This window comes from Pallidibacillus pasinlerensis (assembly GCF_009996845.1).
GTDB classification, from domain to species: Bacteria; Bacillota; Bacilli; order Bacillales; family Caldibacillaceae; genus Pallidibacillus; species Pallidibacillus pasinlerensis.
The window spans coordinates 1-57671 of sequence record NZ_JAACYS010000009.1 but is presented as its reverse complement, the minus strand read 5'-3'; the positions used below and the strand labels follow the sequence as shown (position 1 = coordinate 57671).

56 protein-coding genes, 3 pseudogenes and 1 riboswitch (1 of these 60 running past the window's edge) are annotated in these 57671 nt (G+C 34.8%); of the genes and pseudogenes, 35 read left to right on the top strand and 24 right to left on the bottom strand.

Features of this window, described 5'->3' with window-relative positions; genetic code table 11:
* The 5 genes from GW534_RS03595 to GW534_RS03575 form a co-directional block, all read right to left on the bottom strand.
* On the bottom strand, window positions 1-271 hold the 5' portion of the coding sequence (locus GW534_RS03595) for an ABC transporter ATP-binding protein (protein ID WP_202630813.1). Its footprint begins 1520 nt before the window's first position; the window shows 271 of its 1791 coding nt (coding positions 1-271); the start codon lies at window positions 269-271; the stop codon falls past the left edge of the window.
* A complete protein-coding gene (locus GW534_RS03590; protein WP_161919684.1) occupies window positions 264-2006 on the bottom strand; it encodes an ABC transporter ATP-binding protein in 1743 nt (580 codons plus the stop codon). The genes GW534_RS03595 and GW534_RS03590 overlap by 8 nt, the downstream gene beginning before the upstream one ends.
* A 173-nt stretch (window positions 2007-2179) precedes the next feature.
* Window positions 2180-3439: a homoserine dehydrogenase gene (locus GW534_RS03585; protein WP_246203896.1), complete on the bottom strand. Its 1260-nt coding sequence runs from the start codon at window positions 3437-3439 to the stop codon at window positions 2180-2182.
* A 104-nt stretch (window positions 3440-3543) separates the two neighbouring features.
* Window positions 3544-4842, bottom strand: a complete 1299-nt coding sequence (locus GW534_RS03580; RefSeq protein ID WP_161919683.1) for an O-acetylhomoserine aminocarboxypropyltransferase/cysteine synthase family protein — start codon at window positions 4840-4842, stop codon at window positions 3544-3546.
* Window positions 4843-4965: 123 nt separating this feature from the next.
* Window positions 4966-5077: riboswitch (SAM riboswitch) on the bottom strand.
* A 113-nt stretch (window positions 5078-5190) separates the two neighbouring features.
* Entirely contained in the window at window positions 5191-5946 is a 756-nt protein-coding gene (locus tag GW534_RS03575; protein WP_161919682.1) for a yteA family sporulation protein, read from the bottom strand.
* A gap of 222 nt (window positions 5947-6168) precedes the next feature.
* On the opposite strand from GW534_RS03575, the gene GW534_RS03570 reads away from it, so the two are divergent.
* Window positions 6169-6426: a hypothetical protein gene (locus GW534_RS03570; RefSeq protein ID WP_161919681.1), complete on the top strand. Its 258-nt coding sequence runs from the start codon at window positions 6169-6171 to the stop codon at window positions 6424-6426.
* Window positions 6427-6480: 54 nt separating this feature from the next.
* Here GW534_RS03570 and GW534_RS03565 read toward each other — a convergent pair whose 3' ends face one another.
* Complete coding sequence (locus tag GW534_RS03565; RefSeq protein WP_161919680.1) at window positions 6481-7332, bottom strand: YndM family protein; 852 nt, start codon at window positions 7330-7332, stop codon at window positions 6481-6483.
* Window positions 7333-7506: 174 nt separating this feature from the next.
* On the opposite strand from GW534_RS03565, the gene msrA reads away from it, so the two are divergent.
* The gene (gene msrA, locus GW534_RS03560) at window positions 7507-8046 is read left to right on the top strand and encodes a peptide-methionine (S)-S-oxide reductase MsrA (RefSeq protein ID WP_161919679.1); all 540 of its coding nucleotides are present in this window, start codon (window positions 7507-7509) and stop codon (window positions 8044-8046) included.
* Window positions 8047-8157: 111 nt separating this feature from the next.
* Window positions 8158-9351, top strand: coding sequence for an MFS transporter (locus tag GW534_RS03555; RefSeq protein ID WP_312854626.1), 1194 nt, complete (start codon window positions 8158-8160; stop codon window positions 9349-9351).
* Window positions 9352-9566: 215 nt separating this feature from the next.
* Here GW534_RS03555 and pstB read toward each other — a convergent pair whose 3' ends face one another.
* The 7 genes from pstB to GW534_RS03520 form a co-directional block, all read right to left on the bottom strand.
* Entirely contained in the window at window positions 9567-10373 is an 807-nt protein-coding gene (gene pstB / locus GW534_RS03550; protein ID WP_161919677.1) for a phosphate ABC transporter ATP-binding protein PstB, read from the bottom strand.
* A 14-nt stretch (window positions 10374-10387) separates the two neighbouring features.
* Window positions 10388-11209 (bottom strand): phosphate ABC transporter permease PstA, encoded by an 822-nt coding sequence (pstA, locus tag GW534_RS03545; RefSeq protein ID WP_161919676.1) that lies wholly within the window; start codon window positions 11207-11209, stop codon window positions 10388-10390.
* 1 nt (window position 11210) lies between these two features.
* A complete protein-coding gene (pstC, locus tag GW534_RS03540; protein WP_161919675.1) occupies window positions 11211-12104 on the bottom strand; it encodes a phosphate ABC transporter permease subunit PstC in 894 nt (297 codons plus the stop codon).
* A gap of 48 nt (window positions 12105-12152) precedes the next feature.
* Window positions 12153-12992 (bottom strand): phosphate ABC transporter substrate-binding protein, encoded by an 840-nt coding sequence (locus tag GW534_RS03535; protein ID WP_161919674.1) that lies wholly within the window; start codon window positions 12990-12992, stop codon window positions 12153-12155.
* A gap of 256 nt (window positions 12993-13248) precedes the next feature.
* Window positions 13249-14379, bottom strand: a complete 1131-nt coding sequence (locus GW534_RS03530) for a bifunctional cystathionine gamma-lyase/homocysteine desulfhydrase (protein ID WP_161919673.1) — start codon at window positions 14377-14379, stop codon at window positions 13249-13251.
* Between the two features lie 38 nt (window positions 14380-14417).
* The gene (locus tag GW534_RS03525) at window positions 14418-15341 is read right to left on the bottom strand and encodes a PLP-dependent cysteine synthase family protein (RefSeq protein ID WP_161919672.1); all 924 of its coding nucleotides are present in this window, start codon (window positions 15339-15341) and stop codon (window positions 14418-14420) included.
* Window positions 15342-15357: 16 nt separating this feature from the next.
* Entirely contained in the window at window positions 15358-15825 is a 468-nt protein-coding gene (locus GW534_RS03520) for an S-ribosylhomocysteine lyase (RefSeq protein WP_246203894.1), read from the bottom strand.
* 262 nt (window positions 15826-16087) lie between these two features.
* Here GW534_RS03520 and GW534_RS03515 point away from each other — a divergent pair, with 262 nt between their 5' ends.
* Both GW534_RS03515 and GW534_RS03510 read left to right on the top strand, forming a co-directional pair.
* Entirely contained in the window at window positions 16088-16726 is a 639-nt protein-coding gene (locus GW534_RS03515; protein WP_161919671.1) for a class I SAM-dependent DNA methyltransferase, read from the top strand.
* A 290-nt stretch (window positions 16727-17016) separates the two neighbouring features.
* On the top strand, window positions 17017-18189 hold the full coding sequence (locus tag GW534_RS03510) for an alanyl-tRNA editing protein (protein WP_161919670.1): 1173 nt from the start codon (window positions 17017-17019) through the stop codon (window positions 18187-18189).
* 51 nt (window positions 18190-18240) lie between these two features.
* Here the strand turns inward: GW534_RS03510 and mscL are convergent, their stop codons facing one another.
* Entirely contained in the window at window positions 18241-18627 is a 387-nt protein-coding gene (gene mscL / locus GW534_RS03505) for a large-conductance mechanosensitive channel protein MscL (RefSeq protein WP_161919669.1), read from the bottom strand.
* Window positions 18628-19182: 555 nt separating this feature from the next.
* On the opposite strand from mscL, the gene GW534_RS03500 reads away from it, so the two are divergent.
* From GW534_RS03500 to GW534_RS03475, 6 genes and pseudogenes are all read left to right on the top strand, one after another.
* Complete coding sequence (locus GW534_RS03500; RefSeq protein WP_161919668.1) at window positions 19183-20526, top strand: ISLre2 family transposase; 1344 nt, start codon at window positions 19183-19185, stop codon at window positions 20524-20526.
* Window positions 20527-20609: 83 nt separating this feature from the next.
* The gene (locus GW534_RS03495; RefSeq protein WP_161919697.1) at window positions 20610-21173 is read left to right on the top strand and encodes an SDR family NAD(P)-dependent oxidoreductase; all 564 of its coding nucleotides are present in this window, start codon (window positions 20610-20612) and stop codon (window positions 21171-21173) included.
* Window positions 21174-21205: 32 nt separating this feature from the next.
* A complete protein-coding gene (locus GW534_RS03490; RefSeq protein WP_161919667.1) occupies window positions 21206-22534 on the top strand; it encodes a Na+/H+ antiporter NhaC family protein in 1329 nt (442 codons plus the stop codon).
* A gap of 318 nt (window positions 22535-22852) precedes the next feature.
* Complete coding sequence (locus GW534_RS03485) at window positions 22853-23350, top strand: DUF2975 domain-containing protein (RefSeq protein ID WP_161919666.1); 498 nt, start codon at window positions 22853-22855, stop codon at window positions 23348-23350.
* 10 nt (window positions 23351-23360) lie between these two features.
* Window positions 23361-23576, top strand: coding sequence for a helix-turn-helix domain-containing protein (locus GW534_RS03480; RefSeq protein ID WP_161919665.1), 216 nt, complete (start codon window positions 23361-23363; stop codon window positions 23574-23576).
* Between the two features lie 110 nt (window positions 23577-23686).
* A pseudogene (locus GW534_RS03475) lies at window positions 23687-24430 on the top strand (DUF817 domain-containing protein); the annotation flags it as partial.
* 85 nt (window positions 24431-24515) lie between these two features.
* On the opposite strand, the gene GW534_RS03470 reads toward GW534_RS03475, so the two are convergent.
* Window positions 24516-25283, bottom strand: coding sequence for a DUF1829 domain-containing protein (locus tag GW534_RS03470; RefSeq protein WP_161919664.1), 768 nt, complete (start codon window positions 25281-25283; stop codon window positions 24516-24518).
* A gap of 21 nt (window positions 25284-25304) precedes the next feature.
* Window positions 25305-25787: a DUF6978 family protein gene (locus GW534_RS03465; protein WP_161919663.1), complete on the bottom strand. Its 483-nt coding sequence runs from the start codon at window positions 25785-25787 to the stop codon at window positions 25305-25307.
* A gap of 236 nt (window positions 25788-26023) precedes the next feature.
* On the opposite strand from GW534_RS03465, the gene GW534_RS03460 reads away from it, so the two are divergent.
* The 8 genes and pseudogenes from GW534_RS03460 (at window position 26024) to GW534_RS03430 (ending at window position 35925) form a co-directional block, all read left to right on the top strand.
* Window positions 26024-26731 (top strand): response regulator transcription factor, encoded by a 708-nt coding sequence (locus GW534_RS03460; RefSeq protein WP_161919662.1) that lies wholly within the window; start codon window positions 26024-26026, stop codon window positions 26729-26731.
* Window positions 26728-28188: a HAMP domain-containing sensor histidine kinase gene (locus tag GW534_RS03455; protein WP_161919661.1), complete on the top strand. Its 1461-nt coding sequence runs from the start codon at window positions 26728-26730 to the stop codon at window positions 28186-28188. The genes GW534_RS03460 and GW534_RS03455 overlap by 4 nt, the downstream gene beginning before the upstream one ends.
* 220 nt (window positions 28189-28408) lie before the next feature.
* Window positions 28409-29485 (top strand): LolA family protein, encoded by a 1077-nt coding sequence (locus GW534_RS03450; protein WP_161919660.1) that lies wholly within the window; start codon window positions 28409-28411, stop codon window positions 29483-29485.
* Between the two features lie 369 nt (window positions 29486-29854).
* On the top strand, window positions 29855-31231 hold the full coding sequence (locus GW534_RS03445) for an MFS transporter (protein WP_246203898.1): 1377 nt from the start codon (window positions 29855-29857) through the stop codon (window positions 31229-31231).
* Window positions 31232-31270: 39 nt separating this feature from the next.
* Window positions 31271-32461: an amidohydrolase gene (locus GW534_RS03440; protein ID WP_161919658.1), complete on the top strand. Its 1191-nt coding sequence runs from the start codon at window positions 31271-31273 to the stop codon at window positions 32459-32461.
* A 307-nt stretch (window positions 32462-32768) separates the two neighbouring features.
* Window positions 32769-33270: pseudogene (locus GW534_RS16320) on the top strand (DUF2515 family protein); the annotation flags it as partial.
* Window positions 33247-33735: a CBO0543 family protein gene (locus GW534_RS16640; RefSeq protein WP_407670438.1), complete on the top strand. Its 489-nt coding sequence runs from the start codon at window positions 33247-33249 to the stop codon at window positions 33733-33735. The pseudogene GW534_RS16320 and the gene GW534_RS16640, both read left to right, overlap by 24 nt.
* A gap of 129 nt (window positions 33736-33864) precedes the next feature.
* Window positions 33865-35925, top strand: coding sequence for a catalase (locus GW534_RS03430; protein WP_161919657.1), 2061 nt, complete (start codon window positions 33865-33867; stop codon window positions 35923-35925).
* 282 nt (window positions 35926-36207) lie between these two features.
* Here GW534_RS03430 and GW534_RS03425 read toward each other — a convergent pair.
* A pseudogene (locus GW534_RS03425) lies at window positions 36208-36441 on the bottom strand (glycine betaine ABC transporter substrate-binding protein); the annotation flags it as partial.
* A 390-nt stretch (window positions 36442-36831) separates the two neighbouring features.
* Here GW534_RS03425 and GW534_RS03420 point away from each other — a divergent pair.
* Entirely contained in the window at window positions 36832-38418 is a 1587-nt protein-coding gene (locus tag GW534_RS03420) for a plasmid pRiA4b ORF-3 family protein (RefSeq protein WP_161919656.1), read from the top strand.
* A gap of 42 nt (window positions 38419-38460) precedes the next feature.
* Window positions 38461-38886, top strand: a complete 426-nt coding sequence (locus GW534_RS03415; RefSeq protein WP_161919655.1) for a hypothetical protein — start codon at window positions 38461-38463, stop codon at window positions 38884-38886.
* A gap of 363 nt (window positions 38887-39249) precedes the next feature.
* On the opposite strand, the gene GW534_RS03410 is transcribed toward GW534_RS03415, so the two are convergent.
* Window positions 39250-39528, bottom strand: coding sequence for a CarD family transcriptional regulator (locus GW534_RS03410; RefSeq protein ID WP_161919654.1), 279 nt, complete (start codon window positions 39526-39528; stop codon window positions 39250-39252).
* A gap of 236 nt (window positions 39529-39764) precedes the next feature.
* On the opposite strand from GW534_RS03410, the gene GW534_RS03405 reads away from it, so the two are divergent.
* Together GW534_RS03405 and GW534_RS03400 are read left to right on the top strand one after the other, a co-directional pair.
* Window positions 39765-40679 carry an HpcH/HpaI aldolase/citrate lyase family protein gene (locus GW534_RS03405; protein WP_202630811.1) on the top strand — a complete coding sequence of 305 codons (915 nt, stop codon included), beginning with the start codon at window positions 39765-39767 and terminating at the stop codon, window positions 40677-40679.
* A 17-nt stretch (window positions 40680-40696) separates the two neighbouring features.
* Complete coding sequence (locus GW534_RS03400; protein WP_161919653.1) at window positions 40697-41149, top strand: MaoC family dehydratase; 453 nt, start codon at window positions 40697-40699, stop codon at window positions 41147-41149.
* Between the two features lie 43 nt (window positions 41150-41192).
* Here GW534_RS03400 and GW534_RS03395 read toward each other — a convergent pair whose 3' ends face one another.
* A complete protein-coding gene (locus GW534_RS03395; protein WP_161919652.1) occupies window positions 41193-41345 on the bottom strand; it encodes a hypothetical protein in 153 nt (50 codons plus the stop codon).
* A 164-nt stretch (window positions 41346-41509) separates the two neighbouring features.
* Here GW534_RS03395 and GW534_RS03390 point away from each other — a divergent pair, with 164 nt between their 5' ends.
* Complete coding sequence (locus tag GW534_RS03390; RefSeq protein ID WP_246203890.1) at window positions 41510-41686, top strand: cupin domain-containing protein; 177 nt, start codon at window positions 41510-41512, stop codon at window positions 41684-41686.
* 57 nt (window positions 41687-41743) lie between these two features.
* Here the strand turns inward: GW534_RS03390 and GW534_RS03385 are convergent, their stop codons facing one another.
* The 3 genes from GW534_RS03385 to GW534_RS03375 all read right to left on the bottom strand — a co-directional run bounded on the left by GW534_RS03385 (window position 41744) and on the right by GW534_RS03375 (window position 44948).
* Entirely contained in the window at window positions 41744-42586 is an 843-nt protein-coding gene (locus GW534_RS03385; RefSeq protein WP_161919651.1) for an aldo/keto reductase, read from the bottom strand.
* A 491-nt stretch (window positions 42587-43077) separates the two neighbouring features.
* Window positions 43078-43941: a glycine betaine ABC transporter substrate-binding protein gene (locus GW534_RS03380; RefSeq protein ID WP_246203888.1), complete on the bottom strand. Its 864-nt coding sequence runs from the start codon at window positions 43939-43941 to the stop codon at window positions 43078-43080.
* A 287-nt stretch (window positions 43942-44228) separates the two neighbouring features.
* Window positions 44229-44948: a nucleotidyltransferase domain-containing protein gene (locus GW534_RS03375; RefSeq protein ID WP_161919649.1), complete on the bottom strand. Its 720-nt coding sequence runs from the start codon at window positions 44946-44948 to the stop codon at window positions 44229-44231.
* Window positions 44949-45341: 393 nt separating this feature from the next.
* Between GW534_RS03375 and GW534_RS03370 the strand changes: the two genes are divergently transcribed.
* The 3 genes from GW534_RS03370 to GW534_RS03360 are packed head-to-tail and all read left to right on the top strand — an operon-like array spanning window position 45342 to window position 47480.
* On the top strand, window positions 45342-45986 hold the full coding sequence (locus tag GW534_RS03370) for a rhomboid family intramembrane serine protease (protein ID WP_161919648.1): 645 nt from the start codon (window positions 45342-45344) through the stop codon (window positions 45984-45986).
* Between the two features lie 50 nt (window positions 45987-46036).
* Window positions 46037-46654: a hypothetical protein gene (locus GW534_RS03365; RefSeq protein ID WP_161919647.1), complete on the top strand. Its 618-nt coding sequence runs from the start codon at window positions 46037-46039 to the stop codon at window positions 46652-46654.
* Window positions 46655-46685: 31 nt separating this feature from the next.
* On the top strand, window positions 46686-47480 hold the full coding sequence (locus GW534_RS03360) for a GNAT family N-acetyltransferase (RefSeq protein WP_161919646.1): 795 nt from the start codon (window positions 46686-46688) through the stop codon (window positions 47478-47480).
* 218 nt (window positions 47481-47698) lie between these two features.
* Here GW534_RS03360 and thiD read toward each other — a convergent pair whose 3' ends face one another.
* Complete coding sequence (gene thiD / locus GW534_RS03355) at window positions 47699-48535, bottom strand: bifunctional hydroxymethylpyrimidine kinase/phosphomethylpyrimidine kinase (protein ID WP_161919645.1); 837 nt, start codon at window positions 48533-48535, stop codon at window positions 47699-47701.
* Window positions 48536-48737: 202 nt separating this feature from the next.
* Here thiD and GW534_RS03350 point away from each other — a divergent pair, with 202 nt between their 5' ends.
* The 3 genes from GW534_RS03350 (at window position 48738) to GW534_RS03340 (ending at window position 50627) form a co-directional block, all read left to right on the top strand.
* The gene (locus tag GW534_RS03350) at window positions 48738-49421 is read left to right on the top strand and encodes a YhfC family glutamic-type intramembrane protease (protein ID WP_161919692.1); all 684 of its coding nucleotides are present in this window, start codon (window positions 48738-48740) and stop codon (window positions 49419-49421) included.
* On the top strand, window positions 49418-49798 hold the full coding sequence (locus GW534_RS03345; protein WP_161919644.1) for a DUF3887 domain-containing protein: 381 nt from the start codon (window positions 49418-49420) through the stop codon (window positions 49796-49798). The genes GW534_RS03350 and GW534_RS03345 overlap by 4 nt, the downstream gene beginning before the upstream one ends.
* A gap of 148 nt (window positions 49799-49946) precedes the next feature.
* A complete protein-coding gene (locus GW534_RS03340; RefSeq protein WP_161919643.1) occupies window positions 49947-50627 on the top strand; it encodes a DUF4652 domain-containing protein in 681 nt (226 codons plus the stop codon).
* Window positions 50628-50686: 59 nt separating this feature from the next.
* Here GW534_RS03340 and GW534_RS03335 read toward each other — a convergent pair whose 3' ends face one another.
* A complete protein-coding gene (locus GW534_RS03335; protein ID WP_161919642.1) occupies window positions 50687-51190 on the bottom strand; it encodes a hypothetical protein in 504 nt (167 codons plus the stop codon).
* A gap of 151 nt (window positions 51191-51341) precedes the next feature.
* Here GW534_RS03335 and GW534_RS03330 point away from each other — a divergent pair, with 151 nt between their 5' ends.
* The 5 genes from GW534_RS03330 to GW534_RS03310 all read left to right on the top strand — a co-directional run.
* The gene (locus GW534_RS03330; RefSeq protein ID WP_161919641.1) at window positions 51342-51797 is read left to right on the top strand and encodes a helix-turn-helix domain-containing protein; all 456 of its coding nucleotides are present in this window, start codon (window positions 51342-51344) and stop codon (window positions 51795-51797) included.
* A 30-nt stretch (window positions 51798-51827) separates the two neighbouring features.
* Complete coding sequence (locus GW534_RS03325; protein WP_161919640.1) at window positions 51828-53024, top strand: exonuclease SbcCD subunit D; 1197 nt, start codon at window positions 51828-51830, stop codon at window positions 53022-53024.
* A gap of 22 nt (window positions 53025-53046) precedes the next feature.
* A complete protein-coding gene (locus tag GW534_RS03320) occupies window positions 53047-56142 on the top strand; it encodes an AAA family ATPase (RefSeq protein ID WP_161919639.1) in 3096 nt (1031 codons plus the stop codon).
* 435 nt (window positions 56143-56577) lie between these two features.
* Window positions 56578-57288, top strand: coding sequence for a 5-oxoprolinase subunit PxpB (gene pxpB, locus GW534_RS03315; protein WP_161919638.1), 711 nt, complete (start codon window positions 56578-56580; stop codon window positions 57286-57288).
* Window positions 57285-57671, top strand: a 387-nt coding sequence (locus GW534_RS03310; protein WP_407670437.1) for a 5-oxoprolinase subunit C family protein, incomplete at its 3' end; no start/stop codon positions are given. The genes pxpB and GW534_RS03310, both read left to right, overlap by 4 nt.

Sequence of the window (57671 nt, the reverse complement as noted above, 5' to 3'; positions counted from 1 at the left end):
AAGAATAAAAAAAGTATACCGTTATTAATCCGATTAACAATGGAATAATTCCAGATAATGTTTGCTTATAGATGAATTGGTCAATAGCATAACCTATTAAAAAAGGACCTAAAATACCGAATATCGTATTTACTAACACTAAAAATAACACTAAGAAAAGGAGGCCTCGATTATTTGATAGTTCTTTCCACAGTTTACCAATCGTTGTAAACTTACTTCGAGTTAATTTCAAATCCTCAGGATTTACATTACGATGATGTCTTCTAGACATTACTTTTAACCCCCTTTCCTGACTGTGAAGCATAAATCTTTTGATACAATTGACTAGTTTTTAGAAGCTCTTCATGTGTACCTTGCCCAATAACTTCTCCTTCATCTAATAACAAAATAGAGTCTGATTGTTTCGCTGTAGTAATCTTTTGTGTAATTATAAGTGTTGTACAGTGATATTTATTTAGAACTTCTAAAAGTTTTCGTTCCGTTTCCATATCAAGGGCACTAGTACTATCGTCTAATAATAAAATTTTCGGATTACGTACAAAGGCACGGGCAATTGCTAGACGCTGTTTTTGACCACCGGATAAATTTACGCCCTTTTGACCAATCACTGTATCGTATTGATTTGGAAATTGAAGAATAGAATCATGTATTTGTGCATCCTTTGCCGCCTTCATAATTTCTTCATTCGTTGCCCCTTGTTTCCCCCAAGCAATATTTTCTTTTATAGTACCGGAAAACAAATGCGATTCTTGGGATACATATCCGATTTGATTACGAAGATGTATGGAATTATAATTTTTAATATTTTTATCATCAATAAAAACTTCTCCTCTAGTAGGTTCAAACAGTTTTGGAATTAATTGGAAAATTGTCGTTTTCCCAGAACCTGTTGCCCCCATGACCGCAACTTTCTGGCCAGGTTTAACAGTAAAATTAATATTTTTTAAAACCCATCTACTCTTTTTATTTATATCTTTCGAGTGATTCTCATACCGGAAATAAACATTCTTAAATTCAATTTTACCTTTTAATGTATTCTCGCTATTTTGTACTAAATCTTCTTCATCCATCATTAATACTTCATTAATCCGATCATTGGATGCTTTCGCTCTTGCAAAGGACATGATGATCCACGATAAGTTAGATAATGAACCCGTAATCCTCGTTGCATAATTTACAATCGCAACCACTGCACCAGCACCAGCTGCACCAATTTGTAACTGTATATTTCCGAACCATAAAATTAAAACAATACCTACATTCATAATAAAAAGTAATATTGGTGCATTTAATTCGATAATCCGTAATGTTTTCATCGTTTGTGCTTTCAACTGATGATTGGCATCAATAAAACGGGAAATTTCCGAATCCTTTCTATAAAATGCTTTTACAATCCGCATCGCTTTTAAATTTTCACGTACTCTTCGATTAACTCGGTCAAGTCGTTTTTGAACAGCTTGAAAGTTTTTAAAAGCGATTCGCATCATTACAACTAAAAATACGAGAAGAACTGGAATGATAAATATTAATACTAAAGCAATTTTCCAGTTAACAATAATTGCCATAGCCGTGCCAAATATGATTAACAAAGGTGCCCGTAGTGCAATACGCATAATCATAAATGTTGTGTGTTGAATTTGTGTAACATCATTCGTTAATCTAGTAATTAAATTGGCAGTCGGATATTTAGAAATATGACTAAAAGGTAAGTTTTGAATTTTTTTGTAAACATTTTTGCGAATATCAAAACCAAAATTTTGACTAACATATGCTGCAAAAAACGAATTGATAATTCCAGCCACAAACGCTAAAAAAGTAATAACTAGTAGCCAAAATCCCCACAAAATGACTCGATCTATATTATGAACTAATACCCCTTCATCAATGATTTTAGCCATAAGGATGGGTGCTGTTAGTTCAACAGCTAATTCGACAAGCATTAACATCCATGCGACAATCATGTATTTTTTGTAAGGTTTTAAAAATGAAATGGCTCTTTTTTGCATGAAATATCCTCCAAATCGATAGATTATGTATTTAGACACTCGAAATATATGATTTATCATATCAAAAATGAGGGTAATTTTAAATTAATGCTCATTGAATAATAGAGGCTTTTTTTATAATTAAACATAAAAATGAGGTGTTTTTATACACCTCATAAAAATAGTAATCATATTTATACCGTTTGTAATTTTTGCTCTTGGATATTTTTCCAATTTAACGGTTGTTCTCCAATAAATTCATAAGCTAATAAGTCGGTGTTGTTTAACACTTGTTTAATTTCATGACCTGTCGCCGTCACATAATAAATTGTATATCGATCAAGCACAATTTCTTCATTATATAACAAGTTAGTATCTTTAATACTTGTTCCTTGTTTACTAAATAAAATCCATTGTTTTTCTTCTTCAGAAGTTTTAATCTCATTTGCTTGTAAAGGTTTAGATGTAATCGCAGATTCTTCGTTTTTGTTGTCTTTGATTTGATAAATTTGTATCAATTCTTCAATCATTGCACTAGCTGTTGCAAATTTTCCAGCTCCTGGACCGGTAAAGGTCAACCCTCCTACTAAGGAACCTTTTACATGAATGGTATTATCGACCCCATCAATCGAATAAAACGGATGATGAATATCTACTAAAACGGGTTTTACCCAATATTGAGGTTGTTCATTTGGATAATTGGAAAAATAGGCCACATGACGAAAACGTAATCCTAATTTTTCAGCAAGAGCAATTTGTTCGCCTGTTATCGACGTGATACCATCTCGCTCAATTTGATCCCAATCAGGACTCGTTCCGGTTACTGTACGAATTAAAATATTTAATTTATAAAAGGCGTCAAATCCTTCAATATCGCTGGAAGGATCAGCCTCAGCATAACCTAACTCTTGTGCTTTTGTTAAAGCTTCTTCAAATGAATAATTATTTTTTCGCATTTCCGTCAAAATATAATTAGATGTACCATTTAATATACCTTGTACTTCATAAATATTATTAACTTGTAGCAAATGAGACAAGGCGCCAATAATCGGTACTCCCCCGGCAACCGTAGCCTCATATCTCACTTTGACACCATGTTTGTTTGCAAGCTTTAACAAATCCTTTCCATGAGTTGCAAACATCGCTTTATTTGCTGTTATAACATGACAGCCTTTTTTGATGATTTGTTTTAAATATGAAAAACACGGTTCCTTCCCGACAATGGCTTCAAATACAATGTCTAAATCTGGAATCGCTAAAATATCTTCTATATTATTAGTTAGAAGCACATTGGAGTCAATATTTCTTTGCTTTAGTGGATCTCTGATTAAAATTGCTACTATTTCTACCGATGTTCCTAATACATTTTTAATTCTTTCTTGATGGGAGCGAATGCCTTCATAAATCCCCTGACCAACTGTTCCAAAACCTAAAATAGCTGCCTTTTTCCCCAATTACCTTAACACCTTCCTTTGAATTAAACACATTGTAAAACAATTTGGTCATGACAAAATTTATGATTAAATCCCATCATGACCAAATTTAGTGAGAATTCCCTTTATCCTTTAACGACAGAAGTTGCTTCTACCGCTTTTTTAATTGCTTCGTCAAGATCTTCAATTATATCTTCAACATTCTCAATACCTACAGATAATCGAACTAATTCCTCTGGAGTGCCTGTTAATTTTAACTCTTCAGCACTTAATTGAGAATGAGTAGTAGAAGCCGGATGAATTATTAATGATTTCGCATCTCCTACGTTTGCCACATGAGAGAATAATTTTACATTATTAACAACTTCTCGCCCTACTTCTCTTCCACCTTTTACACCGAACACTACGATAGAACCTGCACCTTTTGGTAAATATTTTTGTGCTAATTCGTAATACGGATTTTCCTCTTGTCCTGGATAGTTTACCCATTCAACATTTGGATTATCTTTTAAGTAATTTGCTACTTTTAGTGCGTTTTCACTATGTCTTTCATAACGTAAGTGTAATGTTTCAAGTCCTTGTAAGAAGTAAAACGCATTTTGCGGAGCTAAACACGCACCAGTGTCACGTAAAAGTTGGACACGTACCTTTAATGCAAAGGCAGCTTCACCTAAATCTGCATATTTCAATCCGTGGTACCCTGGATCTGGTGTGTTAAATTCTGTAAATTTAGGATTCGTCCAGTCGAAGTTTCCACCGTCAACGATTACCCCACCGATAGAGTTTCCGTGACCACCGATTAATTTTGTAGCAGAATGAACAACTACATGTGCTCCCCATTTAATTGGTTTTGCACTATAAGGTGCAAATGTGTTGTCAATGATTAATGGTACACCGACTTCATTAGCAACTTTAGCAACTGCTTCTACATCAAACACTTGTAAACTTGGGTTTCCAATAATTTCACCAAAAAATGCTCTCGTTTTATCTGTTACTGCTTTACGGAAGTTTTCTGGATCATCAGCATCGACAAATTTAACTGTAATACCGAACTTTTTAATCGTATTAGCTAACAAATTATACGTTCCACCGTAAAGGTTAGATGCAGCTACAACTTCATCGCCAACACCAGCAACGTTTAAAAATGCGTACGTAATTGCTGCGGATCCGGATGCAGTTGCTACGGCAGCTACCCCACCTTCTAGAGCTGCAACACGTTTTTCAAAAGCATCGACCGTTGGGTTCATAATACGAGTATAAATATTACCTGTTTCTTTTAATGCAAATAAATTAGCAGCATGATCAGCATCTTTAAAAACATAAGATGTCGTTTGATAAATTGGTACAGTTCTAGAACCAGTAGTTGGATCCACCTCTTGTCCCGCATGTAATAAAATTGTTTCATCTTTAATATTGTTCGTCATTTACAATTCCCCCTCAAATTATGATTAATACGATTTTGTGAGTATTTAACAGTTTAGAGAAGTGAAGAGGAGTATAAAATAAAAAACCTCTTCAATAAGAAGAGGTTGAATTTTCGCTTCCTCCTCTTATCTCTCAGGTCATCCAACCTGTAGGATTTGGCACCTTTTCAAACACGAATGTTTGAAGGTTGCCGGGTTTCATAGGGCCTAGTCCCTCCACCGCTCTTGATAAGAGTAATACTCACTTATTAAGTTATCGTTAGTTGAAGTATAAGGAAAAAAATAGGAATTGTCAACAGTTTTTATAAAATTTTTTATAAAACAATTTTTCTACCTTTTTCAAATGATTTATTCATCTTCTGTATAAGGATCTTTTTCGTAGCCAGGTAAATCGCCAAACGTCGTCATTATTCCCTCTTCATCTAACAATTCTTCATATTTTTCAAGTTGTTTTGATGGATAAACTTCTACAGGTTTCCCATATATATCAACTGCACTAAAATTTTCATAATCCTCCACATAACCTAAATTTTCATCGGACTCAATATTTGTATCGTTGTAATGTTCAATCTGGTTCATAAAATCTTGCGGTGAGTCACTTGTACCCCAAGATGCAACTTCCTGCCAAGCATCTTCTGCATCAAATGTAATTCCTTCGTCCTTAGAATCATCAAAATTAAATTTTCCATAAGGTGGCATTAAAACTTCCTCTTCAACTGGTCGATCCTTTGAGGTAATTTGGTCTGGAGAATGTTCTTTACAATAAGTGGTTGTAGGTAAAGCCTCTAATCGCTCAAAAGGTATTTCTTTACCGCACACTTCACATCGACCATAAGTTCCTTCATCAATCGCCTGTAAAGCTTTTTCAATGCTTTGTAAATAATTACCTTCATGTTCGTTTAAAGCGACATCTTTTTGCCTTTCAAATAATTCTGTTCCTTCATCGGCTGGGTGGTTATCATAACTTGATAATTCTCCAACAGACTCATGGGCATGTCCTTTATTTAAACCGAATTGATCGTTTCCTTTTAGTCTTTTTTCGATTTCTTGCTTTTCATTTATTAAAGTTTGCTTAAATTGATCTATTTGTTGATTTGTTAACATGTTTTAAACGCTCCTTTTTTTAGCTTTATATAAGTAGTATTCGTCAAAAATACCTAAACATAATTGTCAAATTGAGACATGGATTTTCACTAAAATATAGATATTAAAGAGAAATAAACCAATAACTGATTTTACTCCCTTGAATACCTTCATTTATTTCAGAAACAATAATAGAGAAGAAAAATCTTTTCTTCGACTATAAAGAGAGAGGTGTAAATTTTTATGTCCATGCCAAGGCGATTAATAAGACAAATGAATATGAATAGATTAATGCGCATGATGCCGCGTAGAAGAAACCGGCGAAATACAATGCTTCTTTCTATACTAGGCTTAGTTGGTATTGCGGGTGGTGCAACAGCCGCGTATACGATGAGGAAAGGAAAAGGCAATGAAAAAGTTAAACGAATGTTTAATAATTTAACGAATAAAGCCGGTAATATAAATTTAAATAACATATTAAAACCAACAGTAAGTAAATAAAATACGTAAATTAAAGAAGGCATATAGAGAACATTCTCTATATGCCTTTTATCTTTATGTTTCACTATTTGGGTTTTCATCTTCATTAGCCGTTTCGTTTCTTGTTTGATTTTCTGTAACGGGAACAAAATTATAGCCAGATTGAAAATCAAAACCACTTAAATAATAGGAAGGATCCCTTGTTACATTTGGTGACATGCCGATTTTTTCATTCGTCATTTTTTCTGACTTTTTAAAGTCTGGAAAATCTTCACCTAATTCTGTTTTGTATTTTTCGGTTTCATTATTATTATTAGGTGTGTTAGTTCCATTCTTCGTAAATGAATAATTTTCTTCACCAAATTCGGTGTTCGTTTTTGTTTTATCGTAATTAATATGTGCCGTTGAACTCGATTTCGTAGTTAGGTTTGTATAGGTTTCTTCGCCGAACTCGGTTGTATATTTTTCATTTGCATTTGTGAAATTATTTTTTTTACGTTTCACATCTGGATTAAGTTCTTCTGCAAATTCCGTTTGATAGCTTGGTCGTAAATAGTCTAAATCCTTTTTCTCATCTTCATTTTTTATAATTGACTTAGTTAAATAACGATGGAAAAACGCTTCTGCTATTGCAATGAATAATGCTGAAATAAAGCTTGCTACACCTAATCGGATTGGTTCTTCTATAATCATCGCACCAATTAACCAAGTACCAAAATATGCCAAACCAAAATCAGCTACTGTTGCTGCTACATTACCATATCGGGGAAGGATAACCGTGTCACCGATTAAATAAGCGGTAATTGTTAAAATTACACTGATCGTTAAAATTTCGCCAAAATCAACACCATACAAGAATCCTAACGTTACTAGTAACACCGCTGTAATTAATATAAATTTTATTATTAACGCACGAATATGTTTCATCAAATCCTCCTTTAAGCATTTATTAAATGCATTATTAGGATGGATTTTTACATGTTTATTTATTCTATATTACTTTTTTAATTACGAGAGAGCCCTTTTTCTTGCATATATTTCCAATCATGATAAAATTTACAATAACCTTTTTTACAAGACTATTATCGGAGTTGATTTAATTTGGCTAACTTAGAAAAAGCAACTTTTGCTGGTGGATGTTTTTGGTGTATGGTAAAACCGTTTGATCAATGGGACGGAGTAGAAAGTGTCATTAGTGGTTATTCCGGTGGACATGTAGAAAACCCGACTTACGAACAAGTTAAAACTGGGAAGACTGGACATTATGAAGTCGTCCAAATTACATATGACCCTACAAAACTTTCCTATGAAACAATTTTAAATATTTATTGGCAACAAATCGACCCGACAGATCCAGATGGCCAATTCCATGATCGGGGTAGTCAGTATCGAACAGCAATTTTCTATCATACGGAAGAACAAAAACGATTAGCGGAAAAAACAAAGGCAGAACTTGAAAATAGTGGTAAGTTTAACAAACCAATTGTTACGGAGATTTTGCCTGCTAAAACATTTTATCCAGCTGAAGAATATCATCAAGATTTTTACAAAAGAAGTCCAAAGGAATATTTAGAAGATCGGAAAAAGTCAGGAAGAGATGAATTTATTGCTGAACATTGGCAAGTAAATTCTGGAATGTGACAAACATTAGTCAAGCAACCTTTTTGAGGTTGCTTTTTCATGTTCTTCTTTAGAAAGCTTTTAAAAAAATGCTATACTTTAAAGCGGATATGATAAAAAAGTAACTATTACATCTATTATGAGAAAGAGGGAAATTTTGTGCTATTTTTACTATATTTATTAATTTTTATATCATTCAACGATTTATTTGCACAGTTGCCGATTGTCAGTATTTATGCTGAAACTTTAGGGGCAGATGTGACAACTGGTATCATCGGATTTATAGTAGGAGCCTACTCCTTTTCTAATTTATTAAGTAACCTCTTCTCCGGATTATTGGTTGATAAAAATGGACCAAAAAAGGTTTTAGTAGCAGGATTTTTAATTAATGCAATTATTCTTTTTTTATATACTCTAGTTCAAACACCAGAACAATTATTAATCGTTCGTTTCTTAAACGGTTTAAGTGCAGGAATTATTACACCCGCAGCATTCACATATATTACACTTTATAATAAAAGCAAACAACAAAACACTGGGCGAACAATGGCATATGCTGGTGCTGCTGTTGGTTTAGCTGCAATTGGTGGTCCGACTTATAGTGGAATAGTTTCAGCTAGACTTGGTCAACCGGAAGTATACATGATTATTTGTGGATTAATGGTACTTGGATTAGTAATTTCTTTATTTATTAAACCTTTACAAAAGGAACAAGAAGATGATGTAAAAACTACTGATTCAAGTGTAAAAAATGTTTTTGCTTTGTTAAAAAATAAAGGTTTACTCATTGCCTTTTTCGGTTCAATTGCATTTGCTGCATCACAAGGAATATTAGCATATATGTTACCTCTAAAGGCTTCATCATTAAATATAGAAAACCATTTAACCGGTATTTTAATAAGTACATTCGGTATTGTTGCCATACTTTTCTTTTTACTACCAACAAACCGTGTTTATGACAAATTTCATAATGAATATGTTTTACCAGTAGGTTTAATTGTTGTCGCAGCATCTGACACATTATTATATTTAGCTGAAGATTTAACAATGTTGTTTGTCGGTATCAGTTGTTACGGTGTCGGATTTGCATTAATCTTTCCATCAATGGCCGGCTTAGTATCGAAACACTCTGCAAGAACTATTCGAGGTACAGCCTTCGGTATTTTTTACGGTTGTATTTCAATTGGTTCCTTCTTAGGTTCTTCAATTACTGGAGCTTTTACATTAACACCAAACGAAGCCTTTATGAGTGTTGCGGTAGTATTACTTATAATCGCTACAACAATAATAATTGTTGCAAGAAGAGTTGTTATTCACTCCCATTAAAAAAATGGAGTTGTCCATAAAGTCACTTTTCCGAACACTTTTGATTTAAGACGTCGTTCAGTTGGCGGACGCTTTCTGCGGGCGTGGCTTGAGCCTCCTCGCCTCGCAAGCTCGCCTGCGGGCTCTCAAGACTCACGCTTATCCCCGCTAGAGTCGCCGCCAACTTTACTTAAAAATGTTGGCATTTTGACTTATTGGACAACCCATTTTTATGTTTAACCGAACCGACCTGTAATATAATCTTCAGTTCGTTTATCTTTTGGCACAGAAAAGATTGTATCTGTTTTATCATATTCGACAACTTCACCATTTAAAAAGAACGCGGTACGATCTGATACACGGGCAGCTTGTTGCATATTATGTGTAACAATTACAATTGTATAATCCTTTTTCATTTTCCCAACTAATTCTTCGACTTTTAAAGTTGAAATCGGGTCAAGAGCTGAAGTTGGCTCATCCATTAAAATCACCTCTGGTTTCATCGCAATTGCACGAGCGATACAAACCCGTTGTTGTTGTCCACCAGAAAGTCCTAATGCAGAGGTTTTTAATCGATCTTTAACTTCATCCCAAATCGCTGCACCACGTAAACTTTCCTCTACAATTTGATTTAATTCTTGTTTATTTTTTATTCCGTGCATACGTGGACCGTAGGCAACATTATCATAAATACTCATTGGGAATAAATTTGGTTTCTGGAATACCATCCCGACTTTCGTTCTTAATTTAATAACATCATTTGTACGATAAATATTTTCATTATCTATAATAATATCACCACTAATTTTTACATTATCAATCAAATCATTCATTCGATTAATCGAACGTAAAAATGTTGATTTTCCGCAACCAGACGGTCCGATTAATGCTGTTACTTCCTTTTCATAAATATCTAAGGAAACATCATAAAGCGCCTGTTTTTCCCCGTAAAATAAATTAAAGTTGTTCACACTAATTTTCACGTTTTTATTTGTTTCTGCCTGAACAGAACTATCATTAGATAGATTAATCGCCGTTTTCATTTAACTACACCTCTTTAATCAGCTTTATTTAGTTTCTTCGAAATATATGTCGCTGTCAAATTTAGGACTAAAATTATTACAATTAAAACAATACCAATGGCAGATGCTAGTTCAATATCACCAGACTCTTGCGTAACTAAATAGGAATGTACGGTTAATGTTCTTGCAGATGAGAAAATCCCTTCTGGTAGAGCCGCTACAGTACCTGCCGTTAAAAAGATCGCTGCAGATTCACCAATAATTCTTCCCATCGATAAAATGATACCGGACAAAATCCCTGGAACTGCACTTGGCAATATAACTTTTAACAATGTTTGTAATTTTGTTGTACCAAGAGCTAAAGAACCTTCACGATAACTTTGCGGAACAGTTTTTAGTGCTTCTTCGGTGGTCCGAATTACAACGGGTAAAATAATAATCGTTAACGTTAATGAAGCCGCAATAATCGACATACCAAAATTTAGTGTTGCTACGAAGAAAACTGCACCGAACAAACCGTAAATAATAGATGGAATTCCTGTTAAACTTTCCGTAGCAAAACGAATGATACGAACGAGTCGTCCTTGTTTTGCATATTCTTGTAAATAAACTGCTGCAAATATACCAATTGGTGTAGCAATTAATAAAGAAATTACTATTGTATAAATGGTCGTAACAACCATCGGCCAAATTCCACCACCACCTGTAGGCGAGTAATCCCCGAATATAAAATCAAAATTTATTAATTTATATCCTTTAACAAATATGTAACCAATAATTGTCACTAAAATTACAATAGTTAGTAAGGAAGAAAACCACAAAATACCTCGTAAAAGATGATCCTTTATCTTATTCAATTTATTGACCACCTTTCGCACTAATTTTCGCTAACACAAAGTTTAAAATTAAAATAAAGGAGAATAATACAATTCCCGTTGCAAATAACATCTCCTGATGAGTACCTGCAGCATATCCCATTTCTAAAGCGATATTTGTTGTTAAAGGACGAACACTATCCGTTAATGAAGTTGGGATAATTAAACTGTTACCTGCAACTAAAATAACTGCCATTGTCTCACCAATCGCTCTACCCATACTTAATACAATTGCTGCCATAATTCCAGATTTCGCTGCTGGTATTACAACTTTAAAAATTGTACCAATCTCAGATACCCCCAACGCTAATGAGCCTTCTCGATATGATTTTGGTACAGCTCTAATTGCAGTTTCCGAAACTGTAACGATTGTAGGTAACATCATAATTGCTAAAACGATAATAACAGCAATTAAGCTTTGTCCTTTTGGTAAACCTAAGTTGTTTTGTAAAAATGGAACGATAACAGCTAGTCCAAATACACCGAATAATACCGACGGAATACCTGCTAGTAACTGTACAGATGGAGATAAAATTTTCGCAATCGGTTTAGGTGCAATTTCCGCTAAAAATACAGCCGTAAATAGACCAATCGGTACACCGATAATTAAGGATCCAATCGTTGCATAAAGTGAAGCAACAATCATCGGAAATACTCCAAATTTATCTTCACTTGGTACCCAATCATTCCCAAAAATGAAATCCACGAAGCTATATCCATCTGCGACAAATGGAGTTAATCCTTTAAAGAAAACAAACCCGATAATTAAAGCTAAACTTATAACTGAAATTAAAGCACAAAACAGGAAAAATCTCCCGGATAGTTTTTCTAAAAAATATTTTCTTTTATTTGACTTTTCAATAGGTGAATCTGACATGTATACTCCTCCAACAAATTACTTTGTTCAAAATTTTAGATTCGACTTTTATTTCAATGGAATGATACCTGCTTCTGCTACAATTTGTTGACCATCGGAACTTAAAATAAAGTCAATAAATCCTTGACCTTCTTCACTCAAATTTTCATCTTTGTAAACAAATAAAAATGGGCGGGATAAGCCATATGTTTGATTTAACACATTTTCTGGTGTTGCTTCTACCCCGTTAATTTTAATTGGTTGAACTGAATCATCCACGTATTCAAAAGAAATAAAACCGACAGCATGTTTATTTGTTGCTACGGTGTTTTTTATATTTCCATTTCCACTCGCAATTATCGAATTCTTTATTAATTCACCTGAGCTGTAGCCAACGATTTCTTGGAATGCATCCCGTGAACCTGATCCATCTTCACGTGAAACAACAACAATTTCTAGATCATCGCCACCTAGCTCTTGCCAATTCGTAACTTTTCCAGTAAATATTTGTTTTACTTCATCTATAGTTAAATCGTCTACTTTATTACTAGGATGTGTCACAACAACAATTCCGTCATAAGCAATAATCGTTTCCGTTAAACCACTCGCAACTTCTTCTTCTTTTAAATCACGAGAGGACATTCCTATTTCTGAAACACCATTAATGGAGTTTGTTATACCTGCAGACGACCCAATCTGATTAATTTCTATATTGATTTCTTCCTTTTGTTCATATTGTTCTGCTAATTTTTCAGCTAATGGTCCGACAGATGTAGAACCGGAGATTGATAATGTATATCCATCATTCGAACTACTATTAGAATTATTTGCTCCCCCACTACAAGCCGAAAGCAATACGGTTATTGCTAGAGCTATTAAATAAATTGAAAACTTTTTGATTTTATTCATGTTTGAAAACCCCCATGATATTTATGAACCCTATACAAGAATATTAATTTAATGTAAATTTTCCATTGTGTAATTGTAAGTTTTATGTAAATTTTTTAATTCGATGTAAAACAATGGATAATAATGTAAAAATTTCGTGATTTTTATGCAACTGGTTATTATATTTTAATAATTTTTTAATAAAATAATACAAACAAAAAATGACGAGTAAATAAAATACTCGTCATTTTTTATGCTTAATTATATCCATTTATTATTAACTTAGTGCATTGTCTAAGTCTTCTATTAAATCTTCTACATCTTCACAGCCGACAGATATACGGATTAAACCGTCAGTAATACCTAGTTCTTCTCTTCTTTCTTTCGGAATGGAAGCATGGGTCATTTTTGCAGGTACAGAAATTAAACTTTCTACTGCACCTAAACTTTCAGCTAATGTAAATATTTTAATTTTACTTAATAACTCGTCTGCTATTTCTGCACTGCCTACATCAAAGCTAATCATCCCACCGAAGCCACGGGATTGGGTTTTATGAAGTTTATGACCCGGATGAGTTTCTAAACCTGGATAATATACTTTAGAAACAGCTTTATGATTTACTAGAAATTCAGCTATACGTTTCGTATTTTGTTCAATTTCTTCCATCCGTAGTGCTAAAGTTTTTATTCCACGAATTAGTAGCCAAGAATCATCCGGTCCTAAAACAGCGCCGACAGAGTTTTGAATGAAATGTAAATCTTGTGCTAATTTATCTGAATTTACAGCGACAACACCGGCAACAACATCACTATGTCCACCTAAATATTTCGTAGCACTATGAACGACAATATCTGCACCTAATTCTATAGGATTTTGCCAATACGGTGTTGCAAAGGTATTATCAACAATTAATAATACATCCTTAGACTTAGCAATTTCACTTACACCTTTTAAATCTGTAATTTTTAATAATGGGTTTGTCGGTGTTTCAACAAAGATTGCTTTCGTATTCGGTTTAATCGCATTTTCTACATTTTTTAAATCACTTGTATCAACAAATGTTACATCAATGTTAAACTTACTCAATACCTTTGTTGCCAGGCGGAATGTACCACCATATACATCATCTGTTGCAACGATATGGTCTCCGCTAGTAAATAATTGAAATACTGAAGTGATTGCTGCCATACCCGAACTAAAAGCAAATCCGGCAACTCCACCTTCAATATCACGAATTAATGCTTCTAACGCTTCTCTAGTTGGATTACCCGTCCGTGCATATTCATATTTAAAATTCCCAATCCCATCTTGTTTAAATGTACTCGCGTGGGATACTGGAATGGAGACCGCTCCTGTATTTTTATCTATTGAAATGCCACCATGGATCATTAACGTTTTTTTACGCACCATTCTTCCTCCTAAACTTTTGCTAGTGCCTATTCACACTATTGTTTATAATGATAAATATTTTTTGATAAATATCGTTCACTACCATCGGGAAAGACCACAACAATATTAGTACCTTCAGGTGCTTTAGCGGCTTCTTTTAATGCAGCTGCAAAAGCACAACCAGAGGAGCTACCGACAAGCATTCCTTCATTGCGGGCCAATTCTTTTACTTGGTGAAAGGCATCTTTATCTAAAATGGTATATATTTCATCAAAATGCTCTTTGTTCATAAACTGAGGTAAAAATTCCATCCCAATCCCCTCTGTATCATGAGGTCCTGGTGTTCCACCGTTAATAATTGACCCTTCTGGTTCAACAATGACAGTTTTAATTTCAGGATTTTTTTCTTTAAAATATCGGGCACTGCCTGTAAAAGTCCCTCCACTACCAGCTCCAGCAACAAAAATATCCACTTTTCCATCTAAGTCTTCATCTATTTCAGGTGCAAGTGTTTCATAATATGTTAACGGATTTGCCTCATTTTCAAACTGAAGAGGGCAATAGGAATCTGGAATTTCTTTTTCTAGTTCCTTCGCCTTTTCAATTGCACCAGCCATACCTTTTTCCGTTGGAGTATGAACAATTTTAGCCCCTAAAGCTTCCATTAAAACTTGTTTTTCAATACTAAACTTTTCTGGAACAACGAATATAACTTTTATATTTGTATGAATCGCAGCTAATGCTAATCCTATACCGGTATTCCCTGCTGTCGGTTCAATAATTGTACCGTTCGGTGATATTTTATTTTCTTTAATAGCCGTTTCTAATAGTTTTTTTCCTAATCGGTCTTTTACACTACCACCTGGATTTAAATACTCTAGTTTGGCATATATATTAACCCGATCTTTAAATGGGTGTTCGTTTATTTTCACAAGGGGGGTCCGGCCGATTGCTTGTTTTATATTTTCATATACAGCCATGAAAACACATCCTTTTTTATGCAAATACTTCTTTCCACTCATCCTTCTTGGAAAGCATTTTTCGAGCAATTTCTTGGGCTCCTTCTAAACTATGACTTTCTGCCCAACCACATTGAACTGGGTTACATGCTGGAACATCTGTAGCATTAACAACATCTGTTAATGTTTTTTCTAATAATTCTAAGAAAGCATCATAATTCCCGTCATTAATGACTGAAACGTAGAATCCTGTTTGACATCCCATCGGACTAACGTCAAAGATTGTATCATGATGATTACGAATATGTTCTGCCATCATATGTTCTAGAGAATGTAATGCCGGCATTTCCATATGCTCTTTATTTGGTTGGCAAAAACGGACATCATATTTGTAAATTTTATCTCCGTTAACACCCTCGCTTACGCTAGCTAATCGAACATAAGGTGCTTTTACTTTTGTATGATCAAGGTTAAAACTTTCTACATTCATTTTTTTCATTTCCATATCAATACCTCCAATTAAAAAATCCTACTATATAAGTATGATATGATTCTTTGGAATTGTAAAGATATATTAATTTTCAAGTATACCAACATTTTGCAACGAAAAAATAATTAAAATTCAAAGATATTGACATTTTCAATTAAAATTCATACTATACATGTAGGAATTGTATGATTTGATTTTATCATATGTTAAGTAAGATTGCATTATAAAAATTAAACAAATTCATATGTTTGTTTATAAATTGGAGGTTTGTTTAGCCATGGGTAGAGAATTCGATCAATTATTTGATGAGTGGGCATTGACATATGATGATACCGTCGATGGAAAGGACGAACAATATAAAGAAGTTTTTTATAAATATGACCAAATATTAAGTACAGTTGCAGCAAAAGCTAAAGGAACTGTAGTAGAATTTGGGGTTGGTACTGGAAATTTAACAAAAAAGTTAATTGAACAAGGGCACGATGTTATAGGTATTGAACCTTCCAAAGAAATGCGTGCAATTGCAAAACAAAAAATTCCTTCCCTGATTGTTTTTGATGGAGACTTTTTACTTTTTCCTAATCTAGAAAAACCGATTCAATCGATTGTGAGTTCCTATGCCTTTCATCATTTAAAGGATAAAGAAAAAGAAAAGGCCTTGGAGCTATATGCTTCCCTGCTTCAGTCAGGTGATAAAATTGTATTTGCAGATACGATGTTTGAAAATGAAGAAGCAAGAGAAAACATTATCAATTGGGCGAAAGAAAAAAATTACAATCGTTTAATTGAAGATTTACAAACAGAGTACTATACATTTATTCCGATATTTGAACATATGTTAATGAAAAATGATTTCACTGTAACTTTTCAACAAATGAATAAATTTGTTTGGATTCTTGAAGCGATAAAAAATTAAAATAATTATAATTTTACAAGTAAATCCCCCCTTATTTTTATAACTTTCTTTTTGGTGGCGGACGCTTTCCTAGGGGCTGCTCTGAGCCTCCTCGTCTCGCATTCTCGCCTGCGGGGTCTCAAGACTCACGCTTATCCCGCTGGAGTCGCCGCCACCTCAACATAAAACCTAAATTTTTCTACATCGTTTATTTATTTCAGATACTATCTTTTATCCATTCAAAAATTTTCGTTATAATAGAATTATTATATTTTTATTTAATACATACATTCATATTTGGAGGCATTTTAATGACAGAAAAATTATTTTATACAGATCCGAAAGTTTTTGAATGGACGACTGAAATAACCGGTGTTTTTGAACATGATGATTTATATTATGTTACTTTAAAAGAAACTGCCTTTTATCCAGAAGGTGGCGGACAACCTGCAGATTTAGGATGGATTGGTAACTATGAGGTGATTGATTGTATTAAAAAAGATGAAGAAGTTTTCCATGTTTTAAATACAAAGCCAGAAGAAAAAGTAGTTGATTGCAAAATCGATCATTATCGTCGCATTGATCATACACAACATCATTCCGGTCAACATTTACTTTCAGCTATTTGTTTAGATTTATTTGGTATAAACACCCTATCATTTCACCTTAGTAATGAAACTGCGACGATAGACTTGGACGTTTCATCTCTATCCGATGAGCAATTGAACAAGATCGAAAAAGTAGTTAATGATCATATTGTTGCTAATCATAAAGTAAACGTCTTCTATATCAATCGCGATGAAGCTGAAAAGTATGATATTCGAAAAATACCAGAAGGAATTGACCGACTGAGAATCGTTCAAATAGAAAACATTGAATATAATGCCTGTGCCGGTACCCATGTAAATTCAACAAGTGAGATTGGACTTTTAAAATTATTAAAAACAGAAAAAATGAAAGGTAAAATCCGTCTTTATTTTATTTGCGGATTGAGACTTTTAAAAGATTATACCGAAAAGCATCAATTAATTGCGGATCTATCAAAGCTCCTTACAACTGGGCAAGATTTGTTATTGAATCAAGTTGAGAAATTAAAAGAAGCAAATAAAGAAAAAGAACGGAATTATACAACACTGTTTAATCAGTATGCAGACTTATTAGCTAATCAAATAATTAAAGAACAAGGAAAAGAGAAAGTTTATCAAATTTTTCAAGAACTTACGATAAAAGAACTCGGTATTGTAAGTCAAAAATTGTTAGAAAATGAAGCCCAACTTATTGTTTTAGGTACAAAAAATGAAAATAAGCTTCTAATTACACAAAGTGGTAACTTATCAATCGATTGTGGAAAAATTGTAAAGGAAGAAGCAAATAAATATAATGGTAAAGGCGGAGGAAATGCAAAAAGAGCACAGTGCTCCTTCACTAATGAACAGTCGTTAGAGCAGTTTGTCCTACATATTAAAGAAAAAATTAATATTTAAAAATCTAACCTCAGAAAAAAGCTTTCTGGGGTTAGATTTTTTATAATGGATTTAGTTTGTAGAATTTGACCGTTGTTCTTTTAACAAATCGCGAATTTCCGTTAGTAGTTCTTCTTCTTTTGTTATAGTTGCTTCTTCTTCCTCTTGTGCTTCTTTTTCTCGGATCTCTTTCAATTTATTAATTGTTTTTACAACAACAAATAAAGAAAACCCAATAATTAAAAAGTCGACAATCGTTTGAACGAAAGCACCGTATTTAATATTTCCCCATGCTAAATGGGCAAAGGTTTCTTTTCCAACAACGTAACCAAAAATAGGCATAATTATATCATTTACTAATGATGTAACAATTTTATTAAATGCTGTACCGATGAGGACCCCCATTGCTAAATCAATAACGTTCCCTTTCATCGCAAACTCTTTAAACTCTTTCCACATATAATCACCCTTCCATTTTGAAATCTAGCTTCTCTATTATTACATAAAACGAAACTGTTTCATGAGTATTTTGCACTGATTTGTAAAAAAAGTCATCAAAGTAGGTTAGTAATGACTGGAAAAAACTTAATTAAACTCTTTATCTTCACACAATTTTATTAATAAGACAAGTTTTTCCTCAGAAGAACAGCTATGAGGAGTAAATTTATCAATTTTCGGTAGTATTATGCAATTACGACTTATCCACAGTTGGTAAAATTTTCCAGTTAAATTTATTTACAAAAAGGGTCAAAAAGAACCAATTTTGCTTATTTTTTTAAAAAATGTGGATAACTTATTTTTGTTTGTTGTGGATAACTTGTATGAGTAAAATTATTGTGGGCGGAATAAATTTTATCCCCTTCATTTAGTGAACGAACGTAGTGAGTTCACTAAATGAAGGGGCAAGCAAGCGGAAGCGCGGTAGGAAAAAAGCAGATATAATGAAAAAGAGGGTACTCCTTGGTAGAATGATAGTCAAGCAAAACAACCATTACCGAGAAAGGAGTATCCCTCATGGAAAAGAATATCACAAAATATCCAAATTTAAAAGAAATTGAGCAAATGGTTTGGAGGCAATTACAAGATACCTTCTCCAGCGTTATGAAAAATATTTTGGAGGATATGGATCAACAGATTGCAGAAGAACGAGATAAAAAACGCTATCGACTCATTGATAAAAGAAAATATCATATAACTAGTCTCTTCGGAGAGATTGAATTAAATCGTAATTATTACCGTGACCGGGAGACAGGGGAATATGTTTTTCTCCTTGATCGTTATTTAGAGTTTGAGGATGCAGGTTCTTTTAGCCCATTGATTGAGGAGGTAGCTATTGAATTAGCTGTTCAGGGACCTTCCTATCGAAAAGCAGCCAGTACGTTAGAAACCCTTTTAGGCTATCGGGTTATTAGTCATGAGGCAATCCGTCAACACTTATTACAAGCTTCGAGTATTCCAAAAAAGCGTGAGCATGTACATCAACCTGTATTATTTGTAGAGGTCGATGGTTTGTTTGTAAAACGTCAAGGTAAACGAAAAAAGGGAAAAGAAGAGAAAATAGCCGCAGTTCATCAAGGCTGGGAAGTCAATGGGAAACGAGTAAGACTGAAGAATAAACGCCATTTCGTACATGAAGGGAACCAGCCATTTTGGGAGGCGTTTGAGGACTTTCTCATCGAAAACTTTGAGTATGATCCAACCATTCATAAGTTGGTAATAAATGGAGATGGTGCAAATTGGATTACAACTTGTCGTGACTATTTCAAAGATCGTGCATTCTTTTCGCTTGATCGTTTCCATGTGGCACGGGAGATTCGAAGTTTGTTCCGTCATCACCCACGTTATCGTCCAATTCGTAAGGCGCTTGCATCATATGATTATGAGAAATTGCTTACAGAGCTTAACAGTGCAGTCGGAACGCTAGAGGATGATGAGCAAGAGGAACGTCTAGAAGCATTTATTCGCCAATTAGAGAAATATCCAGAAGCCTTGGGAGATTATCGTAACTGGCTTAAAGAACAGGGTATAGATACAACAGGAATGCGTCCGATGGGTAGTGCAGAAGGAACCATGAGTGTATTTGCCAAAAGACTTAAAAATGGCCGTAGTTGGGTGGATAAAGGTGTAAGTGCCATGTTCACTGGTTTGGTAGCTTACTTGGATAAATTGACCTTAAAAACACTATTTGGCAGGATCGAAAAATGGACTGAAACAAAGGTGGAAAAGAACCCACCAAGATACTATAAAGAAAAAGTTACGAGCACAATTGGTGAAGCCACTAGAGACAACGTTCTATATCTAAAAGGAAAAGCTAACATACCAGTTTACAAAGCATTAAAAGAGTTGTCTGGCTTTTAAAAAAGGCAAAATTCTTACCAAGAGAGTATCCTAAGAGTTTGAATCCGCTTTCAAATTTAAGGTGTGAAAAAAACTGCCTATAAATACTTGACTCAAACAACTATTTTGGTAGAGTTGACATTCTCGTTAATAATGCCGGCATTTCAACGATGGATTATTTTGTTGATATTAAAGAGTCCGATTGGAATAAAACGATGGATGTAAATGCTAAAGGTGTTTACCTCTGTACACAAGCGGTGGCTAAAGTATTACAATCTCAGGGCGAAGGTGGCAAAATCATTAATATTGCGTCACAGGCTGGGAAAAACGGCTATCGTTTAATGGGGAGTTACGTTGCGTCCAAACATGCTGTACTAGGTTTAACAAAAGTTGCCGCCATTGAATTAGCCAAAGATAAGATTAATGTAAATGCAGTATGCCCTGGCATTGTAGAAACAAATATGAAACATAGAGAAAGAGAAATTGGAGGCGAATTACGTGGTCTAGAAGCAGAAGAAATTGAACGAGAAGACAATAGTCAAATTCCTTTAGGTCGAACCGCCGTGCCGCAAGATATTGCCAATGTTGTTGTCTTTTTGGCATCAACATACTCCGATTATATGACTGGTCAAGGTATTAATGTTACTGGTGGTATGACGATGAATTAATCAAATATAAAAAATGAAGGGAAGAGTTTAATATGAGTGTTCAAAAAGAAAGCTTCAGTGCACTATTTCCGTTGTTAATTTTTGTTTTATTATTTGTTGGAACAGGTATTATTTCTGGAGACTTTTCAAATATGCCTTTAAACGTGGCCATTATAATAGCGTCCGCCGTTGCGCTAGTAATGAATAGAAAGGAAAAGCTATCAGCTAAAATTGAGATCTTTGCTAAAGGGGCAGGTCACCCGAATATTATGTTATTAGTTGTTATTTTCATTTTAGCTGGTGCATTTGCGGAAACAGCAAAAGGAATGGGTGGCGTTGAGGCCACTGTAAATATGGTCTTATCCTTAATTCCTAGTAATCTTTTAATGGTTGGATTATTTATTGTTGGTTGTTTCATTTCATTATCAATGGGGACATCGATGGGAACTGTTGCAGCACTTGCTCCAATCGGAATTGGTATCGCAGAACAAACAGGAATTCCGCTATCTTTAGCAATGGGAACAGTAATTGGTGGGGCAATGTTTGGGGATAATCTTTCGATGATTTCCGATACGACGATCGCTGCTGTCAGGACACAAGGTACGAAAATGAGTGATAAATTCAAGACGAATTTCCTAATTGTTTTACCAGGAGCGATTGTTACTGCGGCCATTCTTTGGATTATTACGAGCGGAATTATAATAGAAACACTCGGAAGTTATGAATATGAATTTATTAAAGTTGTCCCATATATCGCTGTGTTTCTTGCTGCATTATTAGGCGTGAATGTTCTTGTTGTATTAATTGGAGGGACTATTTTAGCAGGAATAATTGGTTTATTTGATGGTTCTTATACATTATCAGGATTTATCCAAGCAGTTTCACAAGGGATTATTAATATGGAAGACTTAGCGATTGTTGCTATATTAATCGGTGGTATGATTGGCATTATCCAACATAATGGCGGAATTCAGTGGTTGTTAAACTTTGTTTCAAGTAAAATTAAATCCAAAAAAGGTGCTGAATTTGGAATTGCAGGTTTAGTAAGTGTAACCGATATTGCGACTGCAAATAATACAATTTCCATCGTTGCAACTGGACCATTAGCAAAAAATATTGCTGATAAATATGAGATTGATCCGCGAAAATCGGCAAGTATTCTTGATATTTTTCCTGGCTGTTGGCAAGGACTCGTACCGTATGGTGGTCAAATGCTTGTCGCATCAGGATTAGCTGCGATCTCACCAATCAGTATCCTTCCATATTCCTTTTATCCAATTTTACTAGGAATATGTGGTACAATTGCAATTCTAATCGGATTTCCTAAATTTAAGGACAGTAAAGTGCAACAAGAAAAGGATGAACCAGCTAAAGCGATATAAAATGTGATCAATGAAAAAGTTAGTACTAATTGAATCTAATTTTTTTCACTATATTATACGTTTAATTCCTACTAAACCGAGATGAATACTACAAAATAATATGGAATAAATTAAACTGCACGAAGGGTTAGGGAACAGTGACCTGATCCTTCGTGCGGTTTTTTGTTTATAGAACAATTTTATTGCCTTTTTATGGTAGTATCTGTTCTTTTGTTTTAAAAAACGACAAATAAATAATAAAATAAGATAAAAATTTATTGAAAAACAATAAATGTCGTGTTACGATAAATTTCGAAAATAAATAGTGAGGTGTTTTTTATGAAACAACGAGGATCAACAGTTTTATTAAGAATTGCAGTATTTTGTATTGGAATTCCAGTTTTAGCATTATGTATATTTTTATTACCGAAAATTGCCGGTGAGGCGATTGAACAATTTCAATTAGGTGGTACAACATTAGCATCTATTGTATTAGGACTTGTGCTTATTTTGTATGTGTCTGCGGTACCGTTTTACATGGCACTGTATCAAGCTCTAAAACTTTTACGTTATATCGACTATAATGAAGCTTTTTCAGAACTGTCCGTTGTCGCGTTAAAGAAAATTCGAAATTATGGCCTTACAATTAGTGGGTTATATACGATAGCTTTACCACTGCTTTTTGTAATTGCCGAATGGGATGATCTACCAGCTCTTATTTTAATCGGATTAGTGATTGAAGGTGCTTCATTCGTTGTTGCAGTCTTTGCCGCTCTTCTCAAACGACTGTTACAAGAAGCAATTGATATTAAAAAAGAAAATGATTTGACAGTTTGAGGTGAAAAGAATGGCAATTATTGTAAATTTAGATGTTATGTTAGCGAAAAGAAAAATGAGTGTAACGGAACTATCTGAAAAAGTGGGCGTAACGATGGCGAATATTTCAATTTTGAAAAATGGCAAAGCAAAGGCGATTCGGTTTTCAACATTAGATGCGATTTGTAAAGCGTTGGATTGCCAACCAGGGGATATTTTGGAGTATAGAGATGAAGATGAAAAATAAAAGAGTAGCTAGGAAAAGGGGGGATTGAGATGCTTTTAGCGGAACAAAGAAAGGTTAGAAAAGGATCATTTAAAATTGATATTGCAAAGACACTAAAATAATTTTTTTATTTTGTATGGCAACAAGCTCTCTCTTGTATCTTTCCAGTCGTCATTTTTGCTTCACTTGCTATTACACAACATCTCCCACTTCCTTTCTTACCACGGTATGATTGGTTACTAATCATTTTCCTTCTCATGCAATGGTGGATGGTGCGTTCTGGCCTTGAAACGAAAGATGAGTTGAAAGTAATCACTGTGTTTCATTTCATTGGTCTTGCTCTTGAAATTTTTAAAGTGCATATGGGTTCTTGGAGTTATCCGGAGGAAGGCTATTTCAAAGTGTTTGGAGTGCCGCTATATAGCGGATTTATGTATGCTAGTGTGGCAAGTTATCTTTGTCAAGCTTGGCGACGAATAAAAGTTGAACTTGTGAATTGGCCGCCCTTCATTATTGTCGTACCACTAGCTGCAGCGATATATATGAACTTTTTTACACATCATTTCTGGATTGATATTCGTTGGTGGTTAGCAGGACTTGTCATTACCGTATTTTGGAAGTCGAGTGTCACATATGAGATCAATCGAGTTCGTTATAAAATCCCCCTTTCCTTATCCTTTATTCTTATTGGCTTTTTTATCTGGATTGCAGAAAACATCGCTACGTTTTTCGGTGCTTGGCAATATCCGAATCAAAGGGATGGCTGGAGTCTTGTTCATCTCGGGAAAGTAAGTTCATGGGTGCTCTTAGTGATTGTTAGATGGAAATGCCAAATGCATAGTATAAAGGATTTATTATTCAACGTTACAATCTGAACTAATAAATTTCCATCCCATCTAGTGAAAAAATAAAATGAAAAGCCGACAGTTTTATAGTTTTTAACTATATTCTGTCGGTTTTTTAACTAATTCTTAAATTATCTACCCATTTATTTCTATCTGACCATCTTAATACTTCAACTTCATAATTGATAAATGGTTCTAAAAATCCATCCGTTAGAGGTTTATTATTATCATTGGCAATCACCAAAAAATCAGAATTAATTCTCGTTGACTTGATATCTAGCCAAGAAAACAATGCTTCACGATAACTTTCTGAAGATGGGGAATTAATTGCTTTAATCAACTTTTCATTTCTAGTCCTCGAACGTGGTAAAGAAAAGTCGAATCTTTGAGACTTCCCAGATACCCCAATAAAACTTGGCCCTTCATTGAATAAAATATTATGATCTAAGAAAAAACTTGAAATTTCTTCAGTAAAAATACTAACAACATTATTCCTTGATGTCATAAGCATATCTGAGATTCTTAGTAAACACTGAATCAAGCGATTTTGCCATTCTGGGTATTCATTTATATTTTGGAAAGTTACATATAGTTCATTTGTGTTTTTATTTAACTTTACGCCAAATATTTTTAAGGACATGTTTATGAATTCTTTTCTTTTTTGTGTATTATGAATATCAATCCCAAGCATATCTAGTTCATTAATAATGTGCCCATCATCGGTGATGATATAAAAATCTTCCTCTTTAGTTAAGAACAATTGAATAAAATCATGGTGCATATCTACAAAGGGCGTTGTTATTTCTATAAAGGAATCAAATTTTTCAAATTGAATGGTTTGTTGATTCCAATCATTATATAGTTTTCTTAGTTGATCGATCATTTATGGACACCTCCTTTACTATTAAAATAACTCTGACTGATAATTAAATGTATAATCATTAATATTGCCCACATTACAACGTTCTAAAAATTTCCTGAGTAAAATTTCGATTTCTTTTAACTCCTCTTCAGTTAAATACATTTTAGCATACACATTATTGAGTGGATAAGCTATACTATCACCATATTCTGGATGAGCAATATGTAAGTGCGGGCAGGAAATAATTTCACCAGCATACGGGAAATCTCCAGGTGGGTTAGGATGTGCTGGACCAAGTATATCTAATCGTAATAGAGGTTTGTCCTTATGCTGGTGCTCTCGAAGTTGGAATGTGCATTTAGGTTTTTTTCTGCCCTTTCTATTAATATCTATAAAAAAGTAAAATGAAGTACTTTTAAGTTCTAATTTTAATGATTCACCTTTTTTTGGAATATCTATCGATTGTGATTGGTGGATAATTTTTTTCAAGCAATCTATTAATTCATTTATAGTGTTTAGATCCAAAATAAGCCCTCCTGTTAAAATTATTATTCTATAGATTACTTTTTAGTACAAATTCCTCAGGAGAATCTTTTTTATATTTACCAAATTATAATTATTCTGAACATAGTTGAAGCTGTTGTCCATCTTTAATGAAAATAGTAATTTTTTAAGAAATCGATAAATTATTAATCAAATATAAAGAATTCAAAACGAGTTGTGATTGTCATTTATAATCAAAAGTGAAAGAGGGACAGGGTATGGAGAATAAGGAAAAAATTTTAATCGTTGAAGATGATGCGTCAATCGCGCGCATTTTAAGTGATCATTTGCGGAAGGAGGGCTTCTTTGTCACTTGGGCTTCGACCGGTAAAGAAGGTTGGGAAGATTTTAAATCGGATCAGTATCAATTAGTGCTTATTGATCTTATGTTACCGGAAATGGACGGGTTTACGTTATGTAAAACGATTCGGCTTGAACACGACACTCCGATAATCATTATTAGTGCAAAAACAGAAGTTGACAGTAAAATTAGTGGCCTTGATTTAGGGGCAGATGATTATATTACAAAACCGTTTCGACTTGATGAACTAACAGCTCGAATTAATGCCCAACTCCGGAGATATAGACGCTATATGAATACGGAAGAACAAGATGTTCATGAATATTATCACGGTTTAAAAATTGATTTTAAAAACGAGGTCGTATTTTTGGAAGGTGAACCGGTTCAACTTACTGCGAAGGAAATAGAACTGTTATTTGTTTTAGCAAAAAATCCTTTTAAAACTTTTAGTAAATCGGAATTGTATGAGCATGTTTGGCAGCAAGAGGATTTAGTTGGGAATAACACGGTGACCGTCCATGTAAAGAGCTTACGGACAAAACTTCAAGACGAAGCGAAAACCGCCAAGTTTATTCAAACCGTTTGGGGTGTTGGTTATCGTTTTATAGGAGAAAGAAAAAAATGAAACTGAAACCATGGCTCATGATAAGTTACCTCATTGTTATGATTTTACCGGTTATTGCGCTTTATTTTTTCTATATCAGTCTATCCCATTTTGATGAAAAGCGTGATTTTACCGAGTACATGGAAGTGCTGGAGAAAATTAATCAATTAGAACCGATATTAATGAACCCCTCTTTCTATCAAGTGCAACCTGTGGAAAATTATAAAGCGTTGCAAGAAGTTACAGATGCTTCGATGAGTGTTGTTTTATATCGTCCCGATGGATTGAAACTGTATTCAACAATTGATCAATCAGGTGTCGATATTTATTCCACTCATCGTCAGAAATTCATTTATCAAGATTTAAATACGTTAAAAAAGGATTTTCACACTTATCAATATAAACAACCTGTATTTCAAAACAATGAGTTAATCGGGATTTATGAGATTACAATTGCGCGGGACGATTGGGTGGAAGGGGTAAATAACCGAACCCTCATACTTGGTGGATTCCTTATTATTACCTTTGCTGTGATTTATGTGGGAGTAATGATTTTACTCAACCGTAAATTAAATCGTCCACTTCGTTTATTGAAAGAAGAAATGGATGCTTTTGCAAAAGGAAAAAAGGGAAGCAGAAAACTCCCGCGGAAAAAAGATGAAATTGGTGAGTTGATTTCGCATTTTGTAAAAATGAAAGATCAAATTGAAGCGACAAATAAAGAAGTCGAAAGGCAGCAAAATGAAAAGGAATATATTGTCGCAGCTATGTCTCATGATCTAAAAACTCCGCTTACTTCGATTCGTGCATATTTCGAAGCGTTGAGTGGAGGGCAGTTATCTGAGAAGGAAAAAGAAGAGTATCGTGCGGTTGTTTTTGAAAAGCTGGATTATTTGAAAGAAATGGTTGATGATTTGAATTTATTTACGAAATTAAAGTCGACGGAGAAAAGAATCGAATTTGTTGACGTTGATGGGGAAGAGTTTTTTGATATGTTACAAGGTGGTTATGAAGGAACTTGTCGGGAAAAAGGAATAGACTTAACCGTCGAGCAAAAAGTGTCCGCTAATTATTCTGTTAACGTTCAGCAAATGATTCGGGTAGTCGATAATTTAATGTCAAATGCGATGCGGTATACAGAAAGTGGGAAAAGTATTTGGCTTGCCGTCGTCTCTTGTGAATACGTGCTTCCAAAATGGGTGTTCCCGCCTTTTGTTGAAGAAGTGGAGGAGTGGCGAAAAAACGGCACAATAATCATCGTACAAAATGAAGGGAAAGCGATTCCGGAAAAAGATTTAAGCAAAGTCTTTGAACCTTTCGTACAAGTGGAAGAAGCACGAGGACATGGCGGTACATCTGGTCTCGGCTTAAGCATTGCAAAAATGATTATGGATCAACATAGCGGGAAAATAAAACTCTGGTCCCATCCAGATTATGGAACCCTAGCCGCCTGCTGGCTCCCCGAACAAAATGTTTAACAGGGGTGTGGAACAGGGGGACGGGTTCGGTGTCCCAGAGGGAGAATTGGTACAAGGGGAATTGGTACAGGGGGAATTGGTACAAGGGGACGGGTCCGGTGTGCCAGATACAAAGTTGACACGAGAAGACATATCATCAAAGTTGTCGTACCACATGTTAAGGAAAGCCGACTAGGTAAATGGAAGTTTTTTATAAATAAAAAGGAAGGATGAAATCAAAGTGAAACTAAAAAATCTACTCATTAGTTCGTTTGTGGCAAGTGGTTTATTATTAACTGGTTGTTCGGAGGAGTCGAATATGAAGACGGATGAAATTATTACGAAGGTTTTAGCGGCTGATCAGGAAATTAAAGAATACTATGCCGAAGCCGAAATGAAAATGTATGAAAATGACGAGCTTGTTGAAAACAGTATAATAGAAGAAAGTCGCAGTGAAGACGGGAAAATAAAAATTGTCGTGAAAGATAAAGAAACAAACGAAGAATTATCATTCAGTGTCAATGATGGAGAAACGATTACATTTTTTAATACGAGTGAAAATATGGCAATGGTAACGGAAGATGTTGGAACATTAGACGTGCAAAATCAAAGTATGCGCGAGCAAGTAACGACATTAATAGAAAATTTAAAAGAAAGTCATGAATATGAGTACGTTGGTGAAGAGAAAGTAAATGATTTCAATACCCACCATATTAAGCTAAAACCAAAGGAGAAAAATACGTTATATGGAGAAATTGAATTATGGATTGATCAAAAAACATGGTTCCCAGTGAAATCTATCGGAAACAGTGGCAAAGTACGTTCAGAAAACGTCTATACAGTAATTGATACTGCACCTAAATTTACAGATGATACATTTGCCATTGCTTTACCAGATGATGTGGAAATCGTGGATTTAGAGGAAAAGTTCCAAGAAAGTCAAGGAACAATTGAAGAAGCGGAAGAAAAATTAGGTACAGCGTTTTTAGTATTGAATGAGGAAAATTTAACTGTTGATAAAGTGGAAATCTATGAATTTGATGGTGAAATCAATCGGACAGAAATTGCGATTACTTATAAGAACGAGGAAGGCCTTCCAATAGTGAATTTATCTGTTTTTCCTACTCCTGAAGAGTATCCAATTGAAGAGAGTAACTTAAAAATTCGCGGTCAAAATGCAGAGGTCATGAAAGAAATTAATGCTTACACTTGGGATGAAGATGGGCTGCGTTACACACTTATAGTTGAAGATATTGATTCTACAATAACAGAAGAAGATATTTTGGGAATGACAGAGAATATGGACTATAGTTCATAAAACGAAAAAGTGCTTTTAATACACAGGGACAGACCCCTAGTTTCAATTACGGAACATGGAGGCTGTCTTTTTTTTTTTTGTGATACAGTGGACCCGTCCCCCTGTTTCCCTCCCCCCTGTTTCCCTCTGTTTCAAAAACATCAATGTTATTAGCATTCATGTTTTTATTTTGGACAAAATACATCCGAACATATTTTACCTATACAATCCAAGGGGCTCTTATGAAGTTCGTTTTGTTGTAAAAAAGGTAAAATATCGACCTAATGTATTCGGTTTCTTTATTTATAATGATTTCAAGCATATGAACTATTTTACATTTATAACATTTAATCGAAATAACAAGGAGGTAAAACAATGGATGTTACTTCAATGAATGCTACGAATTACAAAGGTACCGACAAGATGATATTCGGTATTGTGTTTGGCGTTATTACATTTTGGCTATTTGCTCAAGCAATGGTTAATATTGTACCAGCTGTTCAAGCAGATTTAGGTGTCGACTTAACGGTATTAAACGTTGCAATTAGTTTAACGTCTTTATTCTCTGGTATGTTTATTGTTGTTGCTGGAGGTCTTGCTGACCGATTCGGTAGAAAATTAATCACAAATATTGGTTTAATTTTAAGTGTAGCAGGTTCCCTTTTACTTGTATTAGCACAAGGTCCACTATTCTTAATTATCGGTCGTGTGTTACAAGGGGTTTCTGCAGCATGTATTATGCCAGCTACTATCGCTTTAATGAAAGCTTATTTTGAAGGTGCTGAAAGGCAACGGGCACTAAGTTACTGGTCCATCGGTTCTTGGGGCGGTTCAGGTGTTTGTTCTTTTGCTGGTGGTGCGATTGCAACTTATCTAGGTTGGAAATGGATTTACATCTTCTCTATCGTTTTTGCGTTACTAGGTATGTGGATGATTAAAGATGTGCCTGAAAGTAAAGCACAAACAACAGGTAAATTTAAATTTGACTTTGGCGGTTTAGCAATTTTCATCGTAACAATGCTTGCTATCAACATCCTTATTACACAAGGTGCAGACTTTGGTTGGACAAGTATTAGATCAATCGCACTAGCAATTGTTGCAGTTGTTGGTATTATCGTATTTGTTATGTTTGAAAGAAAAAGAGAGAACGCATTAATTGACTTTAAATTATTTAAAAATAAACCTTATACAGGGGCTACGATTTCCAACTTCTTATTAAATGCAATTGCAGGTACATTAATTGTTGCGAATACGTATGTACAAGTTGGACGTGGATTTACAGCTTTCCAATCCGGTATCCTGTCAATCGGTTACTTAGTAACGGTTCTTGCGATGATTCGTGTCGGTGAAAAATTAATGCAAAAAATTGGTGCGAAAAAACCAATGGTATTGGGTACAATCATCACAATTATTGGTGTAGGTTTAATGGGATTAACATTCCTACCAGGATTTGCTTACACAGTTATCGTATTTGTTGGTTTTGTTCTATTCGGTTTAGGTCTTGGAATGTATGCAACACCTTCTACTGATACTGCCGTTTCTGGTGCACCAGATGATAAAGTCGGTGAAGCATCCGGTATTTATAAAATGGCTAGTTCTTTAGGAAATGCGTTCGGTATTGCGATTTCAGCTACGGTATATGCTGCAGTTGGTGCATTTGCAAGTGTCCATACAGCAGCGACAGTCGGAATCTTAGTAAACGTGCTCTTTGGTGTTCTTTCATTACTATCAATTTTATTCCTTGTTCCAAAAGATTCAATGGAATAATTTGTACACTAGTATTCGGATGTGAAAGGGGGTTACGTGATGCGCGAAGAATTAATGCGGATGCTCGAAGAACGAGAAGATGAAATGATTGAAATTCGACGTTATTTACACATGCATCCAGAATTATCCTTTAAAGAAGAAAAAACAGCACAGTATATCGCAGATTTTTACAAAGGAAAAGATGTAGAAGTTGAAACAAATGTCGGGAACGGTTACGGCATTATCGTGACAATCAAAGGGAAGGGCGAAGGTAAAACTGTCGGCTTACGGGCGGACTTTGACGCCCTTCCGATTCAGGAAGAAGCAGATGTTCCATTTAAATCTAAAAATGAAGGTGTCATGCATGCTTGTGGACACGATGCCCATACTGCATACTTAATGGTGTTAGCAGATTGTTTAATTCAATTGAAAGATAAATTTGATGGAACGATCAAAATTATTCACCAGCATGCGGAAGAAGAACCACCTGGTGGAGCAAAAAGTATTGTTGAATCTGGTAAATTAGATGATTTAGATGCCATTTTTGGTATTCATATTTTACCGATGGCTCCTGCGGGAACGGTCGGGTATCGTAGCGGATATACGTTTAATGGTCGAACATATTTTAAATTAAAAATTCAAGGTGTTGGCGGACACGGTTCTTCCCCTCATAAAGCGAACGATGCTATCGTTGCTGGAGCTTATTTCGTTACGGCTGTACAAACGGTTGTTAGCCGCCGTGTGAATCCACTTGAAGCGGGTGTTATTACAATCGGTTCCTTCGATGGTAAAGGTAGCTTTAACGTTATTAAAGATAGCATCGAAATCGAAGGTGATATCCGTTATTCCAACGATGAAGCACAAGAAGTGATTAACAAAGAAGTCCACCGTATTGTTAAAGGGATTGAAGAACTGTTCGGGGTTACTTGTGAATTAGAGTATGTACCGGATTATCCACCGCTATACAATGATCCGGAATTAACAGAGTTTGTCAGACAAACATTAGAAGAAAATAAAGACAATACACTTAAGGAAGTTGTTCAATTTCCGAAATTATCACCGTCAGATGACTTCGCTTATTATTTAGAAAAAGTTAAGGGATCTTATTTCTTTATTGGTTGTACACCAAAAGGGGTCGAACAACCATACTTTAACCACCATCCAAAATTTGATATCGATGAAGATTGTTTACTTGTAGCTGCAAAAGCAGTTGGAAATGTTGTTGTTAGCTATTTTAACAAAAGTGAATAAGGATTTCTGAAAAGCTCGCCTTTAGGGCGAGTTTTTTACGTCTATCATCATTAATATCAAGGAAACGTAATAAAATAATCATATACGCATCAGTCGAAATACCCGTTTCAAAAGGATAGTTCCACGATCCATCTGCTGTCTGATCATTTCTTCATAATTCTATTAATCTAGGAATCTCTCTTTCGACAGCTTGTTCCATTGGCTTCACCACACTAAAATTTATTATTCATTCATATGTATTCAACAAAAGTATCCGCTATTCTAAGGGGGGATACAGATTTTTTTTCGTTCAAATCCACTTAAAGACATTAAACATGAATTAACAAAGAAAACAAAAAAGCGCCATCAAGAACTGAATTGAAAGCAAAATTAACTTTCGAGGAAGTTTTCCTTATTGAGAAAATTCGGGAGTGTACGGAGGAATTAAATAAGAATAATGTGACAAGGACGAATAGTTATTTAGATTTCTATATAAGGCACCCGGAGATTCATTGGGCTTTATTAGGTCATCTCGTATCGAGAAATGGCGGTTGGAATATGACGGATTTACAAGGTGAGCTTTTATCAAATTTGCTTTCTGAACAAGAACGACAGGATTTTTTCTCGTTTTTAGAAAGAGGAAACTGGCTGATCTTTCAAGATATTTATCCGCAATTTCTATTATATGAAGAAAGTTTAAAAAGAAATAAAAACCTCTTTTACCTCTTGTCTTTTTTAACGTATCAACATTCATGGAAACGATATGCAATTTCTTTTGGAAAGAAAAAAACAGCTATATTTTAACAATGGTCTTAGTTATTAATGAACAGGAGAGATTCTTAATGAGTATTGTAAAACTCTCGAAAAAATTGAACTTGCTATTCTTACGAAAAAGACCGTTCTTCTTCAAAAGAAGTAAGCTTTCCGCTTATGTTAGCACGATTCTTTTCGCCACACTAATTGGAACATATCTTGAGCTATATTTTATAGGAAAAGAATTTTATGATTTCCCAAAACGACCATTTCCAGAGGTTTTTTCAATTAATATCTCGTTTACAATTATAGGTCTTCCACTATTCGTTTTTTTATTTCTCTATTTAGCGGAAAAAGTAACACCATATATTCGGGTCCTATTAATAATAACAATTAGCTTATTTGCCCCGGCCATTGAAATGCAGACAGAATTATTAGGTTTTTTCCATCATAACGAAAGTTGGAACCATTTTTATTCTTTTTTCGGGTATTTTCTTTTCCTCATAATTGTATGGAGATTTTATCAGTGGAGTAGGGTATAGGTCCGTTTCCCGATTTTTTCACAATACAGTTCGTGCGGGGACAATGGTCTTGCTTTCCGTCACTAGTTCTAAATGATAATTTTTTTCATATGTATATAAGTGGATGAAACTAACAAGGCGGGTGAGAATATGGATGAAAAGACAGCTAGAAATAAAAAGCAAGTACCTGAAGATGCAAAACAACAGCAATTGAATAAATATCGCATACAAAATACAGGGAAGCCGTTAACGACAAAACAAAATTTAAAATTTGCTAATGATAGTGAGATTTTAAAAGCTGGTGAACGTGGCCCAGGTTTAATGCAGGATTGGTACTTCTTTGAGAAATTCGGTCATTTTAGCAGGGAAGAAATTCCAGAACGAGTAGTGCATGCGAGAGGATATAGTGCCCACGGTGAATTTGAAGCGTATCAATCCATGAAGCATGTTACGAAAGCGGGCTTTTTATCAGAAGCTGGTAAAAAGACCCCAGTCACAGTAAGATTTTCTACGGTACAAGGTCCAAAAGGTTCATATGATACGGTACGGGATTTACGTTGTAAAGCGGTTAAATTTTACACAGAAGAAGGAAACTATGATTTAACAACGATTGCGATGCCGGTACTAATCGTACAGGATCCAATGAAATTCCCAGATGTTATTCATGCTTATCAGTCAAAACAAGATGATGATATTCCAACTGGAACAGGGGCTCATGACCGTTTTTGGGATTATGTCGCTGCTAACCCAGAATCGCTCCATATGGTCACATGGGTCATGTCGCCACGGGGAATTTTACGTAGTTATCGGATGATGGAATCGTGGTCCATTAATACTTACTTATTTGTAAATGATCAAAATGTCGCGACCTTTGTTCGTTTCGTTTGGAAGCCGGTTCTTGGCGTTCATTCTTTGCTGCAAGACGAAGCGATTAAATTAGGTGGAATTGACCCCGATTACCATCGAAAAGATTTACGGAGATCGATAGATGCTGGATTATATCCTGAATATGAATTAGGTGTTCAGCTCATTCCGATGGAAGATGAGTTTAAATATGATTTTGATATTTTAGACCCGGCAAAATTTTGGCCAGAAGAATTAATTCCAGTACAAAAAATCGGGAAGTTAACCTTAAATCGGAACATTGAAAATTACCACACAGAATCGGAAATGGTGGCCTTTAACCCAGCTAACGTTGTTCCAGGGATTGATTTTTCCAATGATCCAGTTTTACAAGGTCGATTATTTGCCTATCGCGATACACAGCACCATCGACTTGGTAGTCCTAACTATGATGAATTGCCAATTAATAAGCCACTTTGTCCATTCCATAACAATACACGTCGTGGTTTTATGCGCTATCGGATTGATGTGGATCACGTAAACTACCATAATAACGAATTAGCCGGGAATACGCCGTTTACGACACCACCAGAAGAAGGCGGATTTCTCGAGTTTCCGAAACCAGTCGAAGGACGGGTCGGTAGATGGCGAAGTGAATCCTTTAACGACTTTTTTACCCAAGTACGGATTTTCTGGAATAGTTTATCGCCAATTGAAAAACAACATACGATTGATGGCTTTAGTTATCAATTAGGAAAAGTGGTAAGTGAAGATGTCCGTAAGCGTAACGTCGATTTATTAGCAAATGTTGATAAAACGCTCGCAGATATCGTTGCCGGTAATATCGGGGTGGAACGACCAAGCGGAACCCATGTACCAGTCTCGACAAGATATCCTTCATTAAGTCAAGAAAACACACCGAAATATGCACAAACACAATGGGTTGGCGTTGTTATTGGCGATGGATTTAATGGTCAAGAAGTGAAAAGAACAATTGAATTTTTGAAAAATAATGGTGTGTTTGTGGATTTAGTAAGTGACAAACTAGGTACTGTAACTGGCGATGATGGAACAAAACTTGAAGTCAGCTATACATTTATTACCGCAAGCCCGTATTTATTTGATACGGTTTATATAGTTGGAGGAAACGCCCGAAACCAAGCGAAATTTATGCAAAATGCATTTAAATATGTGCAACATGCATATTCACATTTTAAACCAATCGGTGTCGCGTCAACAGCTCAGAACTATATTCGTCGTTCATCGAACAATAATTTAGCAGGCGTTGTATTTGCCGCAAATAATCCAAACTTTGAAAAGGAGTTTTTACAAGTGATCGCGCAACACCGGTTCTGGGATAGAAGATAGTAGGTTGTGTTTTAAAAGGGGGGCGCACCTCCTTTTTTATTTTGCTGTAGGTTAATAGTTAAGTGGCTTCATTCTATATCATTCGGGCAAATTTAATATTCGCACAAAAATCACGATTTTCGCACGAAAAATGGAAATATCGCACAAGTTTGAGGGATGATGATACAGAGGGACGGGTTCCTTGTATCACTCGCAAAAATGGTAGATACAGAGGGACGGGTTCCTTGTATCACTCGCAAAAATGGTACACGGGACCTGTCCCCGTGTATCACTGCCCGTGTATCACTGCCCGACTAAGTTTTGTTCTTTAAGATATGTTTCTGCAACTTCGTAAGCAGATTTTCCTTCTACATTCACCAAATAGTTCATTTCGCGCATTTCTGCGTCAGTGATTTTTCCAGCTAACTTATTTAAAGCTTCAACAACCTCTGGATATTTTTCAGCCGTTTCACGAAGCATTAATGGCGCCCCTTGATACGGTGGAAACAGCTCCAAATCATCTTCTAAAACTTTGAGGGATACAGAGGGATACAGAGGGAGGGATACAGAGGGACGGGTTCGGTGTTTCGTTTTGAAGAAGAATGAATCAGAGGGCCAGGTTCATTGCTCTATTATTACTAGGAAGAATCTGGAAGACGGGTTCGATGTACCAATAACATACGATCAATCAGAAAGTCGGGCACATTTTTGTTATGAATGACTAAACTTGTAAAAGCACGCATAGAGCAAACACAATATGTCAATGATGATGACAACAAAACGGCACAACCCCTAGCAAATTTATAACTACTAGATTTAGAGAAAAATAAATTTATGTTAAAATATTTTATAACCAAGAAAAGTCATGTATGATGAAGAAAATAAGGTGGGACAATGGACCTGTCCCTGTGTACCAGAGGTGTTGATATGATTTTTCAATTAAAAGTAACTTTAAAAGGTTTTAAGCCGCCGGTTTGGAGGCGAGTGGAAGTACGTGATACGATGACGTTTGCTGAGCTTCACCATGTAATTCAAGTAGCCTTCGAATGGACAAACTCTCATCTACATCATTTTCAAATTAAAAGAATGAATTCCGTGCCAATCGATGAAATTATTTTAATTAGCCCGAAAAATGAGGAATTTGGTTTCGTGTCAACCTTTAAAAGCATAAATTATGATGAAGAGACAATCCTGCTAAATAATATTTTTTTAAAAGAAAAAGATCGTGTTTTGTATACCTATGATTTTGGCGACAATTGGGAGCATGAAATTGTTTTAGAAAAAATTTTACCAGAGCAAGATGGGGTGGTTTACCCACGATGTACGAAGGTGATGCGTGAAGTACCAGCTGAGGATAGTAGATTCGAATACTTAAATTCCCCGACAACACCAGAAATTGATAGGAAAGAGCGCATGGATGAAATTAATGAGATTTTAGAATCAGTATTTGAAAAACAAGAAAAAAACCAAACAGTTCAACAGAAAATGGATGATATAAAAGAAACTCAATCAAACGCGTTTTGGCCACGTCTCCTCGATGCAGCTGAAGAGTTTAAAAAAATGAAACCATGGAATTGGTTAAGTGATGATCAATTGATTGCAATACTACACCCAGATACTGAAGAGCTGTATATTTGTTCAATTTTAGGTATGGGAGGAATAGAATTTGGACTGTCTGCTTTTAGAGGGATTAATAGTATCGAGTTTTTTAATCAATTAATTTTCGACCCGAACTTTAGTGAACGTGATTATATGAAACAAGACAGTTTAACGGTAGACTTTGTTAATCGCGATGAATTAAGTAATAAAGACTATAAACTTTTAAAAGAATATGGAAGGTCTTATCGAGGGAAAAATCAATGGCCAGTTTTTCGTAGTTATTGGCCTGGTTTCTACCCGTGGTTTTTAGTTGACGAAGAAGTACAAGAATTGTTATTTATTCTTGAACAATTAAACAATCTTTGTAAAAATGTTCAGGATAGACCAGGAATCATAAAGCATTATCAAGGTGATGGTAGACTATTTTTATGGAAATACGAAGAAGAAACAGGTAAATGGGAGAAAGGACAAATTGTCATTACAAAAGAAGAAAATCTTGATCAACAAGTGCCTTTATATGTTAATGAGTTAGAATTACAACACATAAAACAGTCCATAAAAAAATCAAATGTAATAGTAGAATTAGATAGTGATTACGTTCTAACCCCAATTCAAGAAAATAAAAATGATCGGCCATATTATCCAATGCTTATGCTTTCAGCTGAGCAAACATATGGCCAGATAGTATTTTATGAAATGTTTACGGATGATTCAATTGAAGCCGTGCAACATTATTTTATAGAGTTCATTAAAAAATTCAACAATCTACCGAAAGAAATTCGAGTTAAAGAATTACTTGCATTACAAATCGCTCCAATTGCAAAAAAATTAAATATTAAATTACAGATTGTAAACTCTCTACCAATCATTGAAAATGCCCGTGAAATGATGGAATTCATGATGTTGGGACACTAATTAGTCTGAGTGAACATTCTATTTTTTTTTAGGAGGTAAAGGGTGAAAATTAATTTTACAAAAAAACAAATGAAGGACTTGTTAACGCTAGTTGAAGCAGGAAATTGGGTAATCAACTCATTTCGTGACGAACCGATAGAACAATATGAAGATCTTTATAACTATATTTTAAATGCGGCACATCAAATGAACATGCCTGAAGTGGTTTATGATAAAGAATCAGACCAAGCATATTTGACGCATGATGCTGAAGAAGAGATTCATGAGTTCATTAGTGAATATGATGATTATACATTTTGGGATGAGTTGGCACTTAATTTAGCGAAACGTGATTATGCCAATGAAATGAATGTTCGAAATGATACACGTGAAGAGGCCTTTTTGCGAATTATAGAATTTGAAGAAAAATATGCTGAGGAATTTTATAAAAATGGCTTAAAAAATCTAGTAATTAAATCAAAGAAGTAATGGTGTAAAAGTAGATGAATTAATGAAAATGCCATACGGTTCCATGTTTATTTTTATGACCAAGATGGGAATCAATATTTGTTAAGAAAAGATAAATAATGTTTAAAACAAACCCGCACTAAACAGATATAAAGGTGCGGGTTCATTGTTAAAAAATGAATGAAAGATTTTTGCTATAAGGGAAATGTCTAAAATTGTTCAATACTTAAAAGATGTTATAAAAAATGAGACAGTGGACCTGTCCCAGTGTTTCAAATTGCGTTATGGATTTGTTCTGTAATTTCGTCGTCTGTTGTTTCGAGAGCGAGGGCTAGTTCTTTATAAAGAGTAGTTTCTATTCGTTCTAACAGTTTTCGATTGTTCTCATAAAACTTTCATCCCTCTTCTTCTACTAGTTTTTTCTTTGCGAGTAATGTTCTTGTGAAATAAACCAAGTATTTCTTCGGCTTCTTTCTTTTTTAACATCTTTTTCATTGCATTTGCACGATCAACGGGAATACTGATTGTTAATTGTTGGTTGTTTTCGAGAGGTTGGATAATGTAGTATTTTTTCGTGGTTTCATCTATCGTTCGTTCCGTAATGTCCACAATTTGACAAATTCCATGTTCAGTATACATCATTAAATCGCCTTTTTTAAACAATTATCTTAACTCCTTTAAAAAAATTGTAAACTTCAGGCTGTTTACTTTTATACTAGGTAAACAGTCTTTTTATTTAGTACGTAACCGCCTACATAGTGTTAGTTAAAAATATTGTAAGTAGTAATAATTTTTAGTATTATAATATTTGTAAAATTCATTAAATAAAAGTTGCATATTTCTATATTTTTTTTATATAAAAAGCTAGCTAACAAACTTCGAAAGCGTTTTATTTTATTTTGAATCCTATAAAACTATTAAAAGTAGGTGAAAAAGTGAAACCAATTCGTACGATGTTATTTGTTCCTGGAATAAAAGAGACATGGTTTGAAAAGGTGCCGTCATATCAGACAGATACGGTTATTTTAGATTTAGAAGATAGTGTTCCAGAAAATTTAAAAAATCAGGCAAGAACGAATGTTTCAGACGCTATCAAACCTTTAACAGATAATGGACAACGAGTTTATGTGCGCATTAATCGGGGACCATATTGTTTTAATATTAAAGATTTAGAGGCAATTATCAAAAAAGATTTAGAAGGAATTGTTTTACCTAAATTGGATGGACCTGAGGATATTGAGCTTATTCATCGTATTATTTCAGAAATTGAATTTAATAAAGGGTTAGAAGTCGGTTCTATTAAACTAATCCCGACCCTTGAGACGGCAAAATCGATTCACGCTGCCTATGATATAGCAATAAAACCGAGAGTCGTAGCCCTTGCAGGGGTTAGTCCAAGAAGTGGTGATGTGGAACGGGAATTAAATTATCAATGGACGGCAGAAGGATTAGAACGTTTATATATCCGATCTCACGTTGTGCTTGCCGCAAAAGCAGCGAAAGTCCAACCAATTGGGGGACTATGGCAAGATATTAAAGATTTAGAAGGGTTACGGAAAGCTGCACAGTTTAATCGTCAATTAGGATTCTCAGGAGAAATGGTTATCCATCCATCTCACGTACCGATTGTTAATGAAGTATACTCACCTACGGAAAAAGAAATTGCCTACTATGAAGGGATGATTGAAGCTTTTAATGAAGCGTTAAAGGAAGGAAGGGCAGCGATTGTTTACGAAGGTGAACATATTGACTATGCCCATGTAAAAACAGCAAAACAATATGTAGAAGCGGCGAAAAATTACATTTCATCTTAAAATGGGAGGGCGTAAAGATGCCAGGAAAATATTTTGAAGAATTACATATTGGCGATGTATTTAAACATGAAATTACCCGCACGGTAACAGAAACGGACAATCTATTATTTACGACAATGACTCATAACCCACAACCACTGCATCTTGATGCCGAATTTGGTAAAAATAGTATTCACGGCAGTATTATAGTTAATAGTATGTTTACGGCTGCTTTAATTGTCGGAATTTCCGTAGGTGATACAACTTTAGGCACAACCCTTGGTAACTTAGGGTTTGAAGAGATGAAATTTCCAAATCCAGTTCGTATTGGCGATACGTTAAGAGTAGAGACTGAGGTTATTAATAAACGTGAATCAAAATCAAAACCCGATCGTGGGATTGTTTGGTTCGAACATCGTGGTTATAACCAGCGAGATGAATTAGTCGCCCAGATGACTCGTTTAGCAATGATGAAAAGAAAAGATACGTAGCAAAAAAGAGGTTGACCTATCGTCAACCTCTTTAAAATTGGTTTTATATAAGTAGACTAAAGGTATACAACACGACAATTCTAACTAGTATACTTAAATTTGAAATCGCCGCCACTAATCGGGTCGTTTCAATGCGATAATTAAACTCTACTGAAAATGCTAGTACAGTAGCTGCCGATGGCAACAAGTACCCCATGATTAATGTGTAACGAAATTGTTCATCAAAAGGCAAAATAAAATATAAACTAATGCCTAAAATTAAGGCAAAACTATATCGATAAAGTAAAATTGCCCGCCGGGGTGGATTACGGCTTCAATCGGTTACTTTAGAACCCGGCTGTTCAATTGATGAAAAACCTCATGCTCATCAAGGTATCGAATGTCATTATGAAAGGGAAAATACTTGTTGAACAGGTGGAGGATTCGGTTGTCTTAGAAGAAGGGGACTCCTTTAGTTGGAATGCGAGTGTACCGCATATGGTAACGAACATTGGTGAGGATACGGCCATTGTGATTATTGCGATTTATTCGGAATAGAAGAAAAGAAAGAGGGGTCCCGAGAGTTTCCGTTTGGAAAATTGGGCCCCCTTTTTATTAAAATTCTTCGTAAACGGCTGGATCTTGATTTTTTTGTCTACCATCAGGTCGAGTAAAACTAGAAATGGTATTCATCTCCGGCTCGCTTAGTTCAAAATCAAAGATGGAGATATTTTCTAGTTGTCTTTCTGGAGATGCTGATTTTGGAATGGCAATAGAACCGAGTTGATAATGCCAACGTAATATCACTTGCGCAACGGTTTTGTTGTGAGCTCTCGCAATTGATTGTAATGTGTCGTCTTCTAGTAATTTAACACCACGGAACAGTGGACTCCATGATTGGGTTTGAATATTATGTTCTGCATGCCATTTTCTTTGTTCTGCTTGGTTAAAGAATGGATGCAGTTCAATTTGGTTAATACTTGGTTTGACACCGGTTTCTTTTTCGAGAATTTCAATATGCTCTGGTAAAAAGTTACAAACTCCGATTGAACGAATTAGTCCCCATTTTTTTGCATCAACTAATGCTTGCCACGCCTCTACGAATTTCCCTTGTTTCGGATTTGGCCAGTGAATTAAATATAAATCATAGTAATCTAGATTGGCGCGGTAAAGCGACTCTTGAATAGTTGTTACAGCTAAATCGTATTCATGATAACGACCTGGTAGTTTCGAAGTTATGAAAAGTTGTTCTCTAGGTACAGAGCTGCGACGAATTGCCTCACCGACTGTTCCTTCATTTTCATAATTGTAAGCAGAGTCAATTAGTCGGTAACCGATATCAATTGCATTAGTAATTGCCCGGACCCCATCGACACCTTTTAATCTATATGTACCGAAGCCAATTGCAGGTAATTTAAGTCCATCATTTAGTGTGAATTCTGGAATAGAATGAACCATGAACAACACTCCTTTCTGTATTCTAGAATACCATATTTTCTCTTTTGGAAGCATTAATAATCAATTTATTTTAATGTTTGTAAAATTCCATTTTCCTTTTTGGAAAAGTAATATAAAATAAGTAAGTATTCGAATTATAGATTGGATAGGGGGAGTTGTTGAATGATTAATGATATTGTGTGGAAATTCCGTATTAATGTTTTATCAATAGATGAATGAAACAGAGGGACGGGTCCAGTGTTTCTTTTGTGTGGAATATAACAGGGGGACGGGTTCAGTGTTTCATTAATATTTTTTAAAAGTGAAGTTTATAGTTAATTAAGGCTGTCTGTAAGTAAAAAAATGTAGGAATCTCACTTTCAATACCTACACTTTTAAAATTATATATTGGATGGAATTCTGTAAATAAATTTGAATATTCCGAAAGAGGAACGACGGACCTGACCCCGTGTATCACTTCGAAAATGGAACGACGGACCTGTCCCTCTGTATCACTTCGTTGGTAGTTCTTCAATACTGTCTATATCCATATAGGCAGGTACGACGAATCCTTGTTGTGCCCCTTCAAGGTTTGGACCAAGGTCATCAATCTCGTCTTTGTATTGTTCAGCATAGGAAGCAGCACCAACAGGTAGCCATGCGATTAGCATACCGTCAACTTCCCCATTTGATAAACTTTCAAAGGCAATGCCCATATCAAGTGGTGTTAATTCAACATCGTAACCTAATTCTTCTAATACAAGGGTAACGACGTTTGTTGAGGCAATTTCCGTTTCATAATTAGTGTAAGCTAATTCGATCGTTTCGTTGTTAACTGGTTCAATTCCTTCGATCCAAGCATCGACTCGGTCACGGTTTTTTTCAATCCATTCTGCTGCAGCTTCACGTGGTTCGACCGTTTCATCTTGGCCAAATTTTGACATCACTTCATTCATGTCATCTACTTCCCAAAAGAAGTTATCTAAAAATTGATAAGCAGATGGTTGATCTTCTTCAAGACCTAACCGAACCATCGTATGTATATTTTCAGAAGCACCGAGCGTACCTTTCGGGTCTTCCAAGAATTTCAAGTCATATTCGGTAAAAATCCAATGCGGTTGCCATAACGTTACAACGATTGGCTCTTCGTTTTTAATTGCTTTTCTTAATTCTGTTAACATTGCTGGCTCAGAACTTGGTAAAAGCTTTAAATCTAAGTTATATGCTTCAATTGTTTCTTCCGCAATCTTCATCGTTCCAGATCCAGGTTCAATCCCAACAATTTCTTTTACTTCCTTCTTGTTCGTTCCTTCCTCGGAACTTGCTTGACAACCCACAAGCATTAATAGAGCGATAACACCTGTAAGGGCTAACATTTTCTTGATAGTTGAATTTCTAAAAATGGTAAACATCCTTTCGATAAAATTTATCAGTTTATTAGGTTCCTTTTAAATTGATGGTTTTTATTATAAAGTAAAACAAAAATGAGCTCAAAGCTCATTTCATCCAGTCTCATTCGATTTAACAAGTTTATTCTATCTGAAAGAGTTTTAGGTACCCTCATTGTCACAATTCCTATATTATGCGATCATTTCTTCTAAAATCATGCTAAAACGTTTACATTTGAATCTTTCAATTTATATTACATGCTAGTTCAATAGAATTATTTTTTTCCTAATGAAAAGCCTGAAAAAAATCGCCCGCCATAATGTTGTAAAACTTCATCAACGAGATTGATAACTAGTTTTTTATCATCTTTTTTATAATACGTATCAAAGGCTTTAACGTATCGACTAGCAAAATCTTCATCAAATTCTTTTAAAGAACGGACAATCCATTTTGACTTACCAATCCAACAATTATTCGTTCTTAATACAAATTCACTGACAAGTTCTGCAAGGGTGCCTACTATAAAAATTCCCTCTGCACGATTATCGCAACCAATAAAATCATCGAGGGTATCCGTTAAAAAATAGCGTTTTATATTTATTGTATCTTGAGTCCATTTTTCTGGTCCTTTAGCTAAAATTTCATCAGCTTCACATTGGATTGGCACAATCACATTTTCTCCTTTTAGTATCACTCCTTCAGAAACCATTCGAGGTAACGTTGGTCTTGCGCGTTTTGCATCGCTTTCGAAAAAATCTTTATAGGAAGTGAAGTTATGAACGAATAATTCAATGGGCCAACCAAATTCAATGAGCGATTCTCGGTAAGAGGAATGGATATTTTGATCAAATACAACGATGTCTAAATCGGAAGTTTCTGTTGCGTCACCCCGAACAACACTACCTGCTAAAATTGCTCCGTCACAATTCGGAAAATATTTTTCAATAAACAAATTTGCTGCATTCACTGGTTCTGGTCTGTTTTTAATTTCCATCTAAATCCCTCTTTCGAAGATTTTTGATTTCATTATCTAAAAATAATTATATTTTGTCTCTTTTAGTTTGGAAAACGAAAATTTTATAAAATTAATATTTTGATAAATTAGAATTTATAGTATGATAGATAGAAATTATACAAATAATGGAGGGGTAAGAGCTGAAAACTCGACTTATAATCACATTTATTTGTAGTTTACTCTTATTTGGTTTAGGTACATATCGAATTGTAACCGAGTCGCTAACTTCAACACCACTTTTTGTCGCATTTATTTTTACAATCACTGGATTTATCGGTGCAATTGTAAATGGTATGAAATTAATTAAAATACGTTCGACTCACTAAAAACTTGTTCGTGAGTTAAAAGTGAAAAGAGGGGTGTAGTTTCATCATGAGTATGTTTACAGTTAAAGATATTGGTTTTCGTCAATATGTTAAACATTATCCTTTAACTGCCATATTTGTTAGCATTTGTTCTCTTTTTTTCATTCTTACACTATTAATGGGAGGTACTTCTAAAGAGAATTTAATTACTTTAGGTGCCTACGAACGCAATTTAATAAATGACGGGGAATATTGGCGCTTGATTACAAACTCATTACTCCATAGTAGTCTCTTGCATTTTACGTTAAATATGTTTTTCATTCTTATACTAGCCCGACCAATTGAGAGGGTGATTGGCAGTTTAAAATATTTTCTTTTCATCTTATTTACGATTGTTGTTTCAAGCATTATGATTCATATTCTTTCAAAATCAGGTTTTGGTGTCGGGGCCTCTGGCTTTGGCTATGGATTATTTGGAATGTATTTTTACTTAATGGTGAAATTTCATAAAAGCTTTATTAAACATGATAAAATGCTTATTTTTACATTTGTTGTCCTTGGCTTCATTACTTCTTTAATACCTGGGATTAGTTTTATGGGACATGCAGGTGGCTTTATCGGGGGTATTATTTTCGCAGCGATCTGTTTTAGAAATGAGAATCAGGTTAAAAGTTTTTATGCAAATAATGTGGGAACAAATATTCAATTTTAATAAATATTTTGTAAGATTGATAGATTCCGTAATGGCAGGAGGAGACCTTGTTGAAAAAATTTGCGTTAATTAATATACTTTTGATTACTTTATTGATAAGTTCGGGTTGCAATCAATCAAAGGATGCAGTGGCGACTATAGTGGTAAATGATAAGTCGAAATACGCCGATACGTTTGAAGATCTAAATTTAGGTGTTTTATTTGATTATCATTTTAATTGGCTGAAAGCGGATGAAACTTGGGTCAATATTTGGATAGAGCGTTATGAACAAGGGAATCCCGAGCCAGAAATTCTTGAACAACTAATCTTTGGGTTAAGTCCAAACAAAACGGAAAAGGGAAATATCGGATTCGGAGTGATTAATCCGGATGGAGAGGCAGCTTCTATCTTTTTATATGCCCCTGGTGTAACGACTAAGCCAGCACCGATGGAAAAGTTTCTTTTAGATGATGGTGTTATGGGATGGGATTATACATTAGCAGATGAAAAGCTTGAATTACAATTAGGGGAAGCATATTTATTAGCGCTTGTACGAGAATCTCCAGACAACTTAGAATTCTATAATATACAAGACGAATCGGAAATTGAAAAGATGATCAACGAAACACGAGGAGTTCTTTTATTAAAAATAAAAATTGATTCCGAAGAAAAATCAGTTATTCAATAGCTTTCCGGCATGAGCACAAGGAGGAGTAAAAATGATTCGCAAATTAACACAAAATGACTATGAAGAAGTTATGGCACTTGTCGGTAAGAAACCGGCGGAAAATTTATTTATTATCGGTGATATTGAAGCCTATGGGTATGAGTCCGAGTTTCAAGAGCTTTGGGGACAATTTGAAAATGGCGATTTGATCGCAGTTTTATTACGATATAACAACAATTATATACCATATAGTGAGCAATCCTATGATGTTGAAGCTTTTGCAGAAATTATTAATCAAAATCCGAATCCGATTGAAATTAGTGGGTTGAAACATTTAGTTGATCCATTAAGAAAATTCGTCAATCGTGATATTAAGGAAGATAAAGAAATGTATTATGCCAAATGTACGAAGTTAAATTATGAGGTAGATCCAGAACAGTTAAAAAAAGTAACATATTTACAACCGGACGAGTATGAAGAGAATATTGAAATGCTCCGTTCCATACCGGAATTTGCCAATGCAAATATGAGCGTTGAATCAAGAGAACGGGCAGAAAAGTATAAAACGGGAAGAACGTATATTATTCGTAATGAAGAAGGAATTATGGTTTCTTCAGCGTCGACGACAGCAGAAAACTCTCAATCCGCGATGATTGTTGGGGTAGGCACTCGACCTGGATATGAACGAAGAGGTTATGCAACAAGATGTATGGAAAAACTATGCAGTGATTTACTAGCAGAAGGAAAAACACTCTGTTTATTTTACGATAATCCAAAAGCAGGCAATATTTATAAACGGTTAGGATTTGAAGATATTGGCATGTGGACGATGATTCGTTATAAATAATTGTTTCATTCTTTTTAAAACTAAAACATTATATTAGAATATCATTTCATCTTCCGTTAACAAAAAATTAGTATATAATGTTATCCGTCTTATTAAACAACGAGAGGATGACATCCGTGAAAAAAATCAGTTTGCTTTTTTCATGCTAAAGGCAATAAAAATTTAAGGGATAGTACGAAGTAAAATCCGGAACCATCCCTTTTATCTTGCACGGCAAATTATTTATTGAATTCTTCAACCTCAATCTCATGAGCTACTCCATATTTCCGTTCTGCCGCATGATAAGTTGGACCAACGGATTCCGTATAAGAAAAGCCGTACTCAATCGCCGTCGTAATAAAGCGTTTTGCTTCGTAAACCGCATCTTGAACTGAATGCCCTTTTGCCAACAGCGCCGCAATGGCTGCCGAATAAGAACAACCTGCACCACTTGTATTAACCGTTTGTATCCTTGGTGCTTTAAAGGTAGTCAACGTTTTTCCATCGAATAATGCATCAATAGCTGGCCCTTCTAATCGCCCGCCTTTAACTAATACATTTTTTGCCCCAAGATTGTACAAATCAATCGCTGCCTGTTTTAAATCTTCAACAGATTCAATCGGCCGATCATCTAAAAGAACGGATGCCTCTGGGATATTAGGTGTAATGATTGATGCCATTGGGATTAGTTTTTCTTTCAAAGCCGCAATCGCATCATCTTTTAAAAGTTTCGAATTCATTTTTCCAATCATAACTGGATCGACAACAATATGTTTAATATCTGCCTCTTCAATTAAAGTCGCAACCGTATCTATCACTTCTTTCGAAAAGAGCATTCCTGTTTTTAAACCATCAATACCAACTTGCTTCACCGCTGTTGCAAATTGAGCTTCAATCGCTTCGATATCTAATGTATGTACATTTTTATTCGTTTTTGGATGACGGCCAACAATGGCGGTTACGACACTCATCCCGTATACATCTAATTCTTGAAATGTTTTTAAATCAGCCTGAATCCCCGCACTGCCCCCGGCTGCAGAGCCTGCAATTGTCATAACTCGAGCAGGATATTCCATGGGTAACCCAACCCCTCTTTCTTAATTCCTTTTTATTTGTTTACCATTCTTATTGTAACACCACTAGTAAAAATATCATTTTTTATGAATTATATGAAACCTTTTTGCTATGGAATCGTTATTTATAGTAAGTTATTATTTATTGATTGAAATGATATAAAATCCGTTGAGTAAAATAAGTGTTTCTTTAGGGTGTGATTACTTGTTTGGTACGATTTTTGCCATCATAATAAGTGTAGGTCTACCAATTTTCGCATTTCTTTATGCTTGGAAGAAAAAACGATACATCCCCTTTTTGTTAGGTGTTCTAGCCTTTGTTGTATCACAAATGTTACTCCGTTTACCTTTACTCGAATTTTTACAGAAAAATAGTACAGATTTTATCTTTTTTAGCATGACGCAACCGATTCTTTTTGCCATCTTACTCGGTTTGTCTGCGGGGATTTTTGAAGAAACAGCTCGTTTCATTGCCATGCGATACATCATGAAACAGAGGGACTGGATGTCTGGTTTTCTTTTTGGTACCGGTCATGGTGGGATTGAGGCAGTTATCTTTGTCGGGATCCCAGCTTTCCAATATGTTTTTTCACCATTTGCGATTGCTTTAGGGGATCAATTTCTTATAGGTGGGATAGAACGCTTTTTTGCGATAATTTTACATATCGGACTTTCTATTATTGTGCTCCAGACTATTGTACATAAAAAAATATATTTTCTAATAATTGCCATCCTTATACATACTTTTGTGAATGCATCGGTTGGTATACTTCCATTATTTATACGAGGGAATGAATCTGTTATCGTGTTAGAAATCGTAATTGCCGTTGTTGCACTTGCTGTTTTACTTTATACATTATGGATTAAAAGAAAGGGTGTTTTACAATGAGAAAAAGAATGACTCTTTTATTCAGTCTTTTTATTGCACTTTTCCTAGTTGCTTGTGGAGGAAGTAGCGATGAGCTATCGGGAAAATATGTTCCGATGGCAGAGGAAGTTGTTACGTTGTTAAATGAGGGAGCCTATGACGAGCTTCATGCAAAGTTTGATGAAACGATGAAATCGGCTTTACCGGTTGAACAGATGGCACAATTAGGAGCGGTTATCGAACAATCGGGAGAATTTGAGGAATTTGATAAGTCTTCTGTTGAAGAACAAGATGGCTATTATGTCGTTGTTCTCACAGCAAAATATAGTGAACAAGATCGCGTGTATACTATTTCATTTAATGATAAAGATGAAGTAGCTGGATTATATGTAAAATAGAAAGGTTTGTTTTCTATTGACAGGCATAAAGGTCTTAGCCTGTTTCTTTTTTCTACATTTTTTAAGAAATTTACATGAAATTTTTAATAGAAGTAAAAACTATATGGTATTCTTATATTAGAAAAACGATTTCCTGGAGGGAAGAAATATGAAAAAGTTAAGACTACTAATCGTGTTACTAATCGCTTTTGTTTTAACAGCATGTGGTACGGCAGAAGAGGAAAATTCTGCATCAAAAAATGAAGAAACTTCCCAAGTTGAAAACAATTCGAATAATACGGAAACAAATAGCGAAGAAGATGAATCAACAATTGAAGAAGAGACGGAAGATGTAGAACTTTATAGTATTGAGTTAAATAATGAAAATAATACGGTAGAGTTGAAAAAAGAAGGTGAGGACACAGCCGTTTTATCTGATCAATATCCATCTGAACCTGTGAAATCACCGAATGGTCAACATGCAGCCTATCTAGCTCCGTTTGAATGGGAAGAGCTAAGTGATTTATATATTGTTGATTTAAAAGAAGGTAGCCAGAAAAAATTAATTGAAGGAAATTCTGAAAGTAAGCCAAAAAATGTGATTTGGGAAAATGATGAACATGTTTTAGTGATTCTAGGCTATCCGTATGGAACAGTTAGCATCGGTGGAAATATTTACCGTGTAAACATTGAAACTGGTAATCAAGAACAATTAACGGACTATGAAGATGAAACACAAATTACGGATTTTCATATTGAAGACGGTACGCTTCATTACAGTGGAATAAAATATACGGATGACGAAATGAATGAACATGAAGAGTATTCCAATCAAATTTCATTACAGTAAAATAAATAGTTAGTATCTGCTTGTACATTAAATAACCCAGTTTCATTTGGAAACTGGGATTATTTTTTCAGTTCAGCTATTGTTTCTTCAATTAATTGATCAATTTTTCTAGGACCATCTTCATCTGCAAAAGCTTTGTACCATTCAGCTCGGTCATATTTTAGTGTTTCATTAATACGATATAAGATTGTTTCGAAAATCCCTAAATTATCTTGGTAAATTCTTATCTCTTCTTCCGAAACTTGCCCCTCTTCAATTACTTTTCTTAAAACTTTACTTGATTCCTCTAACACCTCATGAGCTGAAGAAAAATTTGAGCTAAGATCATTTAATTGAAATTCCATTTCTTGTAATATTCGTTTTCCGTTTTCTGTTTCCGCAGTTTCATTTAAGTTTACTCTTCTAAGGAAATCTACTGTTGAATCAGCATTACCGATAATTGTTTGCCAAGCTTCACCCATTTCCCATTTCGCCTGTGAAGATTCTTTATAAAGATAAATATTTAATGCAATGGAAGCTAGGAGTAAACTTACGATTAACCTCTGTAGTGATTTTTTATCCATATTTTTCCATCCCCTTATTGTTTTGAAATTAATTTAACATATTAAACATTCTATTTTAACTATATATTTAAAAATCAGAGCATTAAAGCGCGAACGTTTGTGTTGTGTTACGAAACGAAATGTGTTACATTTGAACTAAGAGGTGATCAGTTTGAATACACCAAAATTACTAACTTTAGGTGAAACGATACGTTTAGAACGAGAAAAACAAAATTTAAGTTTAAGAGAGTTTGCAAAACAGACAGGTGTTAGTTTTTCTCAATTAAGTAAAATTGAACGTGGTGAACATCGGCCAACGCGCGAAACGTTAGAAAAAATAGCGTTACATATGAATGTCGAGAAAAGTTGGCTCTTTTTATTAGCTGGTTATTCAGATTATTTGATTGATAAAATAGGAGAAAAGCAATTTTTAGATAGAATAATAGAAAATAACAATGATCAAAATATGTCGAAGGTGTATGCGGTGCTCGAAACCGCAGCAACCTATAATACAAATGATTGGACAAGCTTTATTCAAAAAATGGCAGCTCGCAATCTGACACCGAAACAACTTGAAACTATAGTAGAAGATTATGAGAAAATAAAAGCAATAGTATTAAATAAATAATTTGTTCTGAATATGAAAGGGGAGAAATATATGAAATTTTTCCATACGGCCGACTGGCATTTAGGGAAACTTGTTCAAGGTGTATACATGACGGAAGATCAACGATACGTTTTAGAGCAATTTATTAAAGCGATTGAAGAGGAAAAACCCGATGCGGTTATTATTGCCGGCGATTTATATGACCGTGCCGTACCGCCTACTGATGCCGTTGATTTACTGGATGAAGTATTAGAGACGATTATTTTAAAACTTAAAACGCCTGTGCTTGCCGTTGCTGGAAACCATGACAGCCCAACGCGACTTGATTTCGGTAGTAAAATTATGAAAGCAAACGGCCTGCATATCGTTGGTGAATTCTCAAAAAACCTTGACCCTGTTATTTTACATGATGGATATGGGGAAGTTCATTTTCACTTAGTGCCGTACACTGATCCGAGTGTTGTAAGGACTGTGTTTGCTGATGAAGAAATTCGGACTCATAATGATGCCATGGAAAAAATAACTAAGACAATAATGAGTCATATGGATCCGAATGCTCGACACGTTTTTGTTGGACATGCCTTTGTTACCCCGTACGGTGAAGAAAAGGAAAACACGAGTGAATCGGAACGTCCACTTGCAATTGGTGGTTCAGAATATGTCGATGCAAATCATTTTATGAAGTTCCACTATACAGCCCTTGGCCATTTGCATCAGGCCCATTACGTGTTAGATGAAAAAATTCGTTATTCAGGTTCACCACTTAAATACTCAATTTCTGAAGAAAAACATAAAAAAGGGTATTACATTGTAGAACTAGATGATGCAGGAAATATTCAGGTTGAGAAAAAACTACTTGAACCTCGTCGCGATATGCGGACGGTCGAAGCAACAATGGATGATTTGTTAAAACATCCAGTTAATGAAGACTATGTTTTTGTTCGACTCCTTGATGAAACACCTGTCCTATCACCGATGGAAAAGGTACGTTCGGTATATCCAAATGCGATGCATGTAGAGCGGAAAATTATTTTAGCAAACCAAACAGAGGGTGAGAATGATGGTGTACGGGTCGCACGTCATCAAATGGATGATTTATCCTTATTCCGTGCCTTTTATCAAGAAATTAAACAAGCGGAAGTATCAGATGAGACGGAAGAAATATTTAAAGAAGTGTTGCATGAGATCGAACTAGAAAATCGTGAAGAATTGAAAAAAGCTTCAAAAGAAGTAGCGGCAACGAAGTAAAGGAAGGGGTTGGAGTGCGATTATGAGACCGATTAAATTAACGATGACGGCTTTCGGACCTTATCGAGATACTGAAGTCATTGATTTTACCGAATTAAAAGAAAATCGTTTATTTGTCATTTCCGGTAAAACGGGTGCGGGGAAAACGACGATTTTTGATGCGATTTGTTTTGCTCTTTACGGTTCAGCAAGCGGTGAGGACCGTAGTGGTGACATAAGAGGTTTACGAAGTGATTTTGCTGATGATGATGTTTATACAGCTGTGGAATTAGAATTTGAATTACGAGGACACTATTATCGAATTAAAAGACAGCTCGGTCATAAGAAAAAAGGTAATAAAACGGAAACAGGCCATGCCCAAGAGTTTTATGAAAAAATCGATGATGAAGAAGTCCCAGTTGTTGACCGACAAATCGTAACAGAAATTAATAAAAAAGTTGAAGAATTAGTCGGTTTAACTCGTGCCCAATTTATTCAAATCGTTATGCTTCCTCAAGGTGAGTTTCGTAAACTACTAACTTCGGAAACGGAAAATAAGGAAGAAATTTTACGTAAAATATTTAAAACGGAAAGGTATACGTTAATTAGTAAACGATTAAAAGAAAAAAGAGATATAGCGGAGAAAGATTTTGATGCAGTAAAACATGACCGTGATCGTTACTTTACAGATATAAAAACATTAATTCCAGAGCGAGAAGATTCCTCACTATTTGCGACACTTGCCCAAGAAAATTTTAATACGTATCAAGTGTTAGAAGGATTAAATGAAGAAGTCGACTATTATGAAAATACGATAAAAGAACAAGAAGTGAAAGAAAAGCAAGCGGAGTTAGCTTTTAATCAAAAATTAGAAGAATACCATAAAGCTGAAGCGTTAAATGCTGAATTTGTAAAACTTGAAGAAAAGGAAAGAAGCTTACAAGAAGAGCGAGAAAAAGAACAACTTTTTAAAACGAAGGAACTGCAACTAAAAAATGCTGAAAAAGCTAGTAAAATTGAAAGTTATGAAACTCAAGTCAATGACTGGCGAAAAGATGAAAAAGAAAAAGGGGTTCGATTAGAGCTTGCTGAAAAAGCATATAATGGCGCGGTTACAAAATTAAAAATTGCTGAAGAAGCGTATAAGGTCCAGGAAAATAAAAAAAGTGAGCGGGAAGAACTTAGTAAACAATTACATCGTTTTAAGGAATTATTACCAGCCGTTCAGCGAATAGAAATTAAAAAGAAAGAACTGGCCGAGCAATTTGATGAAGTAAAAGGGATGGCAAAATCAAAAGAAACGATATCTCAACAGTTGGAGCAACTAAAGAGTTCAAAACAAGGTTTGATTGATCAAATTAAAGAAACGGAACAAAAAGTAGACCAATTACCTGATAAACAACAAAGGGTTAATGACCTGGGCAACCAAGTACGTATTTTACAAAAATACATTAATATCCAACAAAATTTAAATAAAGTAAAATTGGATTTAGATGAGAAAAAACAACAATACATTAATTTAAAAGAACGCTATGATGCTCTAGAAACAGCTTGGATTAATGGTCAAGCCTTTATCTTAGCTGCTCATTTACATGATGGGGAAGCTTGTCCAGTTTGTGGAAGTCTTGAACATCCAAACAAAGCACAAGGGCAAGAGAATATACCAACGAAAGAAGAGTTAGATGTGGTAAAAGAGAAGTTAATTCAAGCTGAACGCTGTTATCGTAAAGTAGAGGCAAGCTATAAATCTTTCGAAATGCAACTGGAAGAACAAGTAAAAGAAGTTTGGGAAATCGGTCTTGAAGAAGAACAAGTGCATGAAGCCTACCATAAAATTGTAAAAGAAGGTAAGCAAGTAAGTTTAGAAGTAGAAACATTAATGAAAGACAGAGAAAAACTTTCTCAATTGAAAAATGAACGCGACCAACTAGAGCAAAATCTAACTCGTTTAGAAGCTGAACTCGAATCAGTTACGAAAGATTTTCAGGAAAAGAATACGATTTTTGAAAAAAATAAAGCCGTTTATGAAGAACAATTAAAACAAATTCCAGAAGAGTTGCGCCAATTAAATATTTTAGAAGCAAAAATTGCGAACGTAGAAAAACAGTTGAAAGCAATGGAAGAGGCTTGGGAACAAGTTCAAAAACAATTACAATCCGCAAAAGAACAAGTTGCAAGTACGAAGGCAAATTTAGAAAATGCGAAATTACAACTTAATGAAAGCCGTGAGAAAAAAGAGAAGGCAGAACAACAGTTTATTACAATGCTTAGACAAGCAGAGTTTGCAGATGAAGAAGCTTATCGCATAGCAAAAATGCCAGAAAGTGCTCAGAAACAATTAAAAGAAGAAATAGATTCGTATTATCGTAATCTCGCTACTTTGGAACTGCAAATTAAAGAACTCCAACATGCATTAAAAGATAAACAAAAGGTAGATTTAGTTGAGTTAAAAACAGTTGTTGAACAGTTACAACAACAATTAAAACAAGTCCAAGATCAATTACGCCAGTCACAACAAGTATTACAAGATCTTCATCATTTAAAAGAGAAAATTATTGAAGTCGATAAACAAGTAGCAGAACTAGAAAAACGTAAAAACATCATCGCTGATCTTTACGATGTGATTCGGGGACAAAATGAGAAAAAAATCTCCTTTGAACGTTATTTACAAATTGAATTTTTAGAACAAATTTTAATGGCGGCAAATGAACGACTTAGAAGATTATCGAACGGTCAATATGTATTGCAACGAAGCGATCGACAAGAAGCCCGCGGTAGACAAAGTGGTCTTGGCCTTGATGTATATGATTCTTACACCGGTCAAACGAGGGACGTGAAAACCTTATCTGGCGGTGAGAAGTTTAACGCCTCATTATCTTTGGCACTAGGTATGTCCGATGTGATTCAAAGTTACCAAGGTGCAGTACAAATCGATACGATGTTTATCGATGAAGGATTCGGATCGTTAGATGAGGAATCTTTAACGAAGGCAGTGGATACGTTAATTGATTTACAAAAATCCGGTCGAATGATTGGCATCATCTCCCACGTACAAGAGTTGAAAAATGCCATTCCTGCTATTCTTGAAGTTAATAAAATGAAAGAAGGAATTAGTAAAACCCAATTCATAATCAAATAAAATACAATAACAGGACCAGGAAGATAAATTGTAATCAACCTGGTCCTGTTTGTATTTAGTAGAGTTAGCAGCATTATATTAGAGCTTGCTTAAATATTAAGTATGGTACTATTGACTAATAGTGCTATATGAATAAAATAAATAGCATTGATTTTGTAAGTGTTTTCAACTATAATACAAGAATAATAAATTTATTTCCCTTTTTTAGAATATACCAAAAAATATGGATTTGTTTTTGTAAATATTGATAAACAAATGTTTCTAAGTAAATGTTTAATTTTATAATCTATTTTAATAAAACTAAAATATTTGTCTATAAAAAATGAACTTTCAAAAGATTATGAATAAAATATTATTTTATATTAAAATATGGGAAAAATTAATTTATAAAAATAAAATCAACAATTGTTTTGCTGAAGACAAAGGGGGAATTAAATGGAATATAATTTATACCCAATGGGAGAAAATGCCATTCTAATTGAATTTGGAACGGAAATAAACATAGAGACGCATCAAAAAATCCAAGCGATAACTAATTTTTTAAATAATGATCCTCCCGAATGGATGATTGAGTATATTCCAGCTTTTACAACGATAACTGTTTATTATGAACCCTATAACATTTATTTAATATCTGGTAAGGACAATATTTACGAATATGTTTGTAAAAAAATTAAGGACTTATTATTAAAAGTCCCTATTAGTTATGAAAATGAACCTCGATTGATAGAGATACCTGTTTGTTATGGTGGTGATTTTGGCCCCGACTTAGAAGTTGTGGCTGAACATAATAAACTAACACCGGAAGAAGTAATTGAGATACATTCTTCAGGTGAATATATTGTTTTCATGCTTGGATTCGCTCCTGGTTTTCCATTTATTGGGGGTATGTCTGAGAAAATCGCAACACCTAGAAGAAAAACACCACGATTAAAAATCCCCGAAAGAAGTGTTGGAATTGCTGGGATGCAGACTGGCATTTACCCGATTGAAACCCCAGGTGGTTGGCAGTTAATTGGCCGTACACCTATTCGATTGTTTAACCCTGAAAAAAATCCACCCACCTTACTGATGGCTGGGGACAAAATCAAATTTAAACCTATTAGTTATGAAGAATATGTCAAAATGGAGAATGAAGCATTATGATTACTGTAAAAAGTCCAGGCTTACTGACAACAATACAAGATTTGGGAAGACATGGGTTTCAAAAATATGGTGTAATTGCAAGTGGAGTCATGGATCATACAGCACATCGCATCGCTAATATACTTGTTGGTAATGATGAAAATGAGCCAACTATTGAAATGACTTTAGTTGGTCCTACATTTGAATTTCATGAGGATGCACTTATAGCAATTTGTGGAGGCGATTTATCAGCAACAATTAATGGAGATCCCGTCCGATTGTGGCGACCGATATTTGTTAAGAAAAACAGTGAACTAAAATTTAGCGCATGTCGCTTAGGATGTCGTGCATACTTGGCAGTTGCAGGTGGTTTTGCAATTGAAACCGTTTTAAATAGCAAATCC

Coding starts and splice junctions, on each gene's coding strand:
- GW534_RS03430 (WP_161919657.1), top strand. CDS start 33,865: ATGGATGAAAAGACAGCTAGAAATAAAAAGCAAGTACCTGAAGATGCA.
- GW534_RS03360 (WP_161919646.1), top strand. CDS start 46,686: ATGATTCGCAAATTAACACAAAATGACTATGAAGAAGTTATGGCACTT.
- GW534_RS03325 (WP_161919640.1), top strand. CDS start 51,828: ATGAAATTTTTCCATACGGCCGACTGGCATTTAGGGAAACTTGTTCAA.
- GW534_RS03420 (WP_161919656.1), top strand. CDS start 36,832: ATGATTTTTCAATTAAAAGTAACTTTAAAAGGTTTTAAGCCGCCGGTT.
- GW534_RS03320 (WP_161919639.1), top strand. CDS start 53,047: ATGAGACCGATTAAATTAACGATGACGGCTTTCGGACCTTATCGAGAT.
- GW534_RS03570 (WP_161919681.1), top strand. CDS start 6,169: ATGTCCATGCCAAGGCGATTAATAAGACAAATGAATATGAATAGATTA.
- GW534_RS03380 (WP_246203888.1), bottom strand. CDS start 43,941: ATGTTAGCCCTTACAGGTGTTATCGCTCTATTAATGCTTGTGGGTTGT.
- GW534_RS03525 (WP_161919672.1), bottom strand. CDS start 15,341: ATGGCTGTATATGAAAATATAAAACAAGCAATCGGCCGGACCCCCCTT.
- GW534_RS03400 (WP_161919653.1), top strand. CDS start 40,697: ATGCCAGGAAAATATTTTGAAGAATTACATATTGGCGATGTATTTAAA.
- GW534_RS03575 (WP_161919682.1), bottom strand. CDS start 5,946: ATGTTAACAAATCAACAAATAGATCAATTTAAGCAAACTTTAATAAAT.
- pstB (WP_161919677.1), bottom strand. CDS start 10,373: ATGAAAACGGCGATTAATCTATCTAATGATAGTTCTGTTCAGGCAGAA.
- GW534_RS03345 (WP_161919644.1), top strand. CDS start 49,418: ATGAGAAAAAGAATGACTCTTTTATTCAGTCTTTTTATTGCACTTTTC.
- pxpB (WP_161919638.1), top strand. CDS start 56,578: ATGGAATATAATTTATACCCAATGGGAGAAAATGCCATTCTAATTGAA.
- GW534_RS03500 (WP_161919668.1), top strand. CDS start 19,183: ATGGAAAAGAATATCACAAAATATCCAAATTTAAAAGAAATTGAGCAA.
- mscL (WP_161919669.1), bottom strand. CDS start 18,627: ATGTGGAAAGAGTTTAAAGAGTTTGCGATGAAAGGGAACGTTATTGAT.
- GW534_RS03520 (WP_246203894.1), bottom strand. CDS start 15,825: ATGGAAATGAAAAAAATGAATGTAGAAAGTTTTAACCTTGATCATACA.
- GW534_RS03340 (WP_161919643.1), top strand. CDS start 49,947: ATGAAAAAGTTAAGACTACTAATCGTGTTACTAATCGCTTTTGTTTTA.
- GW534_RS03390 (WP_246203890.1), top strand. CDS start 41,510: ATGCTCATCAAGGTATCGAATGTCATTATGAAAGGGAAAATACTTGTT.
- GW534_RS03490 (WP_161919667.1), top strand. CDS start 21,206: ATGAGTGTTCAAAAAGAAAGCTTCAGTGCACTATTTCCGTTGTTAATT.
- GW534_RS03445 (WP_246203898.1), top strand. CDS start 29,855: ATGAATGCTACGAATTACAAAGGTACCGACAAGATGATATTCGGTATT.
- GW534_RS03565 (WP_161919680.1), bottom strand. CDS start 7,332: ATGAAACATATTCGTGCGTTAATAATAAAATTTATATTAATTACAGCG.
- GW534_RS16640 (WP_407670438.1), top strand. CDS start 33,247: ATGGTCTTAGTTATTAATGAACAGGAGAGATTCTTAATGAGTATTGTA.
- GW534_RS03470 (WP_161919664.1), bottom strand. CDS start 25,283: ATGATCGATCAACTAAGAAAACTATATAATGATTGGAATCAACAAACC.
- GW534_RS03395 (WP_161919652.1), bottom strand. CDS start 41,345: ATGGGGTACTTGTTGCCATCGGCAGCTACTGTACTAGCATTTTCAGTA.
- GW534_RS03580 (WP_161919683.1), bottom strand. CDS start 4,842: ATGACGAACAATATTAAAGATGAAACAATTTTATTACATGCGGGACAA.
- GW534_RS03590 (WP_161919684.1), bottom strand. CDS start 2,006: ATGCAAAAAAGAGCCATTTCATTTTTAAAACCTTACAAAAAATACATG.
- GW534_RS03375 (WP_161919649.1), bottom strand. CDS start 44,948: ATGGAAATTAAAAACAGACCAGAACCAGTGAATGCAGCAAATTTGTTT.
- GW534_RS03455 (WP_161919661.1), top strand. CDS start 26,728: ATGAAACTGAAACCATGGCTCATGATAAGTTACCTCATTGTTATGATT.
- GW534_RS03460 (WP_161919662.1), top strand. CDS start 26,024: ATGGAGAATAAGGAAAAAATTTTAATCGTTGAAGATGATGCGTCAATC.
- GW534_RS03370 (WP_161919648.1), top strand. CDS start 45,342: ATGAGTATGTTTACAGTTAAAGATATTGGTTTTCGTCAATATGTTAAA.
- GW534_RS03510 (WP_161919670.1), top strand. CDS start 17,017: ATGACAGAAAAATTATTTTATACAGATCCGAAAGTTTTTGAATGGACG.
- pstC (WP_161919675.1), bottom strand. CDS start 12,104: ATGTCAGATTCACCTATTGAAAAGTCAAATAAAAGAAAATATTTTTTA.
- thiD (WP_161919645.1), bottom strand. CDS start 48,535: ATGGAATATCCTGCTCGAGTTATGACAATTGCAGGCTCTGCAGCCGGG.
- GW534_RS03535 (WP_161919674.1), bottom strand. CDS start 12,992: ATGAATAAAATCAAAAAGTTTTCAATTTATTTAATAGCTCTAGCAATA.
- GW534_RS03480 (WP_161919665.1), top strand. CDS start 23,361: ATGGCAATTATTGTAAATTTAGATGTTATGTTAGCGAAAAGAAAAATG.
- GW534_RS03440 (WP_161919658.1), top strand. CDS start 31,271: ATGCGCGAAGAATTAATGCGGATGCTCGAAGAACGAGAAGATGAAATG.
- GW534_RS03385 (WP_161919651.1), bottom strand. CDS start 42,586: ATGGTTCATTCTATTCCAGAATTCACACTAAATGATGGACTTAAATTA.
- GW534_RS03335 (WP_161919642.1), bottom strand. CDS start 51,190: ATGGATAAAAAATCACTACAGAGGTTAATCGTAAGTTTACTCCTAGCT.
- GW534_RS03515 (WP_161919671.1), top strand. CDS start 16,088: ATGGGTAGAGAATTCGATCAATTATTTGATGAGTGGGCATTGACATAT.
- GW534_RS03485 (WP_161919666.1), top strand. CDS start 22,853: ATGAAACAACGAGGATCAACAGTTTTATTAAGAATTGCAGTATTTTGT.